The organism is uncultured Ligilactobacillus sp. (assembly GCF_948826705.1).
GTDB lineage: Bacteria > Bacillota > Bacilli > Lactobacillales > Lactobacillaceae > Ligilactobacillus.
This window is the reverse complement of the sequence record NZ_CAQLEL010000075.1, coordinates 1-44,519: the sequence shown is the minus strand read 5'-3', so window position 1 is coordinate 44,519 and position 44,519 is coordinate 1. Positions and strand designations below refer to the sequence as shown.

The following is a 44,519-nucleotide window of genomic DNA, read 5'->3' as shown; positions in this document are numbered from 1 at the left end:
GTGATAAAGAAGTTTCGTTCGACTTGCATGTATTAGGCACGCCGCCAGCGTTCATCCTGAGCCAGGATCAAACTCTCAATTTAAAGTTTGTGACTCTTTATTTTTACTAGCGAATTGACTTCGCAAAATGTTTATTGCTCTTATCACTTAGATAAGAGACCCTACACATTTGCTTATCGAAACTTTGTTCAGTTTTCAAAGATCTACTACCGATCGATAATCAATAACTTATCGATCACAACTACTATATTGTAGCAAAATCATTTTTATCTGTCAACCACTTTTTTGAATTTATTTTGAATAAAAATTCAAAATTTTCAATCAAGCGACGACTTTTATATCTTATCAAAAACAACTTTTGATGTCAACAGATAAATTTAATTTTTTTATTTCACTCAAGCAGATCAGTTATCCGCTCAAGCAACGATATTAACTATACAGGTATTTCAAGCGAGCGTCAATACTTTTTGTAAAAAAAATCAATATTTTTTTACAACCGAATTTTTATAATCTTTAATGCAAAAATATACGCATTGCAACTGCAATTAAAAAGACGATCTAAAACAGCAGATCGTCTTTTTCTATAACTTATTTATTATCCTTTTTGAATAGTTGTTTCAAATTGCGCCGTAAAACTTGGAAAAAAGTCAACGAGCGGACCATGTTCTGGGGAGCAACGTACTTTTGCATCGCTCTTAATAACTTCTTTGAATCTTTAGCTGCAAATGAAAAAGTCCCATCTTTTTTGGTTTTGATCGCAAATCGGGGGATAAAACGACCCCTAAACATAACTGAGGCGATCACCTTATCGACCTCATCCCAAGGTATTTGGATATATTTGTTCACGTCTCGTTCATTAAAGAATTCAAACCCCTTATTTCCGATCATAATCTTTCCATAATCAGTCAATCCCATATAGGAAGTACCGGCCATCACTAGATCGACTTTAGAATTAATTGATTGCACCATTTACATTTCCCTCGATTACTTATCAAATTTAGTCTCAGTATAGCACAAAACGGCCTCATTTCATTTACATGAAACAAGACCGTCTTAGCAGTCGCTTAAAGTAAACCGACCACGTGGCCTAAAATACCTACGATAAAGATCGCAATGATAATGATAATTGGAGAAACTTTCTTCTTCAAAAGCCACATACATAAGAATGTCAACAAGAGTGCTGCCAATCCTGGGATCAATGAATTCAAGTTGTCTTGTAGTGTCGTTACCTTTTCAGATGTCAAGGATAGACCTTTACCATTGTTATATTGGATCAAAGCTTCCTTGATACCCTCTGCACCCTTAGGCAACTTGTCCCATTGGATATAGGCACCGTCTTGCAGTTTGACCGTCGAAACTGTTGGCTTGAAGGTAATATTTACCCACCGTTCGATCAAACCACCTAAGACGAACATACCCATAATAGAAGCTAAACTTGTAACATATTGCAACATACCACCAGACATATCGTCTGTGATCTTAGAACCAGCCTTGTAGCCAAATTCTTGTGTATACCACATAAATGCCCAACGAATGATGTTCCAAGCTACAAAGAAGATGATCGGTCCTAAGATGTTACCACCTAAAGCAAGGGAAGCACCCAAAGCACCTAACATCGGACGTAAAGTAAACCAAAAGACTGGGTCACCAACACCAGCTAAAGGTCCCATCATACCAACTTTCACACCTTGGATCGCTGCATCATCAACTTCGGTCCCGTTAGCGCGGTCTTCTTCCAAAGCAAGTGTTACCCCTAAAATAGGTGAAGCAACATATGGGTGTGTATTAAAGAATTCCAAGTGACGCTTCAATGCGGCAGCACGGTCTTCTTTAGTTTTATATAATTTCTTGATAGCTGGGATCATTGAGAAGCACCAACCACCATTTTGCATACGTTCGTAGTTCCAAGAACCTTGAAGGAAAGTCGAACGCCATGCAACAGCTAAACGATCTTTTTTACTTAATTTAACTCTGCTTTCAGCCATGGTATCTTTCCTCCTATTCGTAATCATTTAAAATATCGCCAAGTGGGTCACCTGTATTACTTGAACCGCCGTTATTACCACCGTTACCAGCGTTCTTCTTAAGTTCAAGATAGATAAGACCAAAGGATACACCTAAAGCACCTAAAGCGATCAATGTTAGATCAGAAACAGCAGCGATCACAAAACCGATCGCAAAGAATGGCCAAACTTCGCGTGTTGCCATCATGTTGATAACCATTGCATAACCAACGGCAACGACCATCCCACCACCGATCGTCATACCTTCATTCAACCAAGCAGGCATTGATTCCAAGAACCCACGCACTGCAGATGAAGGAATAACTAACAAAGCAGCAGCAGGAATAGCGATACGAAGACCTTGCATAACTATCCCGATGATCTGCCACATTTCGATCTTACGGAAATTGCCTTCTTCAGCAGCAGCATCCATGAAGTGCACGATCGGAACAGCGATCGTACGTGCTAACATTGTTAAGAACAAACCAGCAACAGCTAATGGGATAGCGATCGCGATCGCAGGACCCACACCTTTAACACCTTGGCCACCTTGGACCAAAATAATAGCTGAGGCAACAGCGGCTAAAGCAGCATCAGGTGCAACCGCAGCCCCGATATTAGCCCAACCTAAAGCGATCATTTGTAATGAACCGCCTAAAATAATTCCGGCTTCTAAATTACCGGTCACTAAACCGATCAAAGTACATGCTACCAATGGTTGGTGGAATTGGAATTCATCCAAGATACCACCCATACCAGCAAGAAAGGCAACAAGAACTACTAAAATCATTGATATAGCAGACATGTTATAATCCTCCTAATTCGTATTGTATTTCCAAGTTATCTACATCTTCAATTCTTGACGTGCTTTGTCTAAGATCGAATCCATGTTTTCTGGTGAATCACTTGGAACTTTGCGGACGTCAAATTTAACGCCGTCTTTCTTCAATTTTTCGAATGTTTCAACGTCATCTTTATCCAAAGACAAAACTTTGTTAACGGCAACTTTGCCGACTGAGTGTGCCATCGAACCAACATTTAAGGTATCGATGTCAACACCACCTTCGATCGCTCTGAGCGCATCTTGTGGAGTTTCAAACAAGATCAATGCCTTTGTATCGCCAAAACGAGGATCTTTTGCTACTTCGATCATCTTTTCGATCGGCACAACATTTGCATGTACTCCAGGAGGAGCTGCCTCAATGATCATGTTCTTACGCAATTTATCATGCGCAACGTTGTCAGAAACAACGATGATCCGATCAGGGTTTGTCGACTTAGTCCATGACGTTGCAACTTGTCCGTGCAATAGACGTGAATCGATCCGTGCTAAAACATATTTGATCTTCCCATCACCTAAAACTGTACCTGGTGGGATCGCCCCTGTAGGTTGAGCCTTAGCTGTGTTATCAGCACTAGCTTCTTTTTTAGGTTCAAGAGATTCTGGTTTTACTCTGACACCATCTTTGCCCGCATTGACTAAATGAGCTGCGATCTCTTGAGCTTTTTCCATGGAGAATCGAGATGCATAAGCTTCGATCACCATTGGCAAGTTCATCCCAGCCACGATCGCCCATTTGTCTTTGTGTTGTTCAACCAAATTATTAGCTTGGTTGAAAGGTGTACCGCCCCAAAGATCGACTAAGAATAATACTTCTTCTGGGTCATCAAATGATTTGATGGCTTCTTCCATCTTAGCTCTGATATCATCAGGACCTTCGCTTGGCATTAAGGTAACATGAGCTACATTTTCTTGTTGGCCAAAGATCATTTCACCAGATTGGAAAATGCCGTCTGCAAAACTACCATGACTTGCTAAAATAATACCAACCATTATTACGCCTCCTATAATATTTTCAAAACTTAACTCAAAACATTTACTAATTATGATCTATCTCATCTTTGATCAGACCTTTGTCACAAAGTAACTTCCACAGATCACGTTTAGGATCACTTGAAACTTTGCGATAATCAAGCTCGATCCCACGTCGTCTGATCCAAGCTAATGCTAAAACATCTTGCTCATTGACGGCGATCGTTTCGGTGATCATCTTGCGTGTCACATCAAAACTAAGTGAACCCAGATTGACGCTTGTTGTATCCAACCCACCAGCGATCAAACGCATCGCATCTAACGGAGTCTCGACAAGCACCAAAACTTTATAATGATCAAAGCGCTCGTCTCTACACAATCGTAACATCTTAGAAACGGTAAGTACGTGAACTTTGATCCCTGGTGGCGCTACTTGCATCAAAAGCGTCTTTCTGATATTATCGCCAGCCGCTTGATCACAAACCACCAAGATCCGCTCGATCCCAGTATTTTTAGCCCAATCTGTTGCGACCTGTCCATGGAGCAAACGCGAATCGATCCGCAATAACTTTACATCCATGGCATCATCCCTAGATCCTTGACTGAACCGATACCTTGACGACCAACACTTATCAGTTTCTCGACTAATTCGCCTAAACTGAGCTCTTCAGTCCGCAAAGTGCAAGCCTCCAAAAGCATCGCCAAATTGACTCCGCCGACTGCCGCAAAGCGTTTTGGATCACGTTCAACGAAGCTTCGCGTTGCTGATAAAGGATTGCCACCATAGAGGTCACATAAAAACAAGACACGATCAGTTGTAGCAAATTGCTGTAAGCTAGTTTCATATTTATCTTCCAAAGTAGCTAAGTCTTCCGCTGGCTCAAAGGTCACCGCAATGACTTTTTCTTGTCGCCCTAAAATTAAATAAGAAGATCTGATAAGTTCTTGCGCTAGATCGCCATGACTGGCAACGATCAAACCTAACATCTACTCATCTCCTTCGAAAAATAATTCCTTACACCTTATATATAGCAAATACCGTGCCAACTTTTGTGTATCACGCTAGAACCCCTAATAAATAAAGCAAAAAAATTTCATATAAAAATAGTGATACACTTTGTTTTGTGTATCACTATTTTGTGTATTAGCTTTCGACCATTTCTGTATCGACTAATTTGGCAATATAATACGCTTCAGCTGGTGGAAATTTTAAATTAAGTTTAGCTTCTAAGTATTCATCTGCTAATTTCAGTGTCTTTGGCCAGTCACTTTGTTCAAATTCAATAGCTTGTTCGTCGCTCAACGTTACCGGAGACGATAATAAGACCCGCTCGATCGCACCTCCAAGATGCATGATCAAAGCCAAGCGTCTAGTATCCGTTAATTTTAGGTGTCGTTCTTTAGCTAACAGATCACAGTACTGCCAAAGTACACCGATAACTTTTTTAGGATTGATAAATGTATAATATTGTTCCAAATAATTAGCCGCAGCCACTTGATCGACTTTAGGTGCCGGCGTTTTAGATTCAACATACCAGGTCTGACTATTTTCTAAATGCTCGATCAATTGGCGTTTACCACGGTCACCTTGAAAGAGCTCTTCTAATGAGATATACGGTACCCCTAGGTTAGGGTCAGCGATCCCAGTCGTGGCGATGATGCGATACTCTTTATTTAATTCACTTATCTTATCGTTCATCCCGACGACTGACATCGTTAAGACCGAAACATCGTCGATAAGTTGATCAGCCAAGATCTCATCCAGCATTTGTTTGATCTTTTCAGCCGTCCCTTTACCTGTCGAACACAGCGCCAAGATCGCTCGTTGCCTAACATCTTCTAGCTTACCTTGCGTAGGCTCTTCTTTACGAGAATACCCGTTAAATTCATTTAACTCGTGATAGACCAACTCAAGATCACTATCGATCAAAGCTGTTTTTCTAGCAGCCTCTAAGACCATGGCGGTAGTCACCATATCGATCGTTTTGACCTTGATATCAGTCTCTTCTGTGATCTTGGCACTAAACGTACTGAGCGAGCCCATGTCGACTAATAACAAGACTCCATTGCCACGATCGACTTGTTTGACCTTAGCGATGATCTCATTTAATGCCACAGTCGGACTCATCTCAAGCGACATATCAAACGCTGCTAAATTATCGACATTCAACAACTCTGTTACTACCTGGACCATCGAAGAAGCTGTATGATTACCATGCGCCGCAACGACGACCCCGACTTTTCCATGTTTAGGCACAGAATTCAACGAGATCAAAAGCACGGCTAGATAGTACACTTCTGAGGCTGGTACGATAAAATCATAGTGGTCTTCTAACATTGCTTTGATCTTCTCAGCTAGCTTTAGGTCAGCCGGATAGTCTTTGACCATTGCCACCAGATCATCTGAGACTTCACGCATCGGACGCCCCGATTGGACACGTTTGATAAATGAACTCAGATGTAGACTCATCGCATAGATAAAGTTTTCACCGACATGATAGCCACAATCTTTTTTTAGCATCTGCATGATATCTTTAGTCAACTGCAGTGTATCTTGATCGACTAATTCATTTAAGTTCTTTTCGGTCCGCAATATCTTATTATCGCGGTAAAATGACTTCAAGTGGACATTGATATCTGTCATGATGAAGTTATTGATCGCACCTTGTTCTAGGCCCTCTTCCTTTAACAACGCAGCTTTATTGCCGATGATCTCATAGAGATTATAAGGTAGCTCATAACGATCACTTTCATTGATGCTTTCCGCTGCTCCATCGGGTTGGATCAATAAGACTGGCTCCAATAACTGCGATAATTTGCCTAAGCGAACACGATCACTTGCCAAATGTGACATCCCATCCTTGATGTTTTGGGGAAGCTGCTCAAATTTTAGATTGATCTGCTCGGCTTGATCGACACTGTTCAAAAATCCCTGTGCACAGACTAGCTGGATATTTGATTTCAATTGACCCACATTACCAAATGTGACACTACCTAACAAAGCTTTCACAACATCTTCGGTCACTGTGATATTTTTTTGTGTTCGGTTAGCTTCTAATGTCAACAAACGCTTCAAGAGCGCAAGTTGCTCTCTCACACTGCGCGCTTCAAATTGGGGCATCTGGATCGTGATCGGGATCCGTCGCACAAAGGTCTTTAGTAGCGAACTTTCAGGATCTTCCGTCGTAGCACAGATCAAACGAACATCAGCGTGGTGGACCTTAGTGATCTCACCAAGCTTACTGTATGTCCCGTGATCCATAAAATAAAAGATCATCTCTTGGCCTTCTGGAGGCAAACGATGGACTTCATCTAAAAATAAGATCCCACCGTCGGCCTTTTGGATCAGGCCATCACGATCTTCTTGCGCACCAGTAAATGCCCCTTTGACATATCCAAATAAATGTGACATCAGTAATTGCGGATTATGAGCATAGTCAGCACAGTTGAAAGTCACAAAATTTTTATTTTTGACCATCGCCTGATCGACTGCAAATTGATGCATCGCATTAGCAAAATAGGTCTTCCCTGATCCCGTGGGTCCGGTGATCAAAACATTTAATCCGTGAGGCGGATATAAGATCGCAGCCTTAGCTTGCTCGATCTGTGTCTTTAAGCTATCTTTTTGTCCGATCATTGTATCAAAAATCCTTGAGTTATGCGCTGGTTTAGTAGGATCAGGTCTTTTTGATACAGTTTCTACGATCACTGTATCAGTTTCAGCCGTTAAACTTTGATACTTTACCGGTCGTCCAGCGATTTTGCTCAATTGCCCTGCTCGGACCAACACATTGAGTTCTTTACTGACATTATTGCGCAAGATCCCTAGATCATCAGCGATCTCTTTTGTCGTAACCGCTTTATTTTTAGTTTGGACATAAGTTAAGATCTTCTCTTTTCGTGTCATAAAATCCCATTCCTTTTGATCATTATGCTATTAGTGTATCACTTCTGTATCAACCAAGGCAAAGAATTGCAACTGCTAGCCCTTGAGCTGTTTTTTGGTTAAAATTGAGATAAATCTACTATAAGGATAAGAAGGTCTTGTGATGCCAAATATTACCAGCAAAGAAAAACGTGAGCGCCTACTTTTTATCATCAAAGTATTGCGTCAGCATGAAGTCTTACGTAACTTTTTAAAACAAAAAGATCCTAAAGAAGTTCGACTCGCACTAGAAGAACTAGGTCCTACTTTCATCAAAGCAGGACAATTGCTCTCAACGCGCCCCGATCTGATCTCACCTGCTTTTATCAAAGAATTCCGCAAGCTCCAAGATAATGTCCAGATCGATCCTTTTACCACTGTCAAAAAAACACTTGAAACTGAATATAACTGTCCGTTGACCGATATTTTTCTTCAATTTGATGAACGACCTTTCGCATCTGGTTCGATCGGGCAAACACACCATGCTTTACTTCACGATCACACTCCTGTCGTCGTCAAAGTCCAACACCCTAATGTTTCTGAACTAGTCGAAACTGACCTTTCGTTATTCAAAGAAGCTTTACGGATCTTAAAATTCGTCCCTGATCTCAGTGTGATCGATCCTAAGGAGATCTTTACTGAGATCCAAACATCCCTTTTAACTGAGATCGACACTCAGATAGAGATCAAAAATGGGATCGAATTTTACCGTCTAAACAACAACGACGGGATCATCCGTGTACCTAAAGTTTACCCTAAATACTCCGCTAGTAAGATCTTGGTCGATCAGGCTATGCCTGGGCAAAGTATCAAAAAACTAACAGCCACTAAAGCTACCAAAGCGGATAAACCGTTACGTACGATCTTAGCTAAAACTTTAGTCAAGAATTTCATCAAGCAAGTCTTTATCGATAATTATTTCCATGCTGATCCTCATCCGGGAAATATATTATTTTACCAACTTCAGCCTACTGATCCTGAATACAACGAACTCCAGCCTACACACCAGTTCAAAAAGCAACTCAAAAATACAAGTATTGAAGCTACTTCTGCCACGATATTACCACCATATCGCTTGGTCTACTTGGATTTTGGAATGATGGGCCATTTGACCAAAAATCTCGCAGATGGGATCGCCCAGATCGTTATTGCCTTAAACACTAAAGATACACGCCAGATCGGTAAAGCCGTGCTGGCTGTTTGTAATCGTACTGGCCCCGTCGATGAAGAAGATTTCTATAATGAACTCGGTGTCTTTTTGACCCCATACCTCAATTTAGGGCTGGGCCAGATCGACCTTGCGAGTTTATTGTTTAGTATCGTAAATCTCTGTCGCCAAAATAACTTGCAATTAAAATCAGAAGTAACTTTATTGATCAAAGCCTTTGCTTCTTTAGAAAGCATCGTCGCTATCCTAGATCCCGAATTATCCTTAATGGAAGTCGCTCGTCCATTTGCCCGTGAGTATTTCAAAAAACAGTTCAACGTCAAAAAGAGTTTGGAAGAGTTAGGCTTTGAACTCTACCAAGCTTCAAAAGTAGCCCCAAAGATCCCACTTAAGTTTGAACAACTCCTTGATGTTTTGACGCAAGGACAAGGAAAGATCGCTTTTAAACTCAAAGATCAAGACAAATTACTAGATCGACTCGAAAAAATCGTCAACCGCGTGATCTTGGCTATTATTTTAGCCGCTTTGATCATGAGTTCCTCGCTCTTAGTCCAAGGAAGTGCTACCCATCCCGCCATTTATAATATTGGGGTCTTAGGTTATCTCCTATCAGCGATCGTTGTCATCATTTTGATCATCAGTGAATTACATCGACATTTCAAAAAATAGACTACAAAAAACAGGCTTAGGTACAGCACCCAAGCCTGTTTTTTATCATTGTTATTGGATCTCGATCTTATTAGCAGTCGCAACAGCGCCCTTTTCCTTAGGAAGGGTCACTGTTAAGACACCATCTTCATATTTAGCGGTGATCTTATTACGCTCAACATCAGGGAAGCGGTATTGCCGAGTTACCCGACCATATGAACGCTCGCTAGCTAGCAAATTGCCGTCAGCATCGCTTTGGTCACTAAAGCTATCCCGCTTAGCTGTAACTGTCAAAATATCATTGTGATAATCTAATTGCATATCTTTCTTATCGACCCCAGGTAGATCGATCAACAACCGATAACTCTTGGGGGTCTCCTCCACGTCAGAACGCATCTTTAGCTCTGAGTCGTCAAAGTTGAAAAATGAACGTCCTAAATTATTGAAAAACGCATCGCTACCATCCACTAAATCAGAGAAACGATTCGATAATTCATGTGCCATAAATAAGACTTCCTTTCATTTCTTCACCTCCATTGTAGTTCCTTTATTTTAGAATGCAAGAATTTAACTTTTAAGATTTTGCAAAACACACTTCACTTACAAAAAGTACGTGTTATAATTTAGATATAAACTAACGAAAAGAGGAATTTACGATGACAAATCCAGTAAATCAAAATCTCAAACAACGCCGCTCGATCTATGCATTGGGGAAAAACGTATCCCAAGCACCGGCTCAGATCAGCGAAACGATCAAAGAAGCGATCCGCCAATCACCAACTGCTTTCAACTCACAAACGGTCCGTGCTGTTATCACTTTTGGTGAAAATTCCGATCGTGTTTGGGATATCGTTGAAGCTGAACTAAAAAAAGTTACCCCAGCTGAGCGCTTTTCTGCGACCCAAGAAAAGATCGCTTCATTTAGAGCTGGTTTTGGTACGATCTTATACTTCACCGAAACACAAACCGTGCACAAATTAGAAGCTGATTTCCCACTCTACGCTGCCAACTTCGCTAATTGGGCTGAACAAGGCCTTGGGGGCGCCCAACAAGCAGTTTGGACCGCATTAGCTGCTGAAAATATCGGAGCTTCTTTGCAACACTATAATCCGTTGATCGATGAAAAGATCAAAGAAGCCTTTGATATCCCTGAAAGTTGGGAATTACGAGCTCAAATGCCATTTGGTTCGATCGAAGCACCTGCTGGCAAAAAAGAATTTTTACCCGATGATGTCGCCTTCAAGATCTTCGAATAATTCATTTACAAAAACATTAAACTGGTTTTAAGGTGTTATGTATATCCTAACCTTTTTACACTAGTTTACATTAAAAATAAGGTTCTCAACACCACACTGATCGGTGTTGAGAACCTATTCTGTATATACTAAAAATTGATATAACTAATGTACAGTATGTTTGAATTTAGGTCAAAGCTACACCGGCCCAAATGGCTCCTCCAACTAGAGCGCCAGTAGCAGCGCCACCAATGAACCAGCCATTCCAGCTACAACGCCGATACAGAAACCTTCAATAAAATCTCTGCCATCGCCATTCAGTTCCAGAGCTTCGAGTTTTTCAAAAACTAAATTATTTTTTCCCTTTCTGCAATCCACTTTTCTTTCCATATTTTTTATCATTACTTAATTGTTGAAGACATAGCATATTTACAAATGCTACGGTAATAATAACAACAATAAGAAGTGTTGAAATTAATGGTCTACTTTCTGAAAGTACAATTGCAAGTGTCCCTAGTAAAGTGATAGTCAAAAAAGCACTCTGCAATTTTCTTACATTACTATTGAAATTTTTCACAAACATCCCCCTCATTTATTTAATATATCTTTCGATGAACCACCCATTAAAATTTTTAGAATGGCCATTTCAATGCGAGACTGTTGAAGTATCTCATCTTCAAGTACAAAAATATTGATCATATTTCTTCCCTTTTTCTTTTCTAATATACTTTACCACTACATATCACAAGCATTAAAGATTATAAAATGACGGCTTTATTCTATCACAATTACAATCCAAAAGTAAATTATCTCACCCAAAATTAATCTTTAAAAATAATAATGGGATCTCACCAGCAAGGCAAATACGCCTTATGGTAAGATCCCATTATTTTATGCGAAACACTCTAAAAAACGGTGTCTCTTTCCCTGTAATACTCATGGCATACGCACTGTGTTATAACATAACAGTCACTGCAGCTGCACCTAGGATCAAAACTAGGCCACATACCGTAATTACCATTTCTTTTGAAGTCTTCTTTTGACCTAAGAACCAAATACCCGTCAAAGTTGCTAGCACAACTGATGTTTGCGACAAAATAAAGCCAGTTGCTAGACCATTCATATCCGGTTGGGCCGAGATCAAATATGTCAATGCTGCAAAGGCAAAGAAGAAACCAGAAAAGATCTGCTTGTAAGAAACAGCCTCAACAAATGGCGATCTTGTCTTACCCTTGACTGTCATCATGATCGCATAGACCACCGCCGCTAAAACCATCCCGATCGCTTGCGGTAAGAACGCATGCATCCCATCGATCTTAGCTTGTTGTGGTGCAGCAGAATATAGCCAATAACCAATTTCACCAACTGCTAACAAAGCCACAGCCTTGGTCAAAGCGCTCTTGTTTTCGGGCGTCTTTTTTTCACTCCAGACTGTCATCCATGCACCTAAAATGATAACTGCAAGTGCGATAAAACCGATCAACTTAGCCGTTGCTGTTGGCCAATCACCTAAGTAAAATACGCCCCAAAGTGAAGCACCCAATAATTGAAAGGCCGTCGTGATCGGCATTGCTTTTGAAGAGCCGATCAAAGTAAATGAGTAAAACGTGATGATCTGTGCCGTACCCCAACCGATCCCAGAAAGAACTGAGAAAAAGAGCGCTGCACCACTTGGAAGTGCCAAACCTTTGATCATCGCTAATACTAAAGCAAAAATCAAGGTCCCTAAAGTCGAACCTAAGATCTGATTGACTGGTTTACCGCCGATCTTAGATGCGATCGTAGGGTAAAGCCCCCAACCTAATAATGGTCCTAAACCAACTAAAATTGCCGTTGTATTCAATTCAATTTCCCCCCTAACCGTTAAAACGTAACGCCACTCTCTAAAATAATGTTGGAATATGGTGTCATTTCACCGGTACGGATGAAGGCATGACACTTGTGTAAGTCTTGCTTCATTTCAGCATGTGGGATAAAGACGATCTCTGTATTTTTGAAACGCTCTTTGATCGCTTCCAATTGAGCTGGATTTTGCGTCTTGATCTCTTCTGCTAAGTATATCCGTTGAACTTCTAATTCAGTCAACACATTATCTAAAACTTGAAGGAAACTAGGAATACCATTGGAAACTGCTAGATCGATCTTTTCGGTTTCACGTGGCACTGGCATTCCAGCATCACCAATACTCAATGTGTCAAAGTGGCCCATTTGCGAAATTACCCGGGAAATATCTGAATTAATGACTTGTGTCTTTTTCATGATCACGCCTTCTTCTTTTTAATTTAATTCATGCTTATATGGAATTGACGGTTGGGCGCCAAAACGTTGTACAGTCAGTGAGGAAGCTTTATTACCGTATGTGATCGCTTCAACGAGATTGCTAAAGTCAGGTTTTAAAACAGTACTCAAAGCACCGATAAATGTATCGCCGGCTGCTGTTGTATCCACTGCTTTGACTTTAAAGGCAGGAACGATCCCGCTTTGACCGTCCATGCTGTAAAATGAACCCTTGCTACCGATCGTGATCAAGACCACTTTGATCCCTAATGCATGAAGTTTAGCGGCTGCTTTTTGCATGCTTTTCTCATCGACCACTTTGATCCCAGTCAAGATCTCGGTCTCTGTCTCATTAGGTGCGATCACATCTGTCGTCTTGAGCAATTCTTCAGGAACTGTGCGCATCGCAGGCGCTGGATTCAAGATCGTCTTTACGCCAGCTTGATGCGCTATTTCAAAGGCTTTGATCGTACTTGACAAATCACTTTCAAATTGTGCGATCACAAAATCACTTTCTTTGATCAAGTCTGCATGTTCAACTACATGTTCTGGTGTGATCTTGCCATTTGCACCAGCATGGATCATAATACTATTTTCGCCTTTTTCATCCACAACGATATAGGCTTGCCCAGTTGCGACCTTATCCAATTCAGCGATCCCATCTAATTTTATCTCTTCATAACCCAAAAGTTCACGCATCGTCTTGCCGGCATCATCATTACCAACAGCACCGATAAAAGCCGTCTTAGCCCCAGAACGTTTAGCAGCTACAGCTTGATTTGCACCTTTACCGCCACCCGCTGAAAATACTTCGGAGGCATGGATCGTCTCACCTGGTTTAGCCATCTCTTTTACTCTGATCGTTCTGTCTAAATTGATACTTCCGATCACTGTTACTTTATTCATTGTACCCACCTCGTGTCTTTCTAGCAAATTAATTTTGGTAACTTATAACACTTATTAAAACGTTTTAATTACTGCACCTAGAATATAACACACTTTTGAAAGCGTTTCAAATTTTAACTTTGACTGAGCCACGGACCGCTAATTTGACCGGTAAGATCCGCTTGATGTACGGGCTAGTCGGGTCTGCTAGCCGTTTTATCATTAGCTCGGCTGCTTGTTTGCCCAGCTCATAGATCGGTTGGGCAACGGTCGTCAAAGCAGGTGTAACATAGCGACACATCTCAACATCATCGTAACCGACCACACTAAGATCAGCTGGAACACTTTTACCATTTTGTCTCATTCCTAAATAGATCCCAAACGCTAATTCATCACTAAGTGCAAAAACCGCTTCGATATTTTGCTCCAATAACTCAGCAACAACTGCCTGACCCCCACTTTTGGAAAGTTCTGTTTTGATCTGGAGTGCTTGCGGAAATTCAACTAAAAATCCCTGTAGTCGACGCAAGATGTTTACCGTCACCAAATCAGGGACGATAACTGCGACCTTAGTATGGCCCATTTTTTTTAGATACCGTGCAGCTAATAAACCACCATTGAAGTCATCTGTAGCTACCTCATCACTGAATTCGACGCTCGTTTTTTGATCTAACACAATGACCGGACGCTTTTTGACCTGTAAAACTTCTTTTAGTACCTCATCTGAGATCGAAGGGCTAGCAATGATAAAACCATCGACCCCTCTTTGAGCTAGTTCGAGCAAGGCCTTTTCTTCTTTAGCCCCGTTAAAGCCACCATTGCACAACATTGAAATATAACTCGAACGTAACAGCTCTTCTTCGATCCCTTTGACTAAAGTACTGAAAAAAGAGTTAGTTATCTCAGGTACGAGGATCCCGATCGTTTTACTTTGTTTACCGACCATTTGGCGTGCCAAATGATCTGCTTTGTAGCCTAATTCATCTCGAGCTGCTTGAACTTTTTGAACTGTTAATGGATTAAAGTTCATAGCCTTACCATTTAAGATCTGTGAAACTGTTGCGATCGAGACACCAGCGCGTTTAGCAACTTCACGGATCGTCACTTTTTTAGCACACATCTACCCATCCCTCACAAATATAAGTTCGAATACAGGGCACAAAAAAACAGCCCATACTCAGTAAATAATACTCGGAAACATCATCTTGGAGGTTCACCTGTTGCTCCTAAGATATCATCAAGAAACTGAGTACGTGGCTGTTAAATTACTATAAGGAGTAATCGTCCCCACATCCTTTATCTGGTTTTGATCTTGTTCGCTTTCCAGAAGCACTCAACAAGATCCTCTCTACTAATTGCAATTAGTGGCGTTGGCCTAAAGAGACTACAACATTTTTGCTTTTAAACTCAATTTGTTGGTTCCATCACCCTCCAACCTAATTATAGGAACAGTGACTAACATTTTGGACGCCCTAATTGTGGGAATCTTTAGACTCCTCACTTATTTTATAACATAAAACCAAATTTTTAGCAAGCGCTAACATTTATAACTAAATTAACTTTTTTGAATATCATTGACAATTTACCAAAAACATGTTATTCTGAAGTTTCTATTATACGGTGCGATATTTACTGTGGAAGGTAAATATCATTAAAAGAGCTAGGAAATATCTCCTGGCTCTTTTTTTTGCGTATTATGATCGTAGTCGTGCTCCAAAATGCAACTCTGAGGTAAAGTACACCTCAAAGTGGTGATGTTATCATTTGAGCTACCCACATTTTTCCACACTGTAATATAAAAGGCAAGTGCGCCATCACTCGCACTTGCCTGGGTTGAGGATATACATTGTAATATAAAGAGCGAACCCCTACATCACACAATGCATTTTTAAAACTTACTACGTGTAGCATACTTAAAGGAGTATTACTCCTCACTGCACATTATACCCCAGTTTAAACCATGATTAAAAATGATTTGCCTTTTCTAATTCCGATACATTTTTAGCTCCAAAAATAGATCGTTATATTTTTCCAAATACTTAGGTCCTAGATCTTCGTATATCTCCATTTGCTTGATCCGAGCAGCACTTGGATAAAATTCTTTATTGGAAGTGATCGCTTTTGGCAAATATTTCAATGCCACTTTATTTGGAGTGGAATAACCGATGTATTCCGTGTTTTGAGCCGCATTTTTAGGATCTAACATGAAATTGATAAATTCATATGCTCCTTGCTTATTTTTAGCTGTCTTAGGGATCACCAAATTATCAAACCACAAATTAGTCCCACCATTTGGGATCACATAGTGCAAATGACTATTTTTTTCCATCATATCAGCTGCTTCCCCCGAAAAGGTCACCGCTACACTGCTCTCCTCATTGGCCATATATGTCTTGATCTCATCGGAAACGATCGCTTTAGCGTTTGGCGTCAAAGCTTTGAGCTTATTATAGGCTTGATCAAGCTCAGCATCATTTTTGCTGTTGAGCGATCTTTGCATACTAGCCAGACCGATCCCCATAAATTCGCGTGCCCCATCAATGAACATGATCTTGTTTTTCAATTGTGGATCCCAAAGATCGTTCCACGTCTTGAATTGTGAAGCCTGATAGAATTTATCATTATAAATGATCCCTAACGTCCCCCAAAAATACGGTACTGAATACTCATTATGCCGATCAAAGGCAAGATCCATAAACTGCAGATCGATATTTTTTAAATTCGGTAACTTACTGTGATCTAGTTTCAACAAAAGGTGCTCTTTTTTCATCTTCTGGATCATATAGTCACTTGGGACCGTGATATCATACGAAGTCCCACCTTGTTTGATCTTGGTCAACATTGCTTCGTTTGAATCAAACGTCTCATAGTTGACCTTATACCCTGTCTGCTTTTCAAATTTGGTGATCAATTTAGGATCGATGTAATCGCCCCAGTTATAGATATTCAAAACTTTGGCATCTGACATACCAGTCGAGCGTTCGAGCCAAACTGTCCCTAAAAAGAGCAAACCAATGATCAAACAGATCCCGATCAAAAGTGAACGTAATTTTTTCATCGCAAGAGCCTCCTCTTTCTTTTCTTGGAGCGTGGTTGGTTATCCTTACTGATGTAGTAATAACCGACTACCAATACAAGTGCAAATAAAAAGACTAACGTACTTAAGGCATTGATCTCTAAACTGACTCCACGCCGCGCCCGCGAATAGATCTCGACTGATAGTGTGGTAAAACCATTACCTGTCACAAAAAAGGTGACTGCAAAATCATCGAGTGAATAGGTAAATGCCATAAAATACCCTGCGATGATCCCAGGGGAAAGATAAGGCAAGATGATATCTTTTAAGATCTGGCGGTTATTGGCACCAAGATCATAGCCAGCCGTGATCATTGAGTCATTCATCTCTTGAAGTTTAGGCAAGATCATCAAGACTACGATCGGGATACTAAAGCTGACATGCGCCAAAAGTACTGTCCAAAAGCCGAGTGAAAAGCCACTAAAGATCGAACCTAACGTGATAAATAGGATCAAAAAACTAGCCCCGATCGTCACGTCTGGTGAAACGATCAAGATATTATTCAACGATAACAATGTATTGCGGTGACGTCTTTTTCTCAAATAATAGATAAACAACGCCCCAAAAGTACCGATCACAGTAGCGATCAGAGCTGACAAAAACGCCAACAAGAAGGTATTTAGCAAGATGATCACCAACCGTGTATCGGAAAACAACTCACTAAAATGGCGCAATGAAAAACCGGTAAAGTTATTCATCGTATCGCCGGCATTAAAGGAATACCAGACCAAATAAAAGATCGGTAAATATAAAAAGATAAAGACTAAGATCAAATAAAGATCCGCCCATTTAGATCTAGTTTGTTGCATTATTTGCCACCTGCTTTCTTTTCACCGGTAAAGAGCATCACGATCACCATTGCAATGATCAAAACGACCCCGATCGTTGCCCCTTTGCCCCAGTTTTGCGTTACCATGAAATGCTCTTCGATCGCGGTCCCTAATGTGATCACACGATTTCCTCCGATCAAACGAGTCAACATAAAGAGCGAAAGTGATGGGATAAAGACCGCTTGGATCCCACTTTTGACCCCATTTAACGATAGTGGGAAGATCACTTTAAAAAATGTCTGGGTCGAATTGGCTCCAAGATCTTTGCTAGCAGCAATAAATGAAGGCGGCAATTCCTCAAGTGCATTGAAAAGCGGGATGATCATAAAAGGCAACTGGATATAAACTGCCACGATCAAAAAGCTAAAATCGGTGAATAATAATTGCTTAGGCAAGATCCCAAAAAAGCCTAAAAAGCTGTTCAAACCGCCATGGACACCGAAGATCCCGATGAAGGCATAGGCTTTTAATAATAAATTGATCCATGTCGGTAAAATGATCAATAACAGCCACAGGTCTTTATGCTTTAATTTTGTCAAAAAATACGCTGTCGGATAACTGATCAAAAGTGTGATCAAGGTGATCAAAAAAGCATACCAGACCGAATTAAAAGTCATCAATAAATACTTCCCCGAGCCAAAATACTCCGCATAATTAGCTAACGTGAAATGTCCACTTTGATCAAAAAATGAATATCCGATCACCAAAACAACTGGTGCTAAGACAAAAAAGAGCAACCAGAGAAAATATGGGACTGCTAATAAAGTATTATACTTTTTCATATTGTCCCCCTTAATCATCGTAACTTTCTAAACGTGCATCAAATTCTGCTTCTGTTTCATTGAAACGCATGACATGGATATCTTCGGGATCAAAGTACAAGCCGATCTCACTGTCGACCTGGGCTTTTTTGGTCGAATGCACGATCCATTCATTTTCCATCTCATCATGACAAACGATCTCATAATGGACCCCGCGAAATAATTGTGTATCGACTTTGACTTTTAATTTCCCCGCTTTGACCGTGGTCAACTCGAGATCTTCAGGTCGCAAAACGACTTCGACTGGTTCATTTGGACGCATCCCCTCATCCACACATTCAAATTCTTTACCGGCAAATTTCACAAGACAGTCCTGGATCATCACCCCATCGACAATGTTACTTTCCCCGATAAAATCAGCTACATAGTGATTGATCGGTTCATCGTAAATATCGACTGGACTGCCACTTTGCACGATATTTCCGTTATTTAAAACAAAGATCTCATCACTCATCGCCAAAGCTTCTTCTTGGTCGTGGGTCACAAAAATAAAGGTGATACCCAGTCGCTGTTGTAACTCGCGCAATTCATATTGCATGTTTAGTCGCAATTTATGATCTAAAGCTGATAAAGGTTCGTCTAACAATAAGATCTTAGGTTCATTGACGATCGCCCGTGCAATAGCGACCCGTTGCCGTTGCCCACCAGACATCTCACTGATCCCACGCTTTTCATAACCGGCTAACTGTACTAAGCGCAAGGCTTCTTTAACTTTAGTTTCAATTTCTGCTTTCGGTGTCTTTTTGATCTTCAATCCAAAAGCGATATTATCAAAAACATTCATATGCGGGAAGAGCGCATAATCTTGAAAAACGGTATTAACTTGACGCTTGTTTGCAGGAATATCGTTGATCCGCTTTCCTTCAAAGTAAATATCACCTGCAGTCGGTTCTGAAAAACCTGCGATCATCCGTAAGATCGTCGTTTTACCACATCCAGATGGTCCTAAAAGTGTATAGAATTTGCCCTCTTCGATATCAAAGCTGACTTTTTTTAATACCGGAACATCATCGTCATAGCTCTTAACGACATTTTTAAAAGAAATAATTGGTTTCTTCACAATAACCACCCCTTTACCAAAATAGAAACTAATTTCCATTATACTAAACATTTCCTGCTTTTAAAAAGACCCATAGTAAAACTATGAGTCCATGATCTATTTTTTAGCTGCGATCACATATGGTATGGCTAAAAAGCAGATCGCCCCCAGCATATTGCCCAATGTGACCCAAAATAGATTATATAGCCACGCCCCGACTGTGATCACTTCACCGGCGGGTTCGATCAGTGCTGCGGTCAGTAAAGTCATATTGGCTACACTGTGCTCAAATCCCGTCGTAAAAAAGGCCAATAAACACCAAAAGACCATGATCAATTTAGCGGCATCATTTTTTGTCTGAAAGCTCGACCATAATGCCAAACAGACCAAAATGTTACATAAGATCCCCCGCATGACCAAAGCCACTGGACCAGCCGTCGTCTTGACTACGGCAGTCGCAGTGAGCGCCTTGGCTATTCCGTCAACTTGTAAGCCGGTAGCATTATAAAGAATTGCCAATAAGATCGCCCCACAGGCATTGCCTAACCAGCAGATCAGCCATAGATAACTTGCTTGGAACCACGTATTTTGCTTAGTCAAAGCACTGACTGCTAAAACAAAATTATTGCCAGTAAATAATTCACCTCCAGCGATGATCACTAAGCTAAGTGCTACACCAAAAACTGTTCCCATCAATAATTTAGTGATCGAAGCACCTTGTAACTGCCCACTGACAGTAAAAGCTAACAAGATACCAAAGCCGATATACATTCCAGCTAACATGGACAATAGAAAATACCCCAGCGGATTTTGGCGCAAAAAAGCTAACTTCTTACTCGCAGCCCCTTGAACTGCTTTGATCTGTTCTGTATACATATGTGTACTCCTTTTTTTGTGTTTAAGGGCCCCCTGCCCAATTTTAATTATATCGAACTAGACTACAAAATACGTACTCAAAACTATGGCAAGTGCTAAAATAGAGGGTAGTTAATTTTTTATCTGGAAGTGGTCTTATCAATAATTATGAAATCATCAAACAAAAATATGCCCAATCGCTTTTGATCGGGCTGACTTTGGCATTTTGTGGTGGCTATATCGACGCCTATACCTATGTCTTACGGGAACATTCGTTGGTCGCTGGGCAGACCGGTAATATCGTCTTCTTAGCTGTCGATATTGCTAGTAAGGGGCTTGTGATCACGGAAACGCGCTTTTTTACCTTTGTCTTTTTCATTTTAGGGATCTTTATTATCAGCTTTCTTGCTAAAAAAATAGACTCTCCCTACGTCAAACCTTTATCCTTGATCCCCTGTATCTTGGCTTGTCTAGTGATCGGTTTTTTGCCTGTCAGCACACCAGACTATCTCGTCGTTCCTCCATTGGCCTTTGGAGTCGGGATCCAAACGACTTCATTTAGCAAGATCGAGGGCATCCCTTATAACAACTCCTTTTCCACGGGAAATATCAAAAAAGGTATGATCGCTTGGAATGGATTTTTCTTCTCTCACAGTTTATCCGACAAGCATGCGGCTAAATTATATTTAGCGATCACCCTTGCTTTTGCGCTAGGCGCTTTGTGTTCAGCTGAATTAGAAAAACTTTGGGGGATCCACACGATCTGGGCGATCACCGTTATCTTGAGTGCAGTGATGCTACGGTATCTTTATTTATTGCATCATGAAAAATAACCCAGGACAACTTCACCGATTCTCGGATAAAAAATAAGATGATCCATGTTCTACAGATCATCTTATTTTTTTCAGCCTTAATTATTAATTATAGTTTACCAACTAGATCTAAGCCTGGTTCCAACACATCATCGCCTGGTTGCCAACTAGCTGGGCAGACCTTATCACCATGTGCACGTACAAAGGAGGCTGCTTGTAGCGTTCTGAAGATCTCAGAGGCGTTCCGGCCGATCCCCATGTTGTTGATCGTATAGGATTGGATCACACCATCTGGATCGACGATGAAAGCAGCACGATATGTTTGTCCGAGTTCTTCATTCAATACATCAAATGCTTTAGCTAATTTACCAGCTGGATCAGCTAGCATCGGATATTCGATCTTACCGATACCATCAGAAGCTTCAGCCCATGCCTTGTGCACAAACTCGGTATCTTCGGAAACAGAATAGATCTCTGCCCCAGCTGCCTTGAATTGGGAATATTTAGCTTGTAAATCTTCTAATTCAGTTGGACAAACAAAGGAGAAGTCGGCTGGATAAAAGAAAAACACGCTCCATTTACCCAAAACATCTTTTTTAGTGACATCCTTTAATTCCCCTTGTTGATATGCCTTAACTGAAAAATCTTGAATCTCTTGCCCAATGTAATTCATCTAAGAACGCCTCACTTTTTATTTTCTTGTTATACCCTTAGTATATCCACACAAATCTTTTTGTCAAACTTTATATATCAAGGATAACAAGAAACATTTAGAATTTTTTTAAACTAAATTTTTTTACTGTAAACTTGCTGCCACTAAAACTAAAGTTTCTAAGTCATCAGCTTTGAATTCATAAACGACATTGTCTTTGTTCCAAGTGAGTGATTGGGTCAAAAAACCAGCCTTGTTGGAAGTCTCCAAGCGTCCGTTACCACGTTGCGTTGGTGCTGGTAAGCGGTAGCGTTCTAACAGTGTGACTGCCTTTCTTGCTGCTACGACTGGATCTTCATTTGCTACTGGACTACCATGCATTGTAAAGGACCAATTGCCTTCATTCCAATGCAAGTAACGTTGACCAGCACCACTATTGACAGTGGCTTGCAACCCGTAACCTAAGCTGATCTTTGGCAAGTTACCCTGTGATGTATCATTTTGATAATCGATCTGGCTAGCGGCTTCATCAGTTGAGCCATAAGTCTTTTTAGTCAATGTTGCATAAGGAGACTTATCCTTTAAACTTTCATCGTTGACTGGCTTAGCATCTTTTTCAAGATAATAGTTAGCGGTATAGTTGTTTAGATCACCGCTATAGGAAACACTGACTTTCTTTTGACTGTCTTCTTTACCAGATAATGTCGCTACTAGTGCGGTATCTCCTAGATTTTGACGCATCGAGATCGCACCTTGTTGGATCAGTTCATTGTTGGAAAGTTTATTAGCCTCAGCTTGGTTTGGATCAGTCGTACTGCTTTCAGAAGCGGCAGCTTTTTCTTCACTGCTACTTTGTGCGCTTTTATCAGCTTGGCTGGTCGAACTTTGGGCTTGACTACTGCTCTTTTTAGCCACTTTAGAAGTCGTTTGTTCTTTTGCTGTGCTTTTTTCGTTGTTATTAGAACACCCAGCTAGCACGACCGTACAGAGCAGTGCTACGGTTATTTTTGAAAATTTATTCATCTTTTTTACCCCCATACATTGATATCTTCAAATGATTCCTACCTTTAGGATACCTTATTTAAGACCAAGATACCAAATTTTGAACACAGTGAAAAAAATTGCGGGTAGTGCCGTACAGATAACGGGGACTTGGATATTATGTAGGCTTAGCATCATGTGCAAGTCATTGTTATCTGCTAGGCATTGCAATTTGGAGCACGACTACAAACACAGTGCGTAAAATTGCGATCAACTCCGTAGAAATAACGCGCTCTCACTCATGAGGTGTTTTTTGCCTCATGAGTGGGAGACCGCTATTTCCTAGGAGTTGCAATTTGGAGCACGACTACAAACAATGCGCAAAAAAAAAGACCAGAAAATAACTTCTGGTCTCTTATCTTTAACGGCTGAGCATCAACATGTTGTAGAGCATGCCATCTTTTAATTTATCTACATCTGCGCCTAAAACTTTGGCGATCTCATAGGCATAGGCCCAAGCCGTTGCTGGCCCGCGACTGGTGATCAAACGATTCTTTTCATCTACGACAACTAAAGCTTCATCAAAATTACCATTCTTGACTTCATCTGCGATCCCAGCTTCCATCCCCGGATATAACGTATATTGGCTATCATCCAATAAGCCATAGCGTGCAAAAGCGATCGGAGCGGCACACATCGCTGCATTCCACTTACCAGCTTTTTTACGTTCGACCATGAACTGACGCAATGTTTCATTGTCACGCAAAGCTTCTGAACCAGGTAGCCCACCTGGGAAGATCACGATATCATAGTCCAATAGACTTTCATCCATGACCTTATCACAAGTCAACACGATATTATGGTCACCATTGACGATCTTATCGAATAAACCGACCATATCACATTTGATCCCGGCACGCCGTAAAACATCAACACTTGATAGTGCTTCAACTTCTTCACAACCAGGTGCGATCATCACTGCTGCTGTTTTTGTCATTATAAAGCCCCCTAAAATATTTACTAACTCTATTCTAGTCCAAAATTTCGTTGAGGGCTAATTTTTGGACTAAAAACACATTAAAATTACATCGGATCAAAATATGTTCTTAAACTTTCGCCTAACTAAGTGAGCATCTTGGAAGACTTATGCCACAGCCTCTTTTTATGCTTACTTCACTTTATCAGGTTGACATCACCACTAAGTTGGAATATCATAAATTTTTATAAATAAAGAACTAGAGGTATTATTATGTCAACACTTTTAGTCATCCAAGCATACTCCAAAGATAAAAGTGCGCATTTGGATCGGCTTAACCAGCATTTTATTACAAGTTATCAACAAGCCCACCCTAAGGACCGGATCATTTTTCACGATCTTACCAATGATGGCTCGCTTACATTAAATTCACAAATGATAATGGCATTGCGAAAAAAGCAACATCAAAAGCCATTATCAGAGTTTGAACAAAAGTTACTTTGTGAGCATGATGACTGGCTTAATGATTTCATGCTTGCTGATAAATATCTTTTCGTTGCTCCGATCCAACAACGGTTCTTACCCGCAGAGCTCAAACAATACTTAGATCTGATCGTAGCCACGTTGACTAAGTTGGCACCCCACAAAAAAGCCTTGCATCTCCAAGCAACAGATCGGACCTATCACCCCAGATCACTTAAATATTTTTGGGACACATATAAACACAAACATAACCTGGGAAATAAATATCTCCAAAAACTTTTATCCTTCCACGGGTTAAAGGATTTTACCACACTACATATTGAAGGTTTAGCAAATTGTTGCTCCAGTTGCGACCTTTCGTTAAAACATTGTCAAAAACAACTGACCAAGATCGCAAACACATTTTGATCACAGTGTGTAAAATTGCGGTCATCTCCGTAGAAATAACGCGGGTCACACCACGATGCAAATACGTGGTGTGACCCGCGTTATTCATATGACGATATCGCTCACTCTTTTAGTTTATTTAAAACAATTGTTTGCCACCTTCGACAAATAAGAAAATACCGTAAACAACGACGATGATCCCGCTGATCAAATTGATCCACAACAACAATTTATCTGGGATCTTGTGGCGAAAGACATTAAAAGCCGTTGTCATCCCCATATCCCAAATAAAGGAAGCACTTACGACCCCAATGATAAAAAAGATACTTTCAGCAAAGGTCAAAGTCCCACGACTAGCTCCCAGCATCATCGTCCCATCGATCAAGGCTTGCGGATTAGCCCAACTGACTACAAAAGCAGTCGTGACCGCTTGTTTTAAGCTGATCTTGTTGTCATCGCTCGTTAAAGCCCGCTGGTTAGCAGCCCTAATGATCCCCCAGCCGATATAAGCAGTCAAGAGCCCACCTGCCAACATAATAAATAATTTCAAGGTCTGATTATGGGTTATCAAAGCCCCGATGCCATAAAAGGCCGCTAAACAAAATAGCGCATCAAAGAGCCAAACTAAAAAAGTATACAACCAAGCTCGACTCAATTTATAAGATAAGCCGTTGTTGAACACATACACATTTTGCATCCCGATCGGTGCCACAAACGCAAATCCGATCAATAAACCTTGCCAATAAGCCAAATTACTCTCCCCATTCTCTAAAATACTCTTATTTGAATCATAACATAGATTTTAGGTAAGAGGACAAAAAAGAAGCCAGAGTTTCCCCTGACTTCTAGAACTATTTACTTATTTTGCGTCTTCCCATGTCTTTTCAAAAAGGGCATAGGAGAAATCGGCTGTCGTTTCTACGACTACATCGGCCTGGGCTAATTCAGTCTCATCTCCTACAGCCACCGCTGTCATTCCAGCAGCTTTGATCGCAGCTACGCCCGAAACAGCATCTTCGACCCCAACGCAATCCTTTGGTTCAAGCTCAACTGCTTTGGCACCAGCTAAGAAGATATCAGGTGCTGGTTTACCGTGAGCAACTTTACTTGGATCAGCGATCGCATCAAATTCGTTTGCTAGACCTAACTTTTCTAAGATCGCAGGCGCATTCTTGGAAGCTGAAGCAATTGATAATTTAACGCCATGTTCTTTTAATTCACCGATCAAACGGGTGATCCCTGGCAAAATATCTTCTTTGGTCAAAGTTTCGATCGCCTGCAAGTAATAACCGTTCTTCTTTTCCGCCATTTCTAAGATCTCTTCGTCGGTATAATTATCACGTAGACCCCCAAATTCTAAGATCTTGATCAAAGAATCAGTCCGACTGATCCCTTTTAATTCAGCTTCAAATTCAGCGGGTAAGACTAGCCCTAATTGTTCTTTAGCCAGTTGGCTCCAAGCTTCAAAGTGAAACTTGGCTGTATCGGTGATCACACCGTCTAGATCAAAAATTGCACCTTTCATCAGTTTCCTCCTATTTTGCTGTTAATTTTGTTTCTTCACCATTTAATTTGATCTTCAAAGGTTCACCTTTCAACAATTCGATCTTAGAACCTGTCTTATCAACTTCAATGCTCAACAAACGACCGCGGAAGTTGATTCGGAATTTGTAACCATCCCATTCTTTAGGTAAGAATGGTGCAAATTCAAGTTCACCGTCAATGACACGCATGCCTGCAAACCCTTGAACGATCGCTAACCATGAACCAGTCATTGATGTGATGTGCAAGCCATCTTCGGTATCGTTGTTATAGTTATCCAAGTCTAATCGTGCTGTTCGTGAATACATCTCAAAGGCCTTTTCTTCTTTGTGAAGATCGGCAGCTAAAACAGAGTGGATCGATGGAGAAAGACTTGATTCATGCACGGTCAATGGTTCGTAGAAATCAAAGTTCTTTTCTTTTTGTTCTGGTGTGAAGTCTTCTACAAAGTAATAGATACCTTGTAAAACATCGGCTTGTTTGATATATGGTGAACGCAAGATCTTATCCCATGACCAGTTTTGGTTCAATGGTAATTGCCCTTCTGGAAGATCCTTAACTGGTGTCAGGTCTTTATCCAAGAAGGTATCATGTTGAACGAAGATCCCGAGTTCTTGATCTTCAGGCAAGTACATGTTATCCGCAATTTCATGCCATTTTTGACGTTCTGCTTCACCTAGGTCGAGTTGCGCTAATTTTTCAGCTGAAACTTTATCAGCGATCTCATTTGCATAGTTCAAGCACCATTTAGCCAACATGTTGGTGTACCAGTTGTTATTGACGTTGTTTTCGTATTCGTTTGGTCCAGTTACACCGTGGATCATGTATTGACCCTTGCGCTTGGAGTAATGCACACGATCAGCCCAGAAGCGTGCGATCCCGACTAAAACATCAAAGCCGTTGTGGGTCGCATATTCTTCATCACCAGTGTAACGAGTATAGTTGTAGATAGCATAGGCGATCGTTCCGTTACGGTGGATCTCTTCAAATGTGATCTCCCATTCGTTATGGCATTCGATCCCATTGAAAGTCACCATTGGATACAACGCACCTTTCAAACCTTGTTGTTGTGCATTGTGGTAAGCTCCTGCTAATTGATCATACCGATACTTGAGCAAGTTTTTTGTCACCGATTCGTCGGCTAAAGCTAAATACAATGGTACTGCGAAAGCTTCTGTATCCCAGTATGTGGCACCACCATATTTTTCACCTGTGAAACCTTTTGGCCCGATGTTTAAGCGAGCGTCATCACCATAGTAAGTTGAGAAGAGTTGGAACAAGTTGAAACGAATACCTTGTTGTGATTCAGCGTTACCTGAGATCTCAACGTCAGCTTTTTCCCAACGCTTAGCCCAGCCAGCGGCTTGTTTTTCTTTCAATTCTTCAAATGATTTTTCAGCTTGTTGTTGGCTCAAAGTTTGTGCAGCTTGTGTTAAAGCTTCTTTTGTTTCATGATCACGTGAAGTTACCACGATCACGCGTTTTTCAAAAGCTACGGTCTGTCCAGCAGCAACTTGGCCTGCAAATGTATTTGCTACGCTCTTTTCAGTCGTTTCAGCTGCCATTGGTCGTAGATCAGTTACGTGGTCAGCTAACATTTCAGTTGTAAATTGTGGTGTACCAAAGTTATTTGGGATCGTTTGTGCCGTTAAAGACATATGTGTTTCAGCTACATTTTGTGCCAAAACATTCCAGAATTTTTCATCATAGTTTGCATCTTCATTGAAAACATCCGCATCAATGTATGACTTGATCTCAATGTTTGCTTCAGTATCATTTAAGTTTTCAACTGTGATCTTAGAAGCGTAGAGTTCTTTTTGCGCTACACTGACAAAACGTTCAAAGTTCAAACGGAATTTTTGACCGTCTTTTTCAACGATAAAGCTCCGATTCAAGATCCCTTTTTTCATGTCGAGTGCAAGTTCAAAGTCTGAAAATTCATCCTTAGCCAAGTCAACAGAAGAACCGTTCAACTTGATGTCAACTTTAGTGAAATCAACTGCATTGATGACCTTACCAAAGTATTCAGGATAACCGTTCTTCCACCAACCAACACGTGTCTTATCTGGATACCAAACACCACCAAGATAAATACCTTTATGTGTATCGCCGGAGTATGTTTCTTCAAACATCCCACGCATCCCCATGTATTCGTTTCCAATGCTTGTCATACTTTCTTGGAGTCGTTTTTCTTCGGGTTTAAATTCATGTGTGACTACTTTCCATGGATCGATTTCAAAAATTCTTTTCATTTACACTGACCACCTTTTTAAAACTTCAATTTAAACGTTTTCATTTTACACATTAATTATAAATGCAATCGGTTGCATTTGCAAGCAAAAAAAATCTCTTTTTCTGAGATTTTTAAATTTTTGTAGATGCACGTTCCACGATCTTATGTGGTACGACTACATGATCGGTCTCCAGCTTTAATTTGTCATTTCCCTTTGTATTGATCGCTAAGGCTGCTGCCTCGGACCCCAAAAAGCGCGGGAAGATCTCGACCGAAGTCAAGGCCGGTCGTGCTGTTTTAGCAAGCAATGAGTTATTAAAACCCAATAAAGCAAGTTCAGATTGCTCGATCTCACAAATATCACAGAGGTGCTGGATCTCTATCGCTAATATGTCATCACAAGCTACTACCCCAACTTTACCGCCAGTTTTAGAGATCATCTGCCCCAAAGCTTGGGCATTCTTTATCTCATCATCTTGCACAGTGCTCAAGCACAATGGTGATTTTGCAATATCAGCCTCGCTCAAAGCCTTTAGATAGCCTTTATACCGTGCATTTTGGACCTTTTCAGCGAGATCAGTATACGCATAAACGATCCGTGTTGCGCCTTTATCCAGCAAGAATTTAGTCGCATCATATCCCGCTTTGAAATTATCATTATCAACATAACATGTCGTCTCTTTATCAGTATAGGGTGAACCGATCACAACATAGTGGATCTTTGGATATTGCTTGATAAATTCCAGCACTGGATCGTTGGCTTGGGAATAGACAAATACGAATCGCGTGATATTTCCGCGCTTGATCATTGTTTCGATGTTTTTGATCAACTCTTCAGTCGTTTGACCTGACGCGACCGAGACTAACTGATCATGCGCATTGCAGATCGAAGCTAGGCCTTGAATGATCTGTATGAAAAACGGATTATCTCCCACAGATTCTTCGCGGGCTGGCAAAATGACCCCGATCGTATTTGAGGTTTGATTAGCTAAATTTTGGGCGGCAAAATTCGGCGAATAATCAAGCTCTTTCATTGCCTGGCGCACCTTATTCTTGGTCTCTTCACTGATCAACGGACTATCATGCATCGCACGTGAAGCCGTTGAAGGTGAAACACCAGCTTTTTTAGCGACATCTTTTATCGTTGCCATCTGAGCACCACCTCCATAAAAACGTTTGCATAACTTTAAGTATATACCGTTAAAAGCTCTTTGTGCAAGATTTCATCCAAAAAATATGCTATACTTAGAAAAAATTTATCTGAGGTGATACACATGGATGCAACTGAAATGTGGAACGCTTTTTGTGCCAATGATCCGACGCTTACCGATATGGGTCACAAAGCTTGGGCTTTTGGCTGTGAACCGGATCTTTTAGCCCAATTAGTTTTGCACGGGCAAAAAACAGCTACTACATCTTCTTATCCCTTATATGCTCTAGAAAACGAGCCTCTTCCTCAAGTTGGTGAATACAATATCATCCTAGATGGTAACGATAAGGCGATCTGCATCACCCAAACGACCAAAGTCTATCGCACCCTATTTAAAGAGGTCGGCGCACACCATGCTTATTTAGAGGGTGAAGGCGATCAAAGCCTAGCCTACTGGCGTAAAGTCCATCAAGATTTCTTCACTGCAGAACTAGCCGAAGTACAATTGACCTTTACCCCCGATCTTGAGGTCGTCTGTGAAGAATTTGAAGTTGTTTTTAGCTAAACAAAACGATCTGATCCACATATTGGTCAGATCGTTTTATTTAGTCTTGTATGTTTTATTTACGCATGATCCGCAAAGCATTCAAAACTGCGATCAACGTTACACCGACATCAGCAAAAACAGCTTCCCACATCGTTACGTCACCGAATGCTCCTAGGACTAAAAATATCAATTTGATCCCTAAAGCTAACACGATATTTTGCCAAACGATCTTTTTGGTTCGCCGTGCAATATTTAAAACACGTAAGATCGCAGCTGGATCATCACGCATCAAAACTACATCTGCTGCTTCGATCGCTGCATCAGAACCCAAAGCCCCCATAGCGATCCCAACATCAGCACTGGCCAAAACAGGCGTATCATTTAAGCCGTCACCAACAAAGCCAACTTTGCCAGTTTGAAATTGTTGCAACTTTTCAACTTCAGTCAACTTATCTTGCGGTAAAAGTTCTGCTTTGACCGTATCGACCGCTAATTTAGACGCGATCGCATCAGCCGTTTTTTGGCGATCCCCAGTCAGCATCACAGTCTGGATCCCTTGTTTTTTGAGTTCTTTTAACGTTGCTGCGGAAGTTTGTTTGAGTGTATCAGCGATCTCCAAACACCCCAAATATTTACCAGCATAAGCAACATAGACTAGTGTGCCCGTAGCTGTTGTCGGCAATTTTGCCAATGCGATCCCGTGTTCATTTAACAGGGATCTTTTACCGACCAATAATTCTTCATCGGCAAAAACAGCCTTGATCCCTTGCCCGACCACTTCTTTTACAGTTGCTAATTTTTCGGTCGGTAATTTTCCTGGGAAATATTCTACGATCGAACGAGCGATCGGATGCGGGGAATGCATTTCAGCGATCGCTGCTAATTCAACTAATTCAGCTTCTTTTACCCCTGCATTAGGATAGACATTTTCGACCCGAAATTTACCTTCTGTCAAAGTCCCCGTCTTATCAAAAACTAAAGTCTGGATCTGGGTCAATAATTCTAAATAGTTACTTCCCTTGACCAAAACACCAGCCCTAGACGATGCTCCGATCCCAGCAAAAAAGCCTAAAGGAATGGAAATGACCAATGCACATGGACATGAGATCACTAAAAAGATCAATGCCCGATAGAACCATTCGCTAAATGGTCGTCCCAAAAATAACGGTGGGATAATTGCCAGCAATAACGCTGTCCCGACCACGATCGGCGTATAAACTTGCGCAAATTTGGTGATGAACTTTTCAGTTGGTGCTTTCTTTTGACTTGCATTTTCGACTAATTCCAAGATCTTAGCGACCGTTGATTCACCATAAGGCTTGGTCACGCGAACTTCGATAACACTGTCTAACACGATCGCACCACTCAAGATCTGTGCTCCAGCTTCGACTAAGCGCGGTTCAGATTCACCTGTCAAAGCGGCTGTATCTAAATATGCACTTCCACTGATGACTTTACCATCCAAAGGTACACGTTCACCTGGTTTGATCTTGATCACTTCATCAACTTCAACTTGTGATGGCGAGACTTTAGTCACAATGCCATCTTCAGTGACTAAATTGGCATATTCTGGGCGAATATCTAACAATTGTGTGATCGAATCACGTGAACGCTCAACGGCAATATCTTCAAAAAGTTCACCTAAAGCGTAAAATAACATCACGGCGACCGCTTCGGGATACTGTTTGACGGCAAAAGCCCCCAATGTTGCTATCATCATCAAAAAATTTTCATCGAACCATTTACCGTAAAAGATATGCTCGATCGCTTCTTTGATCACACCAAAACCGATTATCAAATAAGCTACTAGGTAAATAGCAAATTCCAGTCCGATACTTAAATTTGGCAAATGTGCCACTAAAAATAGCACGATCGTGAGCGCTATCTGAATGATTTTATTTTTGTTTGCTAAAATCGTCTCCATGTTTGTCACCCCCGAACTTATGAATATATGTTCATATTTTCAATTAAAGTGTAACATGATTATTTTGCTAATGCAATCCTTTTAATTGCTTTGACATTTAACCAAAAATAATGTAGCTTAAAAATTAAATATTACTTGTGTCCTGTCTGGCCGCTCTGACCTGAGAGGACTTTTTTATAAATAGCATAGGAGGATTTTATGGAAAGTAAAAAATTAACTTTCAGACATTATCTAATGATCGGTTCTTTGATCTTTGGGATGTTATTTGGAGCCGGAAACCTGATCTTTCCAGTTCATTTAGGACAAATGGCTGGGGGCCACTGGCTAAGTGCTGCTTTAGGCTTTTTAGCTTCGGGTGTTTTATTACCAGTTTTAGGTCTGCTGGCGATCAGTATCACACAATCACGTGGTATCTATGAATTAGCTCGTCCAGTCGGCCACAGCTATGCATTGCTCTTTATGATCTTGATCTACGCTACGATCGGACCATTTTTTGCAACGCCTAGAACAGCGACCGTTCCCTTTACGATCGGGTTTGCACCACATATCGCACAAAATCAGCAATCATTAGGATTATTGATCTATTCGGCGATCTTCTTTTTATTGGTATACTTTTTGTCTAGTCGGGAAAGTAAGATCACTGCTTTGATCGGTAAAGTGCTCAATCCTGTCTTTTTAGTGATGTTATTTGTGATCTTTTTACTGGCTTTTAGCAATCCTCTCAGTTCAGCTGCGAGTGCACCGATCACTAAAGAGTATTTGACGGGCGCCTTGACTTCGGGGCTTCTCCAAGGCTACAACACGATGGATGCTTTGGCCTCGATCGCCTTTGGGATCACTATCGTTACAGCTGTTCGCCAATTTGGTCTAAAAGATAAAAAAGATATCGCTTTAGCAACTGCTAAAGGTGGGTCACTTGGGATCTTATCGATCGGGATCATCTACATTGCCTTGATCTTATTAGGAGCGCAAAGTGTCTCGACTTTTGGCTTGGCAGAAAACGGTGGGATCACTTTGACACAGATCTCTCATCACTATATGGGTGTCTTCGGTGATGCTTTGTTGGCGACTTTGACAACGATCACTTGCTTGTCGACTTCAATGGGCCTTGCGATCGCCTGTTCGCAAGCTTTCCATCAATTATTCAGTCGTTTTTCATATAAGGCGATCTTGCTGGTCTACTGCTTGCTATCATTTGCGATCGCTAATCTCGGACTTGATGCGATCATCGCTTGGTCATTACCAGTTTTGATGTTTTTATACCCATTAGCGATCACTTTGATCTTGCTTGGTGTTTGTTCTCCATTGTTCAATAACTACGCTTTGGTCTACAAAACTACGACATTTCTGACCTTGATCCCAGCTTTCTTTGACATGTTGAATGCTTTACCAGCTGGGCTAAAAGAGTCTGCTCTAGTTCAAACATTGCTCAAGTTTGCTCAAACTTATTTCCCATTCTTTGAACTCGGCTTTGGGTGGGTCTGCTTTAGTTTGTTAGGACTGATCATCGGTCTTGGCGGGTATTTCCTACGTAAAAAATAAAAAGTGGTGACACATATAAATAAAATAAGAGGATCTACCATGATGTCTTGCATTGTGGTAGATCCTCTTATTTTAGCAGTCCGTGTTCGACTAAATATTTATGGGCGACCTCACTTGCCTTTCGATGCTCAACGCTGACTTCATAGTTCATCTCTTGCATCTCTTTAGTCGTGATCTTACCTGCCAGTTTCTCTAAACTTTTGACTAGCTTTGGATTTTTCTTGGCAAAACTTTCATTCATCACTGGGGCTCCTTGATATGGTGGAAAAAAGTTCTTATCATCTTCTAAGACCATCAGATCGTATTGTCTTATCTGCGGATCAGTTGTATAACCATCCACTAAATTGACTTTCTTTTTGGCGATCGCTTGGTAGCGTAAGGCGGGCTCCATGACCGATACCTTACCAAAATCTAACCCATATACTTTTTTTAATCCCAAATAGCCATCAACTTGATTGGAAAAATCAGGATCAAAGCCCGCATGGACTTTATCACTCACCCGTGCTAGATCACTTAGCTTTGTCACTTGATACTTTTGTGAAAATTCTTTAGTGACAGCTAGATCATAACCGTTTTGATATGCCATAGGGCTCAAGTAACGCATATCGTATTGCTTTGATAACTGTTTTTGTGCGATCGCATAAGTCTTTTTTGGATCACTTGGTGTCTTTTTGTCGTAGTCGACTAAGGCTTCTAAAACTGTCCCTGTGAACTCTGGATAAATATCGACTTGCTCTTTTTTCAAAGCATTGAACAAAAATGTCGTGCCCCCAAAGTTTGGTTTCAACGTCACCTCTGCTTTAGGATCAGCTTGTAAGATCAACTCTTTATACATATTCATCAAGATCTCAGGCTCACTGCCTAATTTCCCTGCGATCACCACTTTAGTTGGTGCATGTAACATCTCAGTAAGCTTAAAACCACCAAAACCAAGCGCCAGCACGACTAAAGCTGCTAAAGTCGTATAGATCCGCCTAGGCTTTTTGCCGACAAACTTCAAAAGGCCACTACAACAAAAGGCCAAAACAGCTGATAAGACCCCACCGATCAAGAGATAATCATTGTTGTTTTGCTGGATCCCTAACATGATGTAACTTCCTAGACCACCGGCACCGATAAAAGCAGCTAAGGTCGCCGTACCGATGACCATAACTAAAGCGATCCTGATCCCCGATAAGATCAATGGCAGCGCTAAGGGGAATTCAAGGCGTTGCAATTGCTTAAAACGAGACAAGCCAAAAGCTCTAGCCGCCTCTTTGAGTGCTGGATCGATATTTTTTAACCCGGCATAGGTATTTTGATAGATCGGCATGATCGCATAAAGCGTCAAAGCGATCACAGCTGGAGTCGTACCGATACCGACCACCGGGATCAACAAACCTAATAAAGCTAAACTTGGGATCGTTTGGATGATACCTGCCACCTGCAGACCTGCTTCACCTAAAATAGGTTTATTGCGCAATCCGATCGCTAACGGGATAGCTACCAAGGCAGCGATCACCAGTGAGATCAGTGAGATCGTCAAATGCTGCATCAGTGCCTGCAAGATCTCAACACGTTGGTCGCTTACTGTTTCAAGTAATTTTGGCATCTGATCACTCCTTATGTAAAAGATAGGCTAAGAGTTGTTGGTAAGTAATTTCATAGGTCTGATCTTGGTAATTGAAGCGTACTTTCGGTGTCTGTTGCAGTTGGGTCAATAATTCAGTAAAATCAATCAGCTCAGGGACGGTAGGACAAAATTTGACTTTAGTGAGATGTTTTGTTTCTAATAGATAATCAAGATCCCAAAAATGGGGACTTTCTGTATCAAAAAATGTTTTTACAAATTCATTTGCTGGCTGTTGCATGATCTGTGTGGGCGTCCCGACTTGTTGGATCTTCCCTTCATGCAAGACAGCGATCCGATCCCCTAAGCGCAAAGCTTCTTGCATATCGTGAGTCACAAAAACGACCGTCGGTTTTAGCGTTTTATGTAGCTCTAAGATCAGATCCTGTGATTGGCGCCGCAAGACTGGATCTAATGCACTAAACGATTCATCCATCAAAACTAGCTCTGGTTTGGTCGCTAAAGCTCGGATGATCGCGACTCTTTGCTTTTGTCCTCCTGACAATTCAGCTGGCTTGCGTTTGGCAAAAACGATCGGATCAAGGTCTACTTCTTGTAACAATTCATACGCTCTTTTTCTTCGTTTAGACTTTTCGGTCTTGAGCTGTTCTAATTGGATCGTGATGTTATCTTCGACCGATAGATTGGGAAATAAACAGCTGTCTTGGAGCACGTAACCGGTATTTAGGCGCAACTTTTGTTTATCGTATTCTTTTATCTTTTTGTCGTTTAGATAAATATCACCTGTCGTTGGGAGCGTCAACTGATTCAACATCCGCAGTAAAGTCGTTTTGCCACTCCCACTAGGTCCTACTAAGACAAAAAATTCACCCGCATTGATCTTTAGATCGATATGTTCTAAGATCGTATTTTCACCATAGGTCTTACTAACGTCTCGATAATGGATCATCTCTTTCACCTCACGATTTATACTCTATAGTCTACTAAAATAGTGTAAAAAAACAATTGATATGCACTGATCATTTTCACTATAATACAATTAAAAACTAAAAGAAAGTAGGCACTTAATAGTTTTATACTTTCTAAAGGGGAGTGTTAAATAAATGGTAAATAGACCTTTACCGCAGATGGGACTCTGTCCTGTTGCAACAACGATCAGCTTATTATCCAGTAAGTGGAAGATCTTGATCGTACGTGATCTACTAGGTGGGACTAAGCGCTACGGTGAACTAAAGCAAAGTGTCGCTGGGGTAAGTCAAAAGATGTTGACCCAAAGCTTACGCGAACTAGAAAATGACGGCTTAGTTATCCGTAAAGTTTATCCTGAGATCCCTCCTAAGGTAGAATATCGCTTGAGTAAATTGGGAGAAACTTTGCACCCTGTGATCGATGCTCTAGCGGCTTGGGGCACCATGTATATCGAACAGCAAAAAAATGCTGAAAAATAGATGAGGCTGTGACATAAGTCGTTGTTACTTGGTACTAAAGCCTTAAAAACAAGTATTTTCAGAGACAAAGAAAGACATCTTCAAAATTCCAATGTTTGGAATTTGAAGATGTCTTCTACTTATATCACAGCCTCATTTTGCATCTATCAGTCTAATACCATTTGATTGGTATATAGATCGTAATAAAAACCCTTTTGGGCGAGCAACTCTGCATGACTGCCCTGCTCGATCACATTACCGTCGCGTAAGACCGCGATCTTATCGGCATTGACGATCGTCTTTAAGCGGTGCGCGATCACAAAGCTCGTGCGCCCAGCTAAGACTGCATCCATTGCTTGTTGGATCTTTTCTTCCGTCACGGTATCAACATTAGATGTCGCTTCGTCTAAGATCAAGAGATCTGGGTCAGACAATAACGTCCGCGCAATACTTACCAATTGCTTTTGCCCCGTTGAAAAGATCGACTGCTCATCGCTGACCTTAGTTGCATATCCATCGGGTAAACCAACGACAAAATCATGGATCTGCGCTTGTTTAGCTGCAGCGATCATCTCTTCATCACTAGCATCTGGCTTACCGTATTTGATGTTATCGGCGATCGTCCCCGTAAAGAGCAACGAATCTTGCAATACGATCCCAACTTTTGAACGCAAAGACTTGAGCGTAAGGTCGCGCACATCCACCCCATCAAAAGTCACTGACCCAGAATCGACATCATAAAACCGATTGAATAGATTCATCGTCGTCGTCTTACCTGAACCCGTTGGCCCAACCAAGGCTAGCATCTGACCCTTTTTCACTGATAGATCGATCCCATGCAAGATCTCTTTTCCTTCATCATAACTAAAATGCACATCATTTAAAGCCACTTCTGAACGTAAGCCCTCTTGCTTTTTACCGTCCAAAACTAGATCTTCTTCTGGTTGAGCTTCGACTTTAGCTAAACGTCTTGCACCTGTTAGTGCCAACTGGATCATCGAGTAGATCGAAGTCAATTGTGTCAATGGTTGGAAATATGTTTGCGAATACTGCACAAACATCACGATCAAGCCCAGACCAGTCGCTGTATTCATCGAGTCAGCCACGATCAACCAGATCCCCCCAACGATCACGATCGCTAGGTTCAACAATGACAGGCCTTGCATCAAAGGAAACAAGAGACCAGAATAAAATTGGCCTTTAAACATCGTATCTTTAACACGTTGGTTGTATTTTTTAAAACCAGCGATCGATTCTTGTTGTAGACCATTACTCAAAATGACCTGTTCTCCGTTGATCTGCTCATTGACATAACCGTTTAGATTTGAGATCTCATCTTGTTGGGCATCTAAGTATTTTCGGGCTTTTGACATGATAATTAAAGCGATCACCAGTACAAATGGTGTTGATGCTACAGTGATCAAAGCTAATTTGACGTTGATCGAAAACATCACGATCAATGTTCCAATGTAAAGTGCCCCCTGCGAAACGATCTCAAAGACCGCATTATTCAAAGCATTGAAGATATTATCGATATCTGAAGTAAATAGCGATAAGATCTTTCCATCTTGATGTGTATCAAAATAACGGATCTTCATGCGCTGTAATTTAGCAAATAAGTTTTTGCGCATGCCATTTGTTGCGTCCGCATTAAACTTAGACATGATCATCCAAGCAATGAATTGGGCTAACACATTCAATAAAAAATACAGTGCCATCAATTTCAATGCCGTATAAAAAGCAGCCATCGAGGCACTCGTACGTGTCGCTGGATCAGCTAATTGAGCGACATATTTAGTCAAAGCTGTGACCGCATTTCCCATGTAGATCGGTGCAATGACTTGGAAAAAGGTCGCTAGTAAAGTCAAAACGATCATAATTGTCACAGCTGACCAATATTGCTTTAAATACTTCCAAAAGTAGCCACAGGCAATTTTAAAATCCTTCATTTTTACAGCTCTCCTTCCTCGATCTTATCTTTAGCACGTTGCGTTTCATAGATCTCACGGTAGACTTGTGAAGTTGCTAATAATTCCTGATGAGATCCCAAAGCTACGAGCTGACCTTGATCTAAGACCATGATCTTATCAGCGTCCATCACTGAGAAGATCTTTTCGGCGATCACAAAAGTCGTAGTTTGTGTCAATTCCTTTTCTAGCGCCTCTTTGACGCGTTTTTCTGACTTAGCATCTAGAGCCGAGGTCGAATCATCCAAGATCAAAACTTTTGGCTTCCCGACGACCCCACGTGTGATCGATAAGCGCTGCTTTTGTCCACCAGAAAAGTTCGCCGAACGCTCTTCAACTTGATGTTCATATTGGTCATCATAGCGTTCTACAAACTCAGCTGCCTGTGAGATGCGAGCTGCCCATCTAAAATCTTTAGTGGTAGCATTACGATCACCTTGGCGCAAGTTATCTGAGATCTTACCTGAGAAGAGTAATGCTTTTTGTAAGACTAATGATACCGCCTTACGTAATGAACCTTCATTTACTTCACGTAGATCGACACCACCGACTTTAACGACCCCAGAAGTAGGATCGTACAAACGAGTCATCAACTGGGCTAAGGTCGATTTCCCTGATCCAGTAGCCCCAATGATCCCGATCGATTCACCTGGAGCAACTTTAAAACTGATATTTTTGAGCGTTTCATGTTCAGCCCCAGGGTAAGCAAAGGAAACATCATCAAATTCAACAGCCCCATCAAGTTCTACTTCTGGTGCATTTGGATCAAATGTTAGATCTGGTTTTGTATCTAAAACTTCTTTTATTCGGCCTAATGAAACAAAACCACGCGCATACATCGCCATCGTCATCCCACCAAATGCCAATGTGAATAACATCTGCATCAGATACCCGATATATGAAGTGATCGCTGCCAGTTCACTCGGGGCATTTTCCACGTTTATCCCAACTAAATAAACGACTGCCGTGATCCCCACATTGCAGACTAAGAAAAAGGCTGGTAATAAGCATGAGAATACATAGCCGATCTTGATATTTAGAGCATTCATCTCATCTGAAACTTCGCCAAAACGTACTTCTTCATTTTTTTGTTGGTTAAAGGATTTGATCACCCTGATCCCTTGCATCGCTTCTTTAGCGATCGTATTACTGCGATCTAATTTCTTTTGGAACCGATCAAACATCTTGCCTAATTGCGGGAACGTCAGCCCGATAACTAAAGCAACAGCTAAAAACATCACTACTTGTAACCACCAAAAACGTGGAATGGTGACGATCCCCAACACAAAGGCCCCGATGATCATGATCGGCATCCGTAAAACTTGCATAAAGGTCGTCATCACGACATTTAGCACTTGATTCATATCATTGATCAAACGGACGACTAAGGTACTAGCCGAAAATTTTTCAATATTGCTCAAAGAAAATGTTTGGATCTTGCAGTAAGTTTGTTCCCGCAGATCACTTGTAACACCTTGAGCGACTCGAGCTGCAAAATAAACATTCAAGATCCCAGCGATCACCCCGATCACCGCTAAAGCGATCAAGATCATCCCATAATTGAACATTGCCTGACGATCATTTTTTAATAAATTATCTAAGATAAATTGTAGGACACGCGGTTGCAATAGAGATGCACCTGCAGCCACAATGATCGAAATGACCGCACCAAAGATCGCACCTAAATAGTTTTTCAAGTGTGGTTTTAAGATCTCCATATTCCCCTCCATAATGATAAATTTATTAAGCTATTTTTGCTTCGTATGTATCAGTCTAGCGGAATTTTAATTTTTATTCAACCGCTCAATTTAAAAATAGTTTTGCTATAATAGTTAGGAAATCTATTAACTCTAGCAAGACACAAGGTGAATATTATGGATAACGATTTAAATCTCCCTTCAAAGGAGGAGACAGAAGCCAGTGTACAGATCTTTAAAGCATTTGGTAATGAGACTCGCTATAAGATCTTGTACTTATTATTTGAAAAGCAACTTACGGTAAATGAGATCACCAAGGCGATCGGTTTGACGCAATCAGCGGTCTCACATCAATTAAAGATCTTGCGCCAAACGGGACTAGTTTCTAGCAAGCGTGACGGACAACACGTTTATTACACACTAGCCGACAACCACATCATCATGATCTTCAAGCAAGTAAAAGAACACATCAACGAAGACTAACTCCACAGTGCGTAAAATTGCGGTCTATGCAACTAGGGACCCACTATGATGCAATTATTTGTATCATAGTGGGTCCCTCGGCGTTGACTGCATTTTATTTGTGTAACTTATCTTACGCGCGTGTAGAGCTTATCTACTGGAGCACGGTTACCATCGTGCCCAAATTGCGCTAATTTATTTTCAGGTGAATTATTCCAAGCCAAATAATCTTGTTCATCTTCCCAGACGTTCAACAAGAGGAATTGGAAATCCTTTTTCAAAGAGATCAATACTTTAGAAGCCTTCAACCCAAAGGGACGTGTAGCTTTGTTATTCCAAGAATCAACAACTGCATTGAAAACTTTTTGTTGATCAGTATCTAAAGTCACATAGCGCAATTCTAGAAGACCATCCCAGTCTGTTTCACTGATCTCTTTTAAGACGCGGTAATTCAACCCAGATTCAAACACTGTATGTTCACCAGAGATATCAACGAGCAAATAACCATCTTTATTGGCTAATGCACGATAAAGTAAAAAATTCCGATCAGCGTAACGTTCTGAGATCATCGTCAACATTTTTTCTGGTCCTAAGGCCAAATTAATTTCATTTAATGGCATAATTCATCCTTCTTTCAGCAAACTTACTTTATTAGTATAGCACTAGGACTATTCTAAACCTATTAGCTAAAAACTGCTAATTATTTCTTTGGATAACCTACAAAATGTAACTTACCACTGATGTATTCGCCCAAAAAGACCTCTGTACTGCTCGTAAAACCGTTTTTTTGTAATTGCTCATCAAGCCAGGCTTCATCCCGTGAGATCATCTCTAAAATATCGTAATTGATGATCCCATCACTGATCAATGGATAGCGAATGCTTTCATCATCACCGTATTCGAGCACTGTCAATTTGCCATTTTGTTCCAAGATAGCTCGTTTGACTCGCGCTAACTCGTAGATCCCGTTGACCCGCAATCTAAACATCAATTCATCGGCAGTCACCCCGCGTTTTAAACAAGTTTCCACATCGAGCTTACCATTTTTGACCAAGATCGCTGGGCGCCCATCGATCATCACCTTGGCTAAACGATTGTGATTTTTTAAAAATTGTAAGACCATCACAACTAAAGTCCAAATAATGAGCACCATCAAAAACTGTAGCACCGTGATATCTTGGTTATAAATGATCCCCCCGATGATCCCACCAAGCACGTAATTTTGTACTTGATCAAGTGCCGTCACTGGGGCTAAATTTCGTTTACCAACAATATTTATCTGTAAGATGATACATAACATCCCTAAAATAAATTTGCCAATTATCGGTCCATAAAATTCCACGTTAAAATCCCCCTATTGGATCGTAATATCTTTATTGATCAAATGCGTCCGGGCCAACTTATAACTGTTACGATCGACACTTAATTCGACCCGATAGTACTTATCTTTGACTTTCACGATGATCCCATCTACAAGACTGCGACTATTGACTGCCACATCTTTGGTGCTAACGCCTTCCTCACGCGCAACTGAACGTAAAAATGGTTGGACTTGTGAAGTCGATAATGTTTGGGTACGATGTTGTTCATAATTACTGTAGCTCAAGCCAAATAGAAAAAACATTACCAGCAACATAATGATACTTATATCACGATATTTAGTATCAAAACGATTGCGTGAATACATCAAAACCGCAAAGAGTAAGATCAATAAGCCGATCGCACCTAAAATGTAGATCACCAACTGATTTACCTCACGTTGATCTTGAAGATATTGTAAGGTATAAAATGTCATTTTCATTACCTCAGTCATTTTTTTATTTTTATGATACCGAGGAATTGTCTAAAATACTATACCTATTTTTTTGAATAAAAAATCAAAAATAGAAAAAAACTTCGCCGATCTATCCGACCAACGAAGCACTGTTACTTAACTTTATTTTTCTTTAAATTCGCCTTCGATCACACTATCATCTTCTGAATGATGTGAACCTTTACGACCATTACTTGGTGCATCAGGCATAACTAAAGCGGCAATGAAATAGATCAATAGACCAAGGATAATATTTCCCGGGAAAATGATCAAGATCGCACCAATGATCCGGGTGATCGCTTTATCCCAGCCAAAGTATTCTGCGACACCACCAAAGACACCTGAAACTACTTTATCGCTTGATTTTGTTAATTCTTTTTTTGTTTTTGCCATCGCAACTTCATCCTTTCAATTAATTGATTTACTTTACCGTATTTTCACCAGTTTGGTTATCTAAAGTCAAGACATCAGCTTGATCTGTATTTTCTTCTAGTGTACCACCATTTGTCTGTTGTTGGTCATGTAATGTATTTTTACCATGTTTATTAGTCAAACGGTAACCTTGCACTGTTACATTGCCGACACGGATCGCACCAGCTACATTTTTGATCTCATATTTACCCTTGACCGTGATCGTATCAGCATCAAGATCAGAACTTAGCTCAGTATTATCAACACTTTCGCTATCACTTTCATCATCGGCATACTCATGACCGTATTCGATATCAGCTAATTGTGTACTACCACCATTTACGACCAGACCGTCTTTATAGTAGACTCTGCCTTGACCTTCTGTTTTGACTTTGATGTTATTCAATTCACCGCCTGAAACTACTAGATCCAGATCAGATGATGCAGTAAATTCTAATTCACCATTGTTGAGCTTAGAGTTGATGATCTGACCAGCATCGATACCAGTATCAACATCTGTTCTTTCTGCCGTCACTTCATTTAATTCCAATTTTTTAGTGTGATCTAGATCAAGATCTAGCATTGCAACATTTAGTTTTTCCAAGTTGATATTATCATAGATACCTTCAACTTTTAATGTACTCAATTTTACATTTTGGGGTACCGTAATGACTAATTTACTATCGATCTTTGTACGGTAATCCGTAAAATCCAAACTGACTGTGTTATGCGTATCACGTCCTCGAATGATCTTCAATGTTCCATTTTGGTAACTGATCTTTGGCTCATAGCGCGAACTTCCACTATAAGATACGCTATAATCAGAGCCTTGTCTGATATCAAGATCGATCGGCGCAAAATAACCCGATCCACTTTCGATCTTGATCTGATCAAATTCTTTTTTAGCATACGTCTTTTGAATATCTCTATCTTTTTTGACGGTTTGGACCTTTAATCCATCAAACTCGACTGCTTTAACACCGTGGAACGCAGCGCCCACAATTGCGATCACGGCACCGATAGCTAAGATCAACCAACCAAATTTAAATGTCTTCTTCATGGTCACTGCCTCCTTTTTCTTTGCGTTTCTTGCTCAATTTATCGTAGAGATACTTGGAGAAGTTGGCGATCCCTTGAAGGATCAAGCGGATCGACCAATAAGCTAGCGGGATAACGATCAAGAGCCCTCCTAAGGCTAAAAGTCCTAAGCCTAGATAAAAGAGCCCGACTGCCCAACTGCTAAATAGCATTGCGATCCCGATATAGATCAAGAACCCCATCACGACTACACCGGCACATAAGATCACACCAGCACCAAAAACTAACCCTGCCATCAAGGCCAAGATCCCGATCAACACTGCGATCATG

At 40.8% G+C, this 44,519-nt stretch carries 43 protein-coding genes, 1 rRNA gene and 1 pseudogene; 8 read left to right on the top strand and 37 right to left on the bottom strand.

The window, feature by feature from the left end; all coding sequences use genetic code 11:
* From Q9Q35_RS05005 to Q9Q35_RS04970, 8 genes are all read right to left on the bottom strand, one after another.
* Nucleotides 1-83, bottom strand: a 16S ribosomal RNA gene (locus tag Q9Q35_RS05005); the annotation flags it as partial.
* Between the two features lie 505 nt (nucleotides 84-588).
* The gene (locus Q9Q35_RS05000; protein WP_304652413.1) at nucleotides 589-969 is read right to left on the bottom strand and encodes a DUF956 family protein; all 381 of its coding nucleotides are present in this window, start codon (nucleotides 967-969) and stop codon (nucleotides 589-591) included.
* 95 nt (nucleotides 970-1,064) lie between these two features.
* Nucleotides 1,065-1,985: a PTS system mannose/fructose/sorbose family transporter subunit IID gene (locus tag Q9Q35_RS04995; RefSeq protein WP_304652412.1), complete on the bottom strand. Its 921-nt coding sequence runs from the start codon at nucleotides 1,983-1,985 to the stop codon at nucleotides 1,065-1,067.
* Between the two features lie 13 nt (nucleotides 1,986-1,998).
* Nucleotides 1,999-2,808: a PTS mannose/fructose/sorbose transporter subunit IIC gene (locus tag Q9Q35_RS04990; protein WP_010689880.1), complete on the bottom strand. Its 810-nt coding sequence runs from the start codon at nucleotides 2,806-2,808 to the stop codon at nucleotides 1,999-2,001.
* Nucleotides 2,809-2,847: 39 nt separating this feature from the next.
* Nucleotides 2,848-3,837, bottom strand: coding sequence for a mannose/fructose/sorbose PTS transporter subunit IIA (locus Q9Q35_RS04985; RefSeq protein ID WP_304652411.1), 990 nt, complete (start codon nucleotides 3,835-3,837; stop codon nucleotides 2,848-2,850).
* A 46-nt stretch (nucleotides 3,838-3,883) separates the two neighbouring features.
* Nucleotides 3,884-4,396 carry a PTS sugar transporter subunit IIB gene (locus tag Q9Q35_RS04980; protein WP_304652410.1) on the bottom strand — a complete coding sequence of 171 codons (513 nt, stop codon included), beginning with the start codon at nucleotides 4,394-4,396 and terminating at the stop codon, nucleotides 3,884-3,886.
* Entirely contained in the window at nucleotides 4,387-4,803 is a 417-nt protein-coding gene (locus Q9Q35_RS04975; protein ID WP_304652409.1) for a PTS sugar transporter subunit IIA, read from the bottom strand. Before Q9Q35_RS04975 ends, Q9Q35_RS04980 begins: the two co-directional genes overlap by 10 nt.
* A gap of 157 nt (nucleotides 4,804-4,960) precedes the next feature.
* Complete coding sequence (locus Q9Q35_RS04970; protein WP_304652408.1) at nucleotides 4,961-7,723, bottom strand: sigma-54-dependent transcriptional regulator; 2,763 nt, start codon at nucleotides 7,721-7,723, stop codon at nucleotides 4,961-4,963.
* 142 nt (nucleotides 7,724-7,865) lie between these two features.
* Here Q9Q35_RS04970 and Q9Q35_RS04965 point away from each other — a divergent pair, with 142 nt between their 5' ends.
* On the top strand, nucleotides 7,866-9,578 hold the full coding sequence (locus tag Q9Q35_RS04965) for an AarF/ABC1/UbiB kinase family protein (RefSeq protein WP_304652407.1): 1,713 nt from the start codon (nucleotides 7,866-7,868) through the stop codon (nucleotides 9,576-9,578).
* A gap of 51 nt (nucleotides 9,579-9,629) precedes the next feature.
* Here the strand turns inward: Q9Q35_RS04965 and Q9Q35_RS04960 are convergent, their stop codons facing one another.
* Complete coding sequence (locus Q9Q35_RS04960; RefSeq protein WP_304652406.1) at nucleotides 9,630-10,061, bottom strand: Hsp20/alpha crystallin family protein; 432 nt, start codon at nucleotides 10,059-10,061, stop codon at nucleotides 9,630-9,632.
* Nucleotides 10,062-10,213: 152 nt separating this feature from the next.
* Here Q9Q35_RS04960 and Q9Q35_RS04955 point away from each other — a divergent pair, with 152 nt between their 5' ends.
* Nucleotides 10,214-10,813 carry a nitroreductase family protein gene (locus Q9Q35_RS04955; RefSeq protein WP_304652405.1) on the top strand — a complete coding sequence of 200 codons (600 nt, stop codon included), beginning with the start codon at nucleotides 10,214-10,216 and terminating at the stop codon, nucleotides 10,811-10,813.
* Nucleotides 10,814-11,017: 204 nt separating this feature from the next.
* Here the strand turns inward: Q9Q35_RS04955 and Q9Q35_RS04950 are convergent, their stop codons facing one another.
* From Q9Q35_RS04950 to Q9Q35_RS04905, 10 genes are all read right to left on the bottom strand, one after another.
* Nucleotides 11,018-11,182: a hypothetical protein gene (locus tag Q9Q35_RS04950; RefSeq protein WP_304652404.1), complete on the bottom strand. Its 165-nt coding sequence runs from the start codon at nucleotides 11,180-11,182 to the stop codon at nucleotides 11,018-11,020.
* A gap of 565 nt (nucleotides 11,183-11,747) precedes the next feature.
* Nucleotides 11,748-12,635: a ribose/proton symporter RbsU gene (gene rbsU / locus Q9Q35_RS04945; protein WP_304652403.1), complete on the bottom strand. Its 888-nt coding sequence runs from the start codon at nucleotides 12,633-12,635 to the stop codon at nucleotides 11,748-11,750.
* Between the two features lie 20 nt (nucleotides 12,636-12,655).
* Entirely contained in the window at nucleotides 12,656-13,051 is a 396-nt protein-coding gene (gene rbsD / locus Q9Q35_RS04940) for a D-ribose pyranase (RefSeq protein WP_304652402.1), read from the bottom strand.
* 18 nt (nucleotides 13,052-13,069) lie between these two features.
* Complete coding sequence (rbsK, locus tag Q9Q35_RS04935; protein ID WP_304652401.1) at nucleotides 13,070-13,975, bottom strand: ribokinase; 906 nt, start codon at nucleotides 13,973-13,975, stop codon at nucleotides 13,070-13,072.
* A gap of 106 nt (nucleotides 13,976-14,081) precedes the next feature.
* Entirely contained in the window at nucleotides 14,082-15,074 is a 993-nt protein-coding gene (gene rbsR / locus Q9Q35_RS04930) for a ribose utilization transcriptional repressor RbsR (protein ID WP_304652400.1), read from the bottom strand.
* Nucleotides 15,075-15,938: 864 nt separating this feature from the next.
* A complete protein-coding gene (locus Q9Q35_RS04925) occupies nucleotides 15,939-17,012 on the bottom strand; it encodes a PotD/PotF family extracellular solute-binding protein (protein ID WP_304652399.1) in 1,074 nt (357 codons plus the stop codon).
* Nucleotides 17,009-17,839 carry an ABC transporter permease gene (locus Q9Q35_RS04920; protein WP_304652398.1) on the bottom strand — a complete coding sequence of 277 codons (831 nt, stop codon included), beginning with the start codon at nucleotides 17,837-17,839 and terminating at the stop codon, nucleotides 17,009-17,011. The genes Q9Q35_RS04925 and Q9Q35_RS04920 overlap by 4 nt, the downstream gene beginning before the upstream one ends.
* On the bottom strand, nucleotides 17,839-18,642 hold the full coding sequence (locus Q9Q35_RS04915; protein WP_304652397.1) for an ABC transporter permease: 804 nt from the start codon (nucleotides 18,640-18,642) through the stop codon (nucleotides 17,839-17,841). The genes Q9Q35_RS04920 and Q9Q35_RS04915 overlap by 1 nt, the downstream gene beginning before the upstream one ends.
* A gap of 10 nt (nucleotides 18,643-18,652) precedes the next feature.
* Nucleotides 18,653-19,741 carry an ABC transporter ATP-binding protein gene (locus Q9Q35_RS04910; RefSeq protein ID WP_304652396.1) on the bottom strand — a complete coding sequence of 363 codons (1,089 nt, stop codon included), beginning with the start codon at nucleotides 19,739-19,741 and terminating at the stop codon, nucleotides 18,653-18,655.
* Between the two features lie 96 nt (nucleotides 19,742-19,837).
* The gene (locus Q9Q35_RS04905; RefSeq protein ID WP_304652395.1) at nucleotides 19,838-20,596 is read right to left on the bottom strand and encodes a formate/nitrite transporter family protein; all 759 of its coding nucleotides are present in this window, start codon (nucleotides 20,594-20,596) and stop codon (nucleotides 19,838-19,840) included.
* A gap of 197 nt (nucleotides 20,597-20,793) precedes the next feature.
* Between Q9Q35_RS04905 and Q9Q35_RS04900 the strand changes: the two genes are divergently transcribed.
* Nucleotides 20,794-21,408 (top strand): YoaK family protein, encoded by a 615-nt coding sequence (locus Q9Q35_RS04900; RefSeq protein ID WP_304652394.1) that lies wholly within the window; start codon nucleotides 20,794-20,796, stop codon nucleotides 21,406-21,408.
* Between the two features lie 88 nt (nucleotides 21,409-21,496).
* Here Q9Q35_RS04900 and Q9Q35_RS04895 read toward each other — a convergent pair whose 3' ends face one another.
* The 3 genes from Q9Q35_RS04895 to Q9Q35_RS04885 form a co-directional block, all read right to left on the bottom strand.
* Nucleotides 21,497-22,060 carry a redoxin domain-containing protein gene (locus Q9Q35_RS04895; RefSeq protein ID WP_010689920.1) on the bottom strand — a complete coding sequence of 188 codons (564 nt, stop codon included), beginning with the start codon at nucleotides 22,058-22,060 and terminating at the stop codon, nucleotides 21,497-21,499.
* Nucleotides 22,061-22,183: 123 nt separating this feature from the next.
* Nucleotides 22,184-23,062 carry a hypothetical protein gene (locus Q9Q35_RS04890; RefSeq protein ID WP_304652393.1) on the bottom strand — a complete coding sequence of 293 codons (879 nt, stop codon included), beginning with the start codon at nucleotides 23,060-23,062 and terminating at the stop codon, nucleotides 22,184-22,186.
* Between the two features lie 379 nt (nucleotides 23,063-23,441).
* Nucleotides 23,442-24,017, bottom strand: a complete 576-nt coding sequence (locus Q9Q35_RS04885) for a DJ-1 family glyoxalase III (RefSeq protein WP_304652392.1) — start codon at nucleotides 24,015-24,017, stop codon at nucleotides 23,442-23,444.
* A gap of 252 nt (nucleotides 24,018-24,269) precedes the next feature.
* Between Q9Q35_RS04885 and Q9Q35_RS04880 the strand changes: the two genes are divergently transcribed.
* The gene (locus Q9Q35_RS04880) at nucleotides 24,270-24,887 is read left to right on the top strand and encodes an NAD(P)H-dependent oxidoreductase (protein WP_304652391.1); all 618 of its coding nucleotides are present in this window, start codon (nucleotides 24,270-24,272) and stop codon (nucleotides 24,885-24,887) included.
* Between the two features lie 118 nt (nucleotides 24,888-25,005).
* Here Q9Q35_RS04880 and Q9Q35_RS04875 read toward each other — a convergent pair whose 3' ends face one another.
* The 4 genes from Q9Q35_RS04875 to Q9Q35_RS04860 form a co-directional block, all read right to left on the bottom strand.
* Nucleotides 25,006-25,617: a LysE/ArgO family amino acid transporter gene (locus Q9Q35_RS04875; protein WP_304652390.1), complete on the bottom strand. Its 612-nt coding sequence runs from the start codon at nucleotides 25,615-25,617 to the stop codon at nucleotides 25,006-25,008.
* Nucleotides 25,618-25,725: 108 nt separating this feature from the next.
* Complete coding sequence (pgmB, locus tag Q9Q35_RS04870; RefSeq protein WP_304652389.1) at nucleotides 25,726-26,391, bottom strand: beta-phosphoglucomutase; 666 nt, start codon at nucleotides 26,389-26,391, stop codon at nucleotides 25,726-25,728.
* A 10-nt stretch (nucleotides 26,392-26,401) separates the two neighbouring features.
* Nucleotides 26,402-28,660, bottom strand: a complete 2,259-nt coding sequence (locus Q9Q35_RS04865) for a glycoside hydrolase family 65 protein (RefSeq protein WP_304652388.1) — start codon at nucleotides 28,658-28,660, stop codon at nucleotides 26,402-26,404.
* A 112-nt stretch (nucleotides 28,661-28,772) separates the two neighbouring features.
* Nucleotides 28,773-29,792, bottom strand: a complete 1,020-nt coding sequence (locus Q9Q35_RS04860) for a LacI family DNA-binding transcriptional regulator (RefSeq protein WP_304652387.1) — start codon at nucleotides 29,790-29,792, stop codon at nucleotides 28,773-28,775.
* 123 nt (nucleotides 29,793-29,915) lie between these two features.
* Here Q9Q35_RS04860 and Q9Q35_RS04855 point away from each other — a divergent pair, with 123 nt between their 5' ends.
* Nucleotides 29,916-30,356 carry an ASCH domain-containing protein gene (locus Q9Q35_RS04855; RefSeq protein WP_304652386.1) on the top strand — a complete coding sequence of 147 codons (441 nt, stop codon included), beginning with the start codon at nucleotides 29,916-29,918 and terminating at the stop codon, nucleotides 30,354-30,356.
* Between the two features lie 55 nt (nucleotides 30,357-30,411).
* Here the strand turns inward: Q9Q35_RS04855 and Q9Q35_RS04850 are convergent, their stop codons facing one another.
* Entirely contained in the window at nucleotides 30,412-32,262 is a 1,851-nt protein-coding gene (locus tag Q9Q35_RS04850; protein WP_304652385.1) for a heavy metal translocating P-type ATPase, read from the bottom strand.
* A gap of 198 nt (nucleotides 32,263-32,460) precedes the next feature.
* On the opposite strand from Q9Q35_RS04850, the gene brnQ reads away from it, so the two are divergent.
* Nucleotides 32,461-33,804 carry a branched-chain amino acid transport system II carrier protein gene (gene brnQ, locus Q9Q35_RS04845; RefSeq protein WP_304652384.1) on the top strand — a complete coding sequence of 448 codons (1,344 nt, stop codon included), beginning with the start codon at nucleotides 32,461-32,463 and terminating at the stop codon, nucleotides 33,802-33,804.
* Between the two features lie 67 nt (nucleotides 33,805-33,871).
* On the opposite strand, the gene Q9Q35_RS04840 is transcribed toward brnQ, so the two are convergent.
* Nucleotides 33,872-35,395 carry an ABC transporter permease/substrate-binding protein gene (locus Q9Q35_RS04840; RefSeq protein ID WP_304652383.1) on the bottom strand — a complete coding sequence of 508 codons (1,524 nt, stop codon included), beginning with the start codon at nucleotides 35,393-35,395 and terminating at the stop codon, nucleotides 33,872-33,874.
* Nucleotides 35,396-35,399: 4 nt separating this feature from the next.
* Nucleotides 35,400-36,323: an ABC transporter ATP-binding protein gene (locus Q9Q35_RS04835; RefSeq protein ID WP_304652382.1), complete on the bottom strand. Its 924-nt coding sequence runs from the start codon at nucleotides 36,321-36,323 to the stop codon at nucleotides 35,400-35,402.
* 154 nt (nucleotides 36,324-36,477) lie between these two features.
* Here Q9Q35_RS04835 and Q9Q35_RS04830 point away from each other — a divergent pair, with 154 nt between their 5' ends.
* Nucleotides 36,478-36,822 carry a helix-turn-helix domain-containing protein gene (locus Q9Q35_RS04830; protein ID WP_304652381.1) on the top strand — a complete coding sequence of 115 codons (345 nt, stop codon included), beginning with the start codon at nucleotides 36,478-36,480 and terminating at the stop codon, nucleotides 36,820-36,822.
* Between the two features lie 146 nt (nucleotides 36,823-36,968).
* Here Q9Q35_RS04830 and Q9Q35_RS04825 read toward each other — a convergent pair whose 3' ends face one another.
* Nucleotides 36,969-38,750: an ABC transporter ATP-binding protein gene (locus Q9Q35_RS04825; RefSeq protein ID WP_304652380.1), complete on the bottom strand. Its 1,782-nt coding sequence runs from the start codon at nucleotides 38,748-38,750 to the stop codon at nucleotides 36,969-36,971.
* A gap of 2 nt (nucleotides 38,751-38,752) precedes the next feature.
* Nucleotides 38,753-40,486 carry an ABC transporter ATP-binding protein gene (locus Q9Q35_RS04820; protein ID WP_304652379.1) on the bottom strand — a complete coding sequence of 578 codons (1,734 nt, stop codon included), beginning with the start codon at nucleotides 40,484-40,486 and terminating at the stop codon, nucleotides 38,753-38,755.
* A 156-nt stretch (nucleotides 40,487-40,642) separates the two neighbouring features.
* Between Q9Q35_RS04820 and Q9Q35_RS04815 the strand changes: the two genes are divergently transcribed.
* The gene (locus tag Q9Q35_RS04815) at nucleotides 40,643-40,948 is read left to right on the top strand and encodes a helix-turn-helix transcriptional regulator (protein ID WP_304652378.1); all 306 of its coding nucleotides are present in this window, start codon (nucleotides 40,643-40,645) and stop codon (nucleotides 40,946-40,948) included.
* A gap of 107 nt (nucleotides 40,949-41,055) precedes the next feature.
* Here the strand turns inward: Q9Q35_RS04815 and Q9Q35_RS04810 are convergent, their stop codons facing one another.
* The 6 genes and pseudogenes from Q9Q35_RS04810 to Q9Q35_RS04785 form a co-directional block, all read right to left on the bottom strand.
* On the bottom strand, nucleotides 41,056-41,547 hold the full coding sequence (locus Q9Q35_RS04810) for an antibiotic biosynthesis monooxygenase (protein ID WP_304652377.1): 492 nt from the start codon (nucleotides 41,545-41,547) through the stop codon (nucleotides 41,056-41,058).
* Nucleotides 41,548-41,627: 80 nt separating this feature from the next.
* Nucleotides 41,628-42,269, bottom strand: a complete 642-nt coding sequence (locus Q9Q35_RS04805) for a DUF421 domain-containing protein (RefSeq protein ID WP_304652376.1) — start codon at nucleotides 42,267-42,269, stop codon at nucleotides 41,628-41,630.
* A 12-nt stretch (nucleotides 42,270-42,281) separates the two neighbouring features.
* A complete protein-coding gene (locus Q9Q35_RS04800; protein ID WP_304652375.1) occupies nucleotides 42,282-42,722 on the bottom strand; it encodes a DUF3290 domain-containing protein in 441 nt (146 codons plus the stop codon).
* Between the two features lie 141 nt (nucleotides 42,723-42,863).
* Nucleotides 42,864-43,133 (bottom strand): PspC domain-containing protein, encoded by a 270-nt coding sequence (locus Q9Q35_RS04795; RefSeq protein ID WP_112193644.1) that lies wholly within the window; start codon nucleotides 43,131-43,133, stop codon nucleotides 42,864-42,866.
* A 28-nt stretch (nucleotides 43,134-43,161) separates the two neighbouring features.
* Complete coding sequence (locus tag Q9Q35_RS04790) at nucleotides 43,162-44,211, bottom strand: hypothetical protein (RefSeq protein ID WP_304652374.1); 1,050 nt, start codon at nucleotides 44,209-44,211, stop codon at nucleotides 43,162-43,164.
* A pseudogene (locus tag Q9Q35_RS04785) lies at nucleotides 44,195-44,519 on the bottom strand (hypothetical protein); the annotation flags it as partial. The pseudogene Q9Q35_RS04785 and the gene Q9Q35_RS04790, both read right to left, overlap by 17 nt.

Coding starts and splice junctions, on each gene's coding strand:
- Q9Q35_RS04920 (WP_304652398.1), bottom strand. CDS start 17,839: ATGCAACAAACTAGATCTAAATGGGCGGATCTTTATTTGATCTTAGTC.
- rbsR (WP_304652400.1), bottom strand. CDS start 15,074: ATGTGTGCTAAAAAAGTGACGATCCGTGAAGTTGCTAAACGCGCTGGT.
- Q9Q35_RS04830 (WP_304652381.1), top strand. CDS start 36,478: ATGGTAAATAGACCTTTACCGCAGATGGGACTCTGTCCTGTTGCAACA.
- Q9Q35_RS04820 (WP_304652379.1), bottom strand. CDS start 40,486: ATGGAGATCTTAAAACCACACTTGAAAAACTATTTAGGTGCGATCTTT.
- Q9Q35_RS04855 (WP_304652386.1), top strand. CDS start 29,916: ATGGATGCAACTGAAATGTGGAACGCTTTTTGTGCCAATGATCCGACG.
- Q9Q35_RS04800 (WP_304652375.1), bottom strand. CDS start 42,722: ATGACATTTTATACCTTACAATATCTTCAAGATCAACGTGAGGTAAAT.
- Q9Q35_RS04960 (WP_304652406.1), bottom strand. CDS start 10,061: ATGGCACATGAATTATCGAATCGTTTCTCTGATTTAGTGGATGGTAGC.
- brnQ (WP_304652384.1), top strand. CDS start 32,461: ATGGAAAGTAAAAAATTAACTTTCAGACATTATCTAATGATCGGTTCT.
- Q9Q35_RS04835 (WP_304652382.1), bottom strand. CDS start 36,323: ATGATCCATTATCGAGACGTTAGTAAGACCTATGGTGAAAATACGATC.
- Q9Q35_RS04915 (WP_304652397.1), bottom strand. CDS start 18,642: ATGAAAAAGTATAATACTTTATTAGCAGTCCCATATTTTCTCTGGTTG.
- Q9Q35_RS04890 (WP_304652393.1), bottom strand. CDS start 23,062: ATGAATAAATTTTCAAAAATAACCGTAGCACTGCTCTGTACGGTCGTG.
- Q9Q35_RS04965 (WP_304652407.1), top strand. CDS start 7,866: ATGCCAAATATTACCAGCAAAGAAAAACGTGAGCGCCTACTTTTTATC.
- rbsD (WP_304652402.1), bottom strand. CDS start 13,051: ATGAAAAAGACACAAGTCATTAATTCAGATATTTCCCGGGTAATTTCG.
- rbsK (WP_304652401.1), bottom strand. CDS start 13,975: ATGAATAAAGTAACAGTGATCGGAAGTATCAATTTAGACAGAACGATC.
- Q9Q35_RS04840 (WP_304652383.1), bottom strand. CDS start 35,395: ATGCCAAAATTACTTGAAACAGTAAGCGACCAACGTGTTGAGATCTTG.
- Q9Q35_RS04955 (WP_304652405.1), top strand. CDS start 10,214: ATGACAAATCCAGTAAATCAAAATCTCAAACAACGCCGCTCGATCTAT.
- pgmB (WP_304652389.1), bottom strand. CDS start 26,391: ATGAAAGGTGCAATTTTTGATCTAGACGGTGTGATCACCGATACAGCC.
- Q9Q35_RS04980 (WP_304652410.1), bottom strand. CDS start 4,396: ATGGATGTAAAGTTATTGCGGATCGATTCGCGTTTGCTCCATGGACAG.
- Q9Q35_RS04825 (WP_304652380.1), bottom strand. CDS start 38,750: ATGAAGGATTTTAAAATTGCCTGTGGCTACTTTTGGAAGTATTTAAAG.
- Q9Q35_RS04985 (WP_304652411.1), bottom strand. CDS start 3,837: ATGGTTGGTATTATTTTAGCAAGTCATGGTAGTTTTGCAGACGGCATT.
- Q9Q35_RS04925 (WP_304652399.1), bottom strand. CDS start 17,012: ATGAAAAAATTACGTTCACTTTTGATCGGGATCTGTTTGATCATTGGT.
- Q9Q35_RS05000 (WP_304652413.1), bottom strand. CDS start 969: ATGGTGCAATCAATTAATTCTAAAGTCGATCTAGTGATGGCCGGTACT.
- Q9Q35_RS04895 (WP_010689920.1), bottom strand. CDS start 22,060: ATGAATTACATTGGGCAAGAGATTCAAGATTTTTCAGTTAAGGCATAT.
- Q9Q35_RS04950 (WP_304652404.1), bottom strand. CDS start 11,182: ATGGAAAGAAAAGTGGATTGCAGAAAGGGAAAAAATAATTTAGTTTTT.
- Q9Q35_RS04860 (WP_304652387.1), bottom strand. CDS start 29,792: ATGGCAACGATAAAAGATGTCGCTAAAAAAGCTGGTGTTTCACCTTCA.
- Q9Q35_RS04810 (WP_304652377.1), bottom strand. CDS start 41,547: ATGCCATTAAATGAAATTAATTTGGCCTTAGGACCAGAAAAAATGTTG.
- Q9Q35_RS04970 (WP_304652408.1), bottom strand. CDS start 7,723: ATGACACGAAAAGAGAAGATCTTAACTTATGTCCAAACTAAAAATAAA.
- Q9Q35_RS04815 (WP_304652378.1), top strand. CDS start 40,643: ATGGATAACGATTTAAATCTCCCTTCAAAGGAGGAGACAGAAGCCAGT.
- Q9Q35_RS04885 (WP_304652392.1), bottom strand. CDS start 24,017: ATGACAAAAACAGCAGCAGTGATGATCGCACCTGGTTGTGAAGAAGTT.
- Q9Q35_RS04850 (WP_304652385.1), bottom strand. CDS start 32,262: ATGGAGACGATTTTAGCAAACAAAAATAAAATCATTCAGATAGCGCTC.
- Q9Q35_RS04880 (WP_304652391.1), top strand. CDS start 24,270: ATGTCAACACTTTTAGTCATCCAAGCATACTCCAAAGATAAAAGTGCG.
- Q9Q35_RS04865 (WP_304652388.1), bottom strand. CDS start 28,660: ATGAAAAGAATTTTTGAAATCGATCCATGGAAAGTAGTCACACATGAA.
- Q9Q35_RS04795 (WP_112193644.1), bottom strand. CDS start 43,133: ATGGCAAAAACAAAAAAAGAATTAACAAAATCAAGCGATAAAGTAGTT.
- Q9Q35_RS04990 (WP_010689880.1), bottom strand. CDS start 2,808: ATGTCTGCTATATCAATGATTTTAGTAGTTCTTGTTGCCTTTCTTGCT.
- Q9Q35_RS04905 (WP_304652395.1), bottom strand. CDS start 20,596: ATGTATACAGAACAGATCAAAGCAGTTCAAGGGGCTGCGAGTAAGAAG.
- Q9Q35_RS04975 (WP_304652409.1), bottom strand. CDS start 4,803: ATGTTAGGTTTGATCGTTGCCAGTCATGGCGATCTAGCGCAAGAACTT.
- Q9Q35_RS04995 (WP_304652412.1), bottom strand. CDS start 1,985: ATGGCTGAAAGCAGAGTTAAATTAAGTAAAAAAGATCGTTTAGCTGTT.
- Q9Q35_RS04790 (WP_304652374.1), bottom strand. CDS start 44,211: ATGAAGAAGACATTTAAATTTGGTTGGTTGATCTTAGCTATCGGTGCC.